This is a genomic window from Comamonas sp. C11 (assembly GCF_024496285.1).
Classification (GTDB): Bacteria; Pseudomonadota; Gammaproteobacteria; order Burkholderiales; family Burkholderiaceae_C; genus Comamonas; species Comamonas testosteroni_F.
Genome location: NZ_CP101743.1, coordinates 5,140,081 through 5,196,702 on the forward strand (window position 1 = coordinate 5,140,081; position 56,622 = coordinate 5,196,702).

The following is a 56,622-nucleotide window of genomic DNA, read 5'->3' on the forward strand; positions in this document are numbered from 1 at the left end:
ACACAATACCCGTTTTCAGGCCCAAGACTCTGCCACAAATGACACAGCCGCTGATGCCGACGTGGCTTATTCCGTGCGCGCCACTACGCCTTCCCCGGCCTTTTCGAGGACCGCCAGGCCAGCGCACAAAGCGCCAGGCACAACAGCGTCAAAGGCAGCAGGCCCAAGGCATGTACCCAGCGCGCATAAGGTGTCAGCCCGTCGCGCCCCTGCACCCGGCCCTGCAACACTGCACGTTCGAAAGGTGCCAGTGCTTTCACCACTTGCCCTTTGTGATCGATCACCACTGTGGCTCCGGTGTTCGTTGCGCGCAACATGGGACGCTCGAACTCCAGCGCGCGCATGCGGCTGATGGACAAATGCTGATCGATGGCCACGGAGTCGCCAAACCAGCCGATATTACTCAGATTGACCAGCACCGTGGGTGCCGTCGCCGCATTGCCGAAATGGGCCGCCAGCTCTTCGCCGAACAAATCCTCGTAGCAGATATTGGGTGACAGGCGCTCGCCCGCCCAGCTCATGGAAGGCTGGCCCAGTGCGCCGCGATTGAAGTCGCCCAGCGGAATATCCATGAGCTCGGTGAACCAGCGGAACATGGGTGGAATGAACTCGCCAAACGGCACCAGATGGTGCTTGTCGTACTGATATGCCTGAGCCTGCCCTGGCAACCAACCTTCGACCGTATTGGTAAATCCCTGGTCCCAGTTGCCCAGCGGAAGGCCCACCAGAGCCGCACGGCGGGATTCCTTGGCGACAAACGGTGCGCGCACAAAGTCCAGATAGCCTTCAGGAAGCTGCTGGGGCAGCAGTGGAATCGCTGTCTCGGGCGCCACCACCAACTGGGCGCTGGCGTCATGCAACTGCTGGGCATACCAGCGCAGTGCCACCACCACGCCCGAGCCCATTTCAAACTTCTCATCCTGAGGAATATTGCCCTGCAGCAACTCCACGCTCATGCCGGGCTGCTGACCAGGTGCTTCAATGGCAGCATCACGCGACCACCACAGCCCGCCCCAGACCAGACCCAGTGCCACCGCAGATGCAAGGGCCGGCTTGAATTTCAGCAATGCCGATCTGCTCTGCATGCGCCAGACCAGCAGCGCCAGCCAGGCTGCAGCCCAGGCCGCCACAAACCCCGCTCCGTAGACGCCAATCCAGCGCGGCAGCACGGCCAGCGGGCCTTCCACATGGGCATAGCCGCCTGCCCCCCAGGGGAAACCGGTCCAGAGCCAGCCACGCGCCAGCTCGGCCAGCGTCCATAGTGCAGCAAAGACCATCGCTGACAATGCATCCGGCGCCTTTGCCAAACGCTTGAAACACCATGCAGCCACGGCGTAATAGCCGCCCAGAAAGCCCGCCAGCGCCAACACGGCGGCCACCGCCAATGGCGCCGCCAATCCGCCATAGGTGTGCATGGAGATGAAGAGCCACCAGAAAGTGGCCGCCAGCCAGGCCGTGCCGAACAGCCAGGCCCGGCCCGCCGCCTGAGCGGCGGTACGGGCAGCCAGCAGCGCATGAACCAGCACCGCCAGCGACAGGATCTGCAGCCACCACAGCGGACGGCCATAGCCTCCGACCAAGCTCAGCCAGCCGTCGCCCTGGCCGCGAGCCCAGGGCCAGGCCAGAGAGAAGGCCTGCAGTCCGCCTGCAATCAGCATCAAAAGCCAGCTCATCCAGCCTTTAGGCCTGGCAGCAGCGGTCTGAACGGTAGAGGCAGTGTTGGTCATAGGAATCAGCAGGCACTAACAAAACACCCAACCGGGCGGTTGGGTGAATTCAAGCATACGAAGTATCGCCAAGACTTGTGAAAACCAAGAGGCACAACCAGTATTTCCACCGGCATCACACCAGGCCTGCCCCGAATTTGCGCAGGTCGCGATCAGTTGCGAACCAAGCTGTCTGGCGAAGGATCGCGCACCACCTTGAACCAGCGCACCGCGCCGCCCTTGGTATGGAGCACGGTGAACTCCAGCCCGCCCAGATGAATCTGCTCGCCGCGCTTGGGCACATGGCCGATTTCATGGGCAATCAGTCCACCAATGGTATCGAACTCGGCATCGGGGTCGCTGGCATGCAGCGAAGTCTCGAACTCCTCGCTCACATGCTCGATGCTGGCATCGCCCGCAACACGATAGCTGTTGTCGGCCAGAGCAAAGATATCGCCCTCGTCCTCGGGGATGTCAAACTCGTCCTCGATCTCGCCGACGATTTCCTCCAGCACATCTTCAATCGTCACCAGGCCGGCCACACGGCCAAACTCGTCGATGACGACGGCCAGATGATTGCGATTGGCGCGGAACTCACGCAGCAGGTCGTTCAGGCCCTTGCTCTCGGGCACGAAGACGGCAGGGCGCACCAGAGCACGAATGTTCAGGGTGGGAGAGCGCTGCAGCTTGAGCAAATCCTTGGCCATGAGAATGCCAATGATGTTCTCGCGCTCGCCCTGGTAGACCGGAAAGCGCGAATGCGCCGTGGTCAGAACCTGGTGCAGGATTTCTTCATACGGAGCGTCGATATTGATGAGATCCATGCGTGGCGCGGCCACCATGACTTCTCCGGCGCTCATGTCGGCCATGCGAATCACGCGCTCCAGCATGACACGCGACTCGGTGCCGATGACCTGATTGTCTTCGGCTTCGGCCAGGGTTTCGATCAGTTCATCGGGAGACTCCGGTGCTGGATGGATGAACTCAGCCACCTTTTGCAGGAAGCTTCGCTTGTCTTCCTTCTCGGGAAGTCGCGCAGGATGGGGGTCAGACACTGTCTTGGAGTGCAGGACGTGCGGTAGTCGAACAAGTCACCAAGAATAACGGATTGTGTTGACAGACGGCTTGCTAGCTCACAAAAGCCATGAGCGGCTGTCACCGAGCACACTCAGTCAAAGCTCTTTTGATATCTGCTTGCGCTTGTCTTTATTGGGCTGCAGCCTTGCCGGCTTCACCAGACGACTTACTCGCCTGATTTGTGCCGGCCTTCCTGCACACCCTTGCGCACTTCCTGCACACCGGCCAGGAAAGCCCAGAAATTGACGGCCTGCTTCTTGAGCTGATAGTCCATCTCGCCCAGATGCTCGGTCACCAGGTCGCTGACATGGGTCTCGAAGTCGGCAGGCGGCAGCTCCAGATAGGCTTCGGATTCCGAACCTTCTCGCTTGACCGTGGCACCCGCATTGCGCGCAATCTTGAGCATGGCCGTGTTCTCGGACAGCGCATGGATGAACATCATGCTCACGTTCTTGCTGCGCGCATGCAGCACTGCACGTGCAAACAGACGTGCCCCCAGTCCCTTGCCGCGCGCACTCTTGAGCACGGAAACGCCAAATTCTGCGCATTTCTCATGCTCGGGGTGGCCGGCAAAGGCCAGATGCGCCATGGAGATCAATTCCAAGCGGCGGTTGAAGATGCCGAAGATATCGTCGCGCTCGAAATCGAGCTGCTCGACATAGCGGCGCACCTGCTCGTCGTTGGCCGCATAGCCAAAGCGCAGATAGCGATCACGCGCATCCAGCTTGAGCAGATGCTTGGTGATGCGGTCCCGGTGGCGCGGGCTCAGCGAACGGATGGGGACCAAGGACGGCGAGCGACGCTCGGCGCCATGGGACTTGCCCATGTCTCGCAGCCAGCCGGAGCCGGCCTGCCAGGGCGATGTCAACCAGTCTTTGGGGAGGTTCATAGCCTGAAATATAGGTAAAAACCCGAGGTTTCACAAGCCACATGTTGCATTGCAACAATCCTGTAAGGATTTTCCGCTAATTCAACACCTTAGCGTCTGTTTCCGGCTAGGTCATGGTCCGAATGAAGGACCTCTACGAAGGCCTAGAGCGGCACCGCCGTCGTGACCTTGACCCGGTCCATGACAAAGCTGGTTTTGCAATCCTGCACACTGGGGTGTTTGAGCAGCGTGTCCATGATGAAACGACTGTAATGCTGCATGTCCGCCACCACCACCCGCAGCAGATAATCCATCTCGCCAGTGAGGGAGACGCACTCCACCACCTCGGGCCAGGTCTGCACGCTGGCGCGGAACACATCCATGGGATTGCGCTTGCTGGTTTCGGTGTATTTTTCCAGACGCACATTGATATAGGCTGTCAGCCCCAGGCCCACGGTCTCGGGCTGCACCAGAGCCACATAGCGGTCGATGACACCGTTTTCCTCCAGCCGCTTGACACGGCGCAGCACGGCGCTGGGCGACAGCCCAACCTGCTCCCCGATGACGTCATAAGTTTCTCGGCCATTGGCCTGCAAACGGCGCAAAATCGCCTTATCCAGTTTGTCGATGGTGTGCATGGAACTCATGGCGGCAGATTATAAAAACAGCGCAGTTTTTATTAATGGTTAACCCTTGATAACCATTTAAGTTGCACGAAATCAATTTTTTACGCAATTTTCATGCAATGAGCTGTTTGCAGCCAAGGCATTTTTGCATGAAGCTTGTCCGCGCCCTGTCCTACAGTGCATCCATCGTCGACACCTGTTCTTCATGTGTTGCACCCCTACCCGATGGAGACCTCTGCCATGAACGCCCCGCTGACCCAAAGCAACGCCAGCCAGTTCCAGACCTGGGACAACCCCATGGGCACGGACGGCTTCGAGTTCGTCGAATACGCGGCCCCCGACCCCGTGGCCATGGGTCAGTTGTTCGAGCGCATGGGCTTTCAGGCCATCGCCAAGCACCGTCGCAAGAACGTGACCCTGTATCGTCAGGGCGAGATCAACTTCATCATCAATGCAGAGCCAGACAGCTTTGCCCAGCGCTTCGCGCGTCTGCACGGCCCCAGCGTCTGCGCCATCGCCATCCGCGTCAACGACGCCAAGTACGCCTATGAGCGCGCAACTTCGCTGGGTGCCTGGGGCTATGCCCAGCAGGCGGCCCCCGGCGAACTGAGCATTCCCGCCATCAAGGGCATTGGCGACTCCCTGATCTATTTCATCGACAAGTGGCGCGGCAAGAATGGCGCCAAGGACGGTGACCTGGGCAATATCAGCTTCTTCGATGTGGACTTCGAGCCTCTGCCCGGTGCCGACCTGCACCCCGAGGGCCTGGGCCTGACCTATATCGACCACCTGACCAACAACGTCTACCGCGGCCGCATGGCCGAGCTGGCCGAGTTCTACGAGCGCATCTTCAACTTCCGCGAGATCCGCTACTTCGACATCGAAGGCCAGGCCACAGGCGTCAAGAGCAAGGCCATGACCAGCCCCTGCGGCAAGATCCGCATTCCCATCAACGAGGAAGGCAACGACAAGGCTGGCCAGATTCAGGAATATCTGGACATGTACCACGGCGAAGGCATACAGCACATCGCGCTGGGCTCGACCAATCTCTATGACACCGTGGACGGTCTGCAGATGAACGGCATCAAGCTGCTGAATACCAGCGAGACCTATTACGAGCTGCTGCCCAAGCGCATCCCCGAGCTGCAGGAGCCCATTTCCGAGCTGCTGGCGCGCAACATCCTGGTGGACGGCCAGCCCGGCGAGCTGCTGCTGCAGATCTTCAGCGAAAACCAGCTGGGCCCGATCTTCTTCGAGTTCATCCAGCGCAAGGGCAATAGCGGCTTTGGCGAGGGCAATTTCAAGGCCTTGTTCGAGACCATGGAACTCGACCAGATGCGCCGCGGCGTGCTCAAGACCTGAGCCACATCAACGAAGAGCCTGCCATGCGCCACCTCGGCCTGCACCCGCCTCATCTGCTCGCTTGCAGGATGGCCGGCGTGGGCTCTGGCGCTACGCAATACATCAAAAAGATACCAATGGTTACCACTCTATCGAACGGACTATGTGGCAGCCGATTTCCGTCCCTATACTTCCCGTCATGCTGCACTGCCGCATCCACGCCTGGCGTGAGGCGTTGCAGCCAGCTTCAACGCCCGGAAGGATCCAGTGTCGCGACCACATCAGCCACCCGCTACAGCCCCAGAGGACTGCAGATCGCCGGGGATGGACGCGCCTGCCGACACCTGGCGCCTTTCCCGCCGCCAGGCCATGTCCCTGGCAGTGGCCTCAGCGACCTCTCTGATCGCGGACAGCGCGCATGCTGCCAGGGATGCGAGCGCCCTGCCATCGAATTCCAGCCGCAGCCGCAACGAACTCTCGCTGGTAGTGCCCTATGCTGCGGGCGGGCCGCTGGATCGGGCGGCGCGCAAGCTGACGCAGGAAACCACGGTCCTGGGCAATATCAATGTGCTCAATGTCGCAGGAGACGGTGGTGCCACGGGTGCAGCCATGGTGGCCAGAGCGGGAGCGCGCGATCCCATGCTGCTGATGGGCGCCGTGGCCACACATGCCATCCTGCCCTGGCTCAACCCCCAGTTGCCCTACGATCCGCTGCGCGACTTTCAGCCGCTGACACTCGTGGCCCGCATGCCCCATGTGCTGGTCATGCGCAGCGAACTGGCCATGCAGTGGCGCATCTACACACCGGAAGATTTGCTGCGCTTCATGTCCAAGCACCGGCAGCCTCTGCGCTATGCCTCGGCGGGCAACGGCAGCATCGGTCACATCGCGGGCCAGTGGTTCCAGTCGCTGACCCAGGTTCCGTTGCAGCATCTGCCGTTTGGCGGGGCCAGACCGGCTCTGTCGGCCCTTCTCGAGGGCACGGCCGATCTGATGTTCGACAACATCGCATCGGCCCTGCCTCATCTGCGGGCCGGCAGGCTCAAGGCCATTGGCGTGACCTGGCGCTCGCCGCTGCCGGCTCTGCCGGAAGTGCCCAGCCTGGACGACAGCATCAAGGGCATGAATCTGACCACCTGGTTCGGCATCTTTGCCACTGCCGGCATCACGGACAGCCAGGCCAAGCGCTGGTCGGAGGCTTTTGCCCAGACGCTGCAAAGGCCCGATATACAGCAGTACTTCGACGCCATGGGCGTGGTGCGCGACGACCTGCGTCTGCAGGACTTTGCCCGTCTGGTGCAGGCCGAGCATGCGCGCTACGGCCAGCTCGTCAAGCGCGCCCAGATACAGATGCACTGAGCCAACGCCCAGCTCGCATCTCCTTTTCCCTGCTGCGCCCCGGCCACGAGCTCTGGCTGCAGCTTTCGCGACCCCTCATCTCAGGGAGTGCCCTATGAACAGCATCCAGAACAACACCGCCATGACCGGCGGCATCGGCGCGGCCCCCGTCGTCTATGGCCAGTCCGATCGCCCGCCACGTGGCGACTACACACGTGCCCATGCCGACTACACCTGCACGCAGGACTATGCCGCCTATACCGAGGCCGAGCATGACACCTACCACCGCCTCTACGAGCGCCAATCCGCGCTGCTGCCGGGCCGCGCCAGCCAGCATTTCATCGACGCCCTGCCGTCGCTGGGCGCAAAGGAACGCATTCCGCGCTTCGAGGAAGTCAACGAGCGACTGTTCAAGGCCACGGGATGGGAGATCGTCGGCGTTCCGGGTCTGATTCCCGAGGTACCGTTCTTCTCGCTGCTGGCCCAGCGCAAATTCCCGGTCACGGACTGGATACGCAAGCCCGAAGAGTTCGAATACATCGTCGAGCCCGACATCTTTCACGATCTCTTCGGCCATGTGCCGCTGCTGTTCAACCCCGTCATGGCCGATTTCATCCAGGCCTACGGAAAGGGCGGCCTCAAGGCCGCCGAGCTCGGCGCCTGCGAGATGCTGTCGCGCCTGTACTGGTACACGGTGGAATTCGGTCTGATCCGTGAGAGCGGCGGCGTGCGCGCCTATGGCGCAGGCATTCTCAGCTCCGTGGGCGAGCTGGAGTACAGCGTCAACAGCCCGCAGCCGCATCGTCTGCCGCTGCAGCTGGAGCGCACCATGCGCACGCTCTACAAGATCGACACCTATCAGCAGACCTATTTCGTGATTGACGACATGCCCCACCTGCTGAACCTGGCCGATGCCGACTTTGCGCCTCTGTACGAGCAGCTGCGTCAGCTGCCCACCATTGGTGCCAAGGAGCTGCTGCCCGGCGAACAGCTGATTTAGTCAGCGGATGTATACCAGCACGGGCCCCGGCAAGCACGAGGTCAAGAGCCGAATTTTCAGATGGAAATTCGGCTCATGTCCTTTTCCGGAAAGCGCATAAAGCTCCATTTTCAATAGCAATCAACGCAGAATATCCAGGCTGCAAGCCCTGCATGACTTGGCTGCGACCTGAAACCCTGACCGCAGCATTGCACCTATAGTGAGCGCCAGAGGCAAACTGCCGCCCACTCACTTCTTCACAATGCAATACCGCTGCAACCAACTGCTGCGCTGGCTTTTAGCGCTCCAACTTTGCATAGGTCTGGCCGTCGCGGCCGAGCTGCCCGCCAATGGCGATATCCAGACCACGTCCATCGCCCAGATTCAACAAGCATCGAACACCCTGGACAAGGTACGCCAGTCGCTCGATGACGCCGACACCTCCGAGACGCTGCAGGCACTGTCCGAAAAAGCCCTGCAGTCCAAACGAGATGCCGACAATGCCGTCACGGCGCTGGAGCCGCTGCTCAAGCAGCTCGACGCTCGCATTGCCCAGCTGGGGCCGGTGGCCGAAGGCAGCGAGGAATCCCCCGAACTGAGCCTGCAGCGCAAGGATCTGGCGCAGCAGCACAGCGAGCTGGACTCCGCGCTCAAGCGCGGCAAGCTGTTGTCCATGGAGGCCAAGCAGACCACGGACAGCATCGAGAAGATCCGCACCCAGCAGTTCAACGCACAAATAGCCCGCAAAGTGGCATCGCCGCTGTCGCCTTCGCTGTGGAAGCAGTTTGCCGAGCATCTGCCGACTGACCTGCAACGCATTGCAGCCCTGGCACGCCAGGGCCGTATCAGCTTTACTGCAGCCATTGCCGAACATGGCTGGTCGGCGACGCTGACCGGCATCGCCCTGGCACTGTTTGTGATGTTTCCGCTGCGCATCGGCCTGCGCTATGCGGGCCGCAAATTTGCGGCCTCCGAACGCGCGCCCAACGGGCGGTTGCGCCGCACGGGTCTGGCCGTCTGGATGCTGGTAGTGGGCACGGCACTGCCCGGCCTGGCCAGTCTGGTATTCATCGAGAGCCTGCGCTCCATAGACGCGATTGCACCGCGCCTGCAGACCGTGGCCGATGCCTGGATTCAATCCTCATTTGTCGCCGCCTTCTTCCTCTCCGTCAGCGCCTGCCTGCTGGTGCCCAAGCGTCCGACCTGGCGACTGCTCAACATCGACGACATCGCCGCCCCTGCGCTCACACGCTTTGCCTGGGGAGCCGCCGGTCTGACCTGGTTCTCCATGATGCTCAACGCGGTGGACATTGCCGCACGCACCAGCGCCGTCAGCAGCGTGGCCCTGGACGGACTGATTGCGCTCGTCTATGCCTTGCTCATCATGTCGGTGCTGATGGTCATCAACAAGCAACGCAAGCGCCAGCAACTGGCCGAGCGTGAGAAAGCCGCTCACCATGGTGACGATTACCGGCCTGCGGCAACCAGCCGCTGGCTGATGCTGGCCTGGCTGGGCGGGCATCTGACGGTGCTGGCCGCGCTCATCGCAGCGCTGATCGGCTATCTGAACTTCTCGGTATTCGCAGCCACGCAAATGGTCTGGATCACCGTGGTGGTTCTGGCGACCTCGCTGCTGATGAAGTTTGTCGACGACCTCTTTACCTGGCTGTGCTCCAGCGAGAGCCGTATCGGCCAGGGCTTCGCTGCCGGCACGGGGCTCAGGCCTTCGCGCCTGGAGCAGGTCGGCGTGCTGCTGTCGGCCTTCACGCGTGTCTGTCTGTTGCTGCTGGGGCTGATGGCGCTGATCGCTCCCTTCGGCAACTCCAGCAGCCTGATCGTACTGGCCGATACGCTGACCAACGGCCTGCCCGTGGGCGACTCCTTCCTGCGTCCCATGACGATTCTGCGCGGCCTGCTGGTGCTGGTGGCGGGGCTGACGCTGTTTGGTGCCTTGCAGCACTGGCTGGTCGAGACCTTTCTGCCCAAGACCGAGCTGGATATAGGCGCACGCAACTCCATCAGCACCGTGGCCCGCTACATGGGCATTTTGCTGTCCGGCCTGTGGACACTGGCGGCCCTGGGCATAGGCTTCGAAAAAGTGGCGCTGCTGGCCAGCGCCTTGTCCGTCGGCATCGGCTTCGGTCTTCAGGCCATCACGCAGAACTTTGTCTCGGGCCTGATTCTGCTGGCCGAGCGTCCCGTGAAGCTGGGGGACCGCGTGCGCATCGGCGATCAGGTCGGCGACATCCGCCGCATCAGCGTGCGCGCCACCGAGATTCAGACCGATGACAAATCCACCGTCATCGTGCCCAATTCGGAGTTCATCACCAAGTCCGTGCAGAACCTGACCATGGATGGCGCGCTGGGCCGCATCTCGATCGCGTTCTCGGTGCCGCTGAACACCGATATCGTCAAGCTGCGCGAGGTGCTGCTGGGCCTCTATGCCGAGCATGAGGCCGTGCTGAGCACCCCGGCCCCTTCAATGTATGTGGACTCCATCAATGGCAGCGTGGTCAACATCACCAGCTTCGGCCATGTCTCCAGCTCGCGCAATGTCTACAGCACGCGCAGCGATCTGCTGTTCGGCCTGCTGCAGCGCTGCGCCGAGCAGAAGATTGCCCTGGTTTCCGCCACCGACATCCACCTGATTCAGGACCCGCAGGCCCGCGCACCCGCATCGGCTGCTGAGGCCCTCCCCTCGGCAACCTGATGCTGCCGCTGCCGCGCCGGCGGTCGCCCCTGCAGTTGCGCCTGCAACTGCAGGCAGTGCTGCCAGACCCGAGGATCAAACAGCAGTTGCATATGCGCTGCATCGTCGACCTGATGACATTGCGCATTCGGCAAGATAGCAAGTTCGGAGGGGAAGACGATGTTGTCGCTGCTGCTGCACCAGCAGCTGAATGACACATCCTCGGGCGGCGGCCCCAGTTGTTGCAGCCAGTCGCTTCCCTCGCGCATGTCCACGGCCGGCAGGCGCTGCGCAAACCGGGCCAGCCAGGCGCCGCCATGCGGCGTGGCCACGGTGACCACATGGGCTGCATGGCGCGCACGCTCGTCGGCATCCAGGCGCTTGAGCCAGGCCCGCACCACCAGACCGCCCATGCTGTGCGCGACCAGAAGCGGCGCGCGATGCGTGCGCTGGACAATCTCCTTCACGCATCTGTCGAGATCGTCCACCATGGCATCGACAGGACTGCCATGCGCAGGCTCCAGCGTCATGGCCATGCAGGGAATGCCGCGTGCCTTGAGCCTGCGCAGCCAGACGGCCCACACGCCACGGTTGCAGAAATAGCCGTGCACCAGTACCACGCCCACCTGTCCTTGCACCTGCTCGCCCTCTCGATCCTCAGGCGCTCCATCGGGCTCTGCATGTTCGCCAAAAGGAATCTGCCAGCCGAACAGCCGCCAGGCCCAGCGCCACTCCGACAGCCAGGCCCGCAGCACGACCATGGCGGGCGGCAGCGGCAATCCACGGCGGCGCAGCACCGCACGCATCATCAGCATCTGCGTGCCCAGTTGCAGCCCGGCCCCGCTCGCAATCAGGCCCGCGCCCAGCAGTGCCACAGCAACTGAGCGCGACCACCAATAGCTGCACCAGAGCAGCAGCGCCAGCCAGCTACCCATCACCACACAGCGCCAGAACCAGGTATTCAAAGCGGCACCTCCTAACGCGCAGCGTAGCAAGCATGTCGTTCAACGCCTAGGACAAGCCCCCGTAGACCCTGACAGAGCGCATCCGCAGAATCAGCCGCAGCGCAGGTTTTGCACGCTGGCCTTCTTTGTTCAACCCGCCGCCCGCTTCCCAGGACGACGTGCGGCTTATGCAAGGTACCTCTTCTATGGACGCTGCCGCTCCCTGGTTCAAGAACTATCCGCCCAATGTGCCGCACGATGTACAGCCCGAGCAGTACCGCTCGCTGGTACACCTGCTCGAGGAAGCCTTTTCCCAGCATGCAGAGCGTCCGTTTTCGGTCTGCATGGACCGCTGGATGAGCTATGCCGAGCTGGACAAGCTATCCGCACAGATGGGGGCCTGGCTGCAGAGCCTGGGCCTGGAGCCAGGGGCACGCGTGGCCATCATGCTGCCCAATGTGCCGCAGTTCGCCGTCAGCATGGCCGGCGTGCTGCGCGCAGGCTTTACCTGCGTCAACGTCAACCCGCTCTACACCGCGCGCGAGCTCGAGCATCAGCTCAAGGACTCGGGGGCCACGGCCATCATCATCCTGGAGAACTTTGCCCACACCCTGGCCCAGGTGCTGGAGCGCAGCCATATCCGTCATATCTGCCTGACCGGCATGGGCGATCTGCTTGGCGGCCTGTATGGAAACTGGATCACCTTTGCCGTGCGCCACCTGGCCAAGATGGTGCCGGCCTTTGACCTGCCCCTTGGCTCGGATTCAGGCGCAGGCAGCCAGCAGCGCCAGGTCACCCAGTTCAGCAAGGCGCTGACCGAGGGCGCTGGACGCAAGCTCATCCCCAGCACGGCCACGCTGGACTCGATTGCCTTTCTGCAATACACGGGCGGCACAACAGGCCTGTCCAAGGGGGCAGTACTGACCCATCGCAATATCGTCGCCGCCACGCTGCAGGCCCATACCTGGTTCACCCCTGCGCTGGAAGGCAGGGTCAAGGCCAATGAGACCCACATTGTTGCGGCCTTGCCGCTCTATCACATCTTCGCGCTCACCGTGAGTCTGTTCGCCATGCGACTGGGAGGCAGCCTGAGCCTGATCCCCAACCCGCGCGATATCCCGAAATTTGTGAAGGTGCTCAAGAAGCGGCCCTTCCATGTGCTGCCTGCCGTGAACACCTTGTTCAATGCGCTGCTCAACAACCCGGATTTCCGCCAGCTCGATTTCTCGCAGCTGTTCATCTCCCAGGCCGGCGGCATGGCGGCGTCCGAAGGCACGGCGCGTCAGTGGCAGCAGACCACGGGCTGCGCCATGATCGAAGGCTGGGGCATGAGCGAGACTTGTGCCATAGGCACGAACAATCCCGTGACCAACAAGGAGTTCACAGGCACCATAGGCCTGCCTCTACCTGGCATCTCGGTCGCCATCAAGGACGATGAAGGCCGCAACCTGCCCAACGGCCAGGCCGGCGAGCTGTGCATCAAGGGCCCCAACGTCATGCACAGCTACTACAACCAGCCGGCAGAGACCGCCAAGGCCTTCACGGCCGACGGCTATATGCGTACCGGCGATATCGGCGTGCTGGACGACGAGGGCTACACCCGCATCATCGACCGCAAAAAGGACATGATGGTGGTCAGCGGCTTCAACGTCTACCCAAACGAGCTGGAAAACGTCATCTCCATGTGCCCCGGCGTGCTCGAATGCGCAGCCGTGGGCGTCAAGGACGATCAGCAGGGCGAATCCATCAAGGTCTATGTGGTGCGCAGCGACCCCTCGCTGACGGAAGACCGGGTCATGCGCTACTGCCAGGAGCAGCTGACAGGCTACAAACGGCCACGCTATATCGAGTTCCGCGACGAGCTGCCCAAGACCAATGTGGGCAAGATCCTGAGGCGCGAGCTGCGGTCGAACTGAGTTTTTTCAGAAAATTTACGAGTTTTCCCGAAGGTCTCCAAAGTTGCTGCTAGAATTGCGGTCTTCGGGTGATTAGCTCAGCGGTAGAGCACTGCCTTCACACGGCAGGGGTCACATGTTCGATCCATGTATCACCCACCAGTTATTGCGTGATTAGCTCAGCGGTAGAGCACTGCCTTCACACGGCAGGGGTCACATGTTCGATCCATGTATCACGCACCAGACAAAGCCTCTTGGGACAAAGTCCCAAGAGGCTTTTTCTTTGGCCGGCCACATTTAGCGGCCCATTGCATAATGGTTCTTCCGCAGCAGGCCCCGCCTGACAACAAGAAGATCACTATGAGAGAGACACCCACCCTGGCCTGGAGCGACGCACTGCTGATGGGCCACGGCGCCATGGACGAGATTCACGAGGAGTTCGTGCAACTGGCGGGCCGGCTCGAATGCGCCAGCGACGAGCAGTTGCCCGGGTTGCTCCAAACCATGGAGGCCCATCTGCAGCACCACTTTGCCGAAGAGGACCAGTGGATGCTGAGCACCGGCTTTCCTCCACGCGATTGCCATATCGACGAGCATGCGGCCGTGCTCAAGTCCGTGGCGGAAGTCCGCGTCAAGCTCGCCGACGGCAATGTCGCGCTCTGCCGCGATCTGACCAAAGCCCTGGTGGACTGGTTTCCCGGCCACGCTACGCATCTCGATTCAGCCCTGGCGCACTGGCTGTCCAAGCAACGCTTTGGCGGCAAACCCGTGGTGATTCGCCGCAACATCCTGTCTTCGGCCGAATCGCACTGAGCAGCACTGAGCAGCCCCTCCGCGCGACAGCTGCATGATGAGCGGCCTGCTAGGCTTGAGCAAAACACAAAGCACCGCACAGGAGACCAGTTCGATGAATGCATCCCCGGCAATGCATGTCCCACTGCCACCCGGCATGACCGTGCTGGAGCGCGGCTGGCTGTCGGCCAACAACATCGTCTTTGCCGCGCAGGCCGGCGATGCCGAAGGCGCTGCCGTCATCGATACCGGCTATGTCACGCATAGCGCGCAAACCCTGGCGCTGATCGAAAGCACACTGGCAGGTCAGCCGCTGACGCGCATTCTCAACACCCATCTGCACAGCGACCATTGCGGCGGCAATGCCGCACTGCAGCAGGCTTATCCACAGGTGCAGACCTTGATCCCTCCGGGTCAGGCCGAACAGGTACGCAACTGGGACGAGGCCGCCCTCAGCTATGCCCCCACGGGCCAGGAATGCCCGCGCTTTGCCATCACCGGTCTGCTGCAGGCCGGCAGCACGGTGCGCCTGTCGGGCCGCGACTGGCAGATCCATGCAGCCCCCGGCCATGATCCGCATTCGGTGATTCTGTTCGAGCCCGACAGCCGCATCCTGATCTCTGCCGATGCACTATGGGAAAACGGCTTTGGCGTGGTCTTCCCCGAGATCGAAGGCATTGCCGCTTTTGACGAAGTCACCACCACCCTGGACGTGATCGAGCGCCTGGAGCCCCGCCTTGTGGTGCCCGGACACGGCGGCTTGTTTGGCGATGTGCAGGCGGCTCTGGGCATTGCCCGCAAGCGGCTGGCCAGCTTTGTACAGGCGCCGGAGCGCCATGCCAGCTATGCCGCCAAGGTGCTGCTCAAATACAAGCTGCTGGAGTGGCAAAGCATCAGGGTGCAAGAGCTGAAGAACTGGGTTCATGCCACCCCCTATTTCGGCACCCTGCACCAAAACTACTTCGATGCCCAAACGGCACAGCAATGGCTGGACAGCCTGATCGAGAGCCTGGTGGCCAGCGGCGCGGCCGAGCTGCGGCGCGATGCAGCCGGTACTCCCATCCTGCTCAACCGCTGACGCGGGTCGGATGACGCACGATCAGTGAAGCTCGATGGCGGCAGGAAGAGCATCGAGTGCTCGGCGTCCCAGGACTGCGGATCAGGAAGGCGGTTGCCTCCTCAGTCATTCGCGCTCAGTTCCTCGTGGTGGGCGGCCTCGCCCTGCTTCCAGTAGGACGCAATCCGCATGCGCTTGGGATTGGCACCGGACTTGGCCAGAATGCGCTTGCGCAGATCGGCCATGGCACGATTCTCGCCCGCCGCCCAGACAAAGCCGTCTCCTTCGGGCAGTTCCAGCGCATCCACCGCATCGGCCAGCGAACTCACCCACTGCAGGTCCAGCGCAGCAGCGCTGCTCCAGCGGCGCTGGTCTGCCGGGTTGCCGATCTGCACCCGCACGATGGCGCGGCTGCCGGCCGGCAATTCCGCCAGGCGGCGCTCCATGGCGGGCATGGCGCTTTCATCGCCCAGCAGCACATGCCAGTCCAGATCGGCGGGCACGACCAGGCTGCCGCGCGGGCCGGCCAGACCCAGCCACTGACCGATGGGGGCTGTGCGCGCCCATTCCACGGCGGGGCCCGAGCCATGCTCGGCGAACTCCAGCTGCAGCGTGTTGCGGGCGGCGTCGTAGTTCAGCGGCGTGTAGTCGCGCATGGTGGGGCGCTCGCCGGCTATATGCGGGCGACCGTCGACCATCTGCGGCAGATTGGGCCTATCCATCCCGGCCTGAGGCAGGATGAGCTTGGTGTGGTCGTCAAAGCCAGCGCTGACAAAGCCTGCCAGTTCGGGGCCGCCCACGGTCAGGCGGATAAAGCCGGGGCTGAGCTGCTCGCGCGCCAGCAGCTGCACATGGCGGGAGCGGAATTCGTGGCGTACACGCTGCATGATGGACACTGTCTCGTTGTTGGACATGATTTTCATTAAGTTGATAAAGTCCACCAAATATCCCTTAATAAGTTGACTAAGTCAACAAACAACCTTTCCCACCATGAGTTCATCCATCGCCGCCGATGTGTTTGAAGTGCTGCACGATCTGCTGCACCTGTTTCGCGCGCGCCTGCTTGAGTCGCTTGAAGCAGTGCAACCAGGGCTGACCTTCAACGAATTCCGCATCCTCATGCACACCGGTCGCCACCCCGGCATCACGCAAAAGGAACTGGTCGAGCACAGCCACACCGACAAGGCCCAGATGGCGCGTACCCTGGCCCAGTTGCAGGACAAGGGCTGGCTGGAGCGCTCGGCCAGCGAATCCGACAAGCGCGTGCGCTGCCTGCAGCTCAGCGCCAGGGGGCAGCAGTTGTTCGATCAGCTCAGACACCGGCGCGAGCAGATAGCCACCGAGCTGCTCAGCGACTTTCCCGAAGCCCAGCAGGGCTTGCTGCATGGGCTGCTGCTGCAAGCCAGGGACAGCGCCCAGGCTACGCGACCGTAAAGACTCTCAAATAAGAAGCATCCGGCGCTTGCTGCTCGATGATTTCAATGCTCTAGCAACTTGAAACACATATAGGAAAGGCGGCAGTAGCTCTCATATCCGAAGTGAAGCGAGTGCCCGCCTACCCCGACCATGTTGCTGTGCAACAACGCCAGACATGATTCTCCGTAAATTTTCGCAAAGTTTTATTAAGAATCATTATCATTCAATGAATTCGTACCCGAGTACGCTTCAGCCAGCCAGGACTTCGCCCGGACGCCACCCGTGTCTGCGGTCGCATCACAAGTGCAGACAGCCCGTACCAGCCAGCCATCTGTCTTCACTCCTAGTCCTTTCAACATGGCTCAATCCAACATCTATATCCAAAGCCGCAAGCATTCCGCAGGCCGCTTGCCTTCCTCCGCCGGCCTGGTCGCCTGCGCCACCGTGCTGGCCGGTGCCACCCTGGCACTGCCGGCTCTGGCCCAGTCTGCGGAAACCGCACTCAAGGAAGTCAGGGTGGAAGGCAATGCCGACACCGGCTACACACCGGGCCAGCTGTCCTCGCCCAAATTCACCCAGCCGCTGGTCAACACCACCCAGACCGTCAACGTCATCAAGGAGCAGCTGCTGCAGGAGCAAGGCGCCACCACGCTGACCGAGGCGCTGCGCAATGTGCCCGGCGCCGGCACCTTCTACGCAGGCGAGAACGGCAACACCAGCACGGGCGACGCCGTCTATATGCGCGGCTTCGACAGCTCCAGCAGCATCTATGTGGACGGCGTGCGCGACATCGGCTCGATCTCGCGCGATATGTTCAACATCGACCAGGTCGAAGTCACCAAGGGCCCGGCCGGCACGGACTACGGCCGCAGCGCGCCCACCGGCGCCATCAACCTGGTGAGCAAGCAGGCCAATCTGAACAACGGCTTCGGTGGCTCGCTGGGCCTGGGCTCGGCCAGCTACAAACGCGCCAGCATCGACCTGAACCGCGTCGTCAATGCCGAGACCGGCACGGCCGTGCGCCTGAACGCCATGGCGCAGGACGCCAATGTGGCGGGCCGCAACGGCATCGAAAACAACCGCTGGGGCATTGCACCTTCGATTGCCTTCGGCCTGAATTCGCCCACCCGCGTGTTCGTGAACCTGCTGCACATCAAGCAGAGCAATGTGCCCGACGGCGGCGTTGCCACCATCGGCCTGCCCGGCTACACCTCGCCCGACGCTGCAGGCTATGCAGGCCGCCGCGCCTTTCTGGATTCGGCAGCACGCGTCAACAGCAAGAACTTCTACGGCACGGCCTCCGATCACGACGATGTGACGGCCACCATGGCCACGCTGAAGGTGGAGCATGACTTCACATCCACCACCAAGCTGCGCAACACCACGCGCTGGGGCGAGACCAAGCAGGACTATCTGCTCTCGGCCATCATGGGCCAGGGATATTCTGTGGACGGCGTGCTCGGCAGAAATGGTCTGCAGACTCCCAATCCCGCCGATCCATCCACATGGTCGATGGCGCGCCTCATCAACACCAAGGATCAGGTCAACCGCATCCTGACCAATCAGACCAATCTGAGCACCAGCCTTGCCACCGGCAGCGTGCTGCATGATCTGAGCCTGGGCCTGGAGCTGACACGCGAGGAACAGACCAATTACGGCCTGGCCGCCTCGGGCTCGGTACCCAGCCGGGTCAGCGTGTACAACCCCGACGCCAGCGTCACACTGCCTGCCTATGTACGCAACGGCGCCGACAGCAAGGGCAAGACCGACACCGTGGCCCTGTATGCCTTCGACACGCTGAAGTTCAACGACCAGTGGCAAGCCAATCTGGGCCTGCGCCTGGACCGCTACAAGACCTCGTACAACGCCATGGCGGTCTGCACGGCCACCTCGACCACCCAGCCCTGCGGCAGCAAACCTGTTGGCACCGTGGTGCCCACCACCTCGGACGGCCTGAGCAAATCCGGCACCTTGCTGAGCTGGAAGGCAGGCCTGCTCTACAAGCCCGCCCCCAATGGCAGCGTGTACATGAACTACGCCCTCTCGCAGCAGCCCCCGGGCGGCAGCAACTTTGCGCTGTCGGCCGCCGTGAACAATGCCGCCAACCCGAATATGGACCCGCAGAAGGCCAAGACGCTGGAGCTGGGCAGCAAATGGGAGCTGATGGAAAAGAATCTGATGCTCAGCGGCGCGCTGTTCCGCACCGAAGTAACCAACGAGATCGTCACCAACTCCGACGGCACCGTGGGCCAGACCGGCAAGAAGATCGTGCAGGGCCTGGAGCTGGGCGTGATCGGCCAGATCAACAAGGCCTGGGGCGTGAGCGCGGGCTACACCGTGCAGAACACCAAGGTCGACACCGGCGCCCTGGTGGCAGCCGACGCCAGCAACGGCCTGACCTATACGCCCAAGAATGCCTTCAGCCTGTGGAGCACCTACCAGTTGCCCTTCGGCCTGACGATCGGCGGCGGCGCGCGCTATGCGGGCGGCCTCAAGCGCGGCACCGACGGTGCCGTGGGCACGCCCAACCACACGGACGCCTACTGGGTGTTCGATGCCATGGCCAGCTACCGCGTGAACAAGAATCTGGACATCCAGCTCAATGTCTTCAATCTGTTCGACAAGGACTATGTGGCAGCCATCAACAAGAGCGGCTACCGCTACTTCCCCGGCATTGCACGCTCGGCCCGTCTGACGGCAAACTTCAAGTTCTGATTGGAAGTTCTCCCCCTGAGGCGCTCCGCGCCTTCCCCCTCTCTGGCGCTGAGCGCCGGAGGGGGACGACAGCCTCGCTGCGCGGCGGCGCTTGCTCGCTGTCTCTTGCCTGGATCGCGCCGTCTTCAGCGACAGCGATCCACTTTCCGACTTGCAGCCTCGCCCAAGCGGGGCTTCTCCATTTCAAAGAATTCTCACCATGATGCTGCATATCCCCCATGTCCTGAGCCGCGAGCAGGTCGCCAGCATGCGTGCCGCCATCGATGCCGCGGACTGGGTCGACGGCCGCGCCACCGTGGGCAGCCAGGGCGCCCAGGTCAAGCGCAACCGGCAACTGCCCGAGCACTCGCCCGTGGCCCAGGAGCAGGGCCGCATCATCTTGCAGGCGCTGGCAGCCAGCCCGCTGTTCTTCAGCGCCGCCCTGCCCGCGCGCACCATGCCGCCGCTGTTCAACCGCTACAGCGACAGCGAAACCTACGGCCTGCATGTGGACGGCGCGGCACGCCGGGTCGCGGGCTCCGAGCAGTGGCTGCGCACCGATGTGTCCTGCACGCTGTTTCTCTGCGAGCCCGAGGACTACGAGGGCGGCGAGCTGGTCGTGGTCGACACCTACGGCACGCACGAGGTCAAGCTGCCTGCGGGCGATCTCATCCTCTACCCCTCCACCAGCCTGCACCGGGTCGAGCCCGTGACTCGCGGCGAGCGGGTCTGCTCCTTTTTCTGGGCCCAGAGCATGGTGCGCGACGACGCGCGCCGGGCCCTGCTGTTCGAGATGGATCAGGCCATCACCGGCCTGCGCGGGAAATTCGGCGAAACCGGGGAGACCGTGAGTCTGACCGGCCACTATCACAACCTGTTGCGGATGTGGGCCGAAACCTGAGAACGTGTTCTGGAACCGGCTGAACTGCTCAGGGCTTGTGCTTTTCGGCGCAGCCGACCAGGTGGTTGTGCATGCTGGTCATGCACTGGTACATATCGCGCGAGCGTCCCGTGGCGGCCTTGCAGTCGCTGACCGTGGCCTGCGAGCGCAGCTTCACGAAGTTGCCCGCCGAGCTGTCGTACTGGGCCTGGGTGATATAGCCGCCCCTGAGATTTTTCTGGCCGTTTTCCAGCATGGTCTCGATCTGGCTGCGGATGTTGTCCACCGCCAGCGCGCAGTTCAGCGCCACTTCCTTGCCATCGACCTTTCTCAGGCCCTGGGCCAGACCGTCGGCCATTTCCTGAGCGCCCTTGGGCAGCTTCCTGGTGCCGTCTGGATTGCGAGCCTCAGGTCCTTCGCCAAAGCGCCCCGCGCCCGCACCCGAGCTGCCGTTGGGCGAGACCTTGACCCGCGATGCATCCGCCTGCTGCGGAGGCAACTGCGAGCCGTAATGCGTCTGCCCCTGCGCATCCACCCATTTGTAGACTGGCTGTGCCATCAGGGCACCGGCCCAGACCAGTCCCAGCGTGGCGATGAACACGCGGACTCTTGCTGCTGACATTGCGTCTTTCTCCCTCACTCGGTATGGGTCTGCCATGCGCAGAACCGATATTTGTAAAGAAGTGTAAACAATAATCAGGAATATAAAAACAGGAGCTGCCTGCGCTTTTTCACCTTTGATTTCATACATAAAACAGTTTGAAATCGATGAGTGAAAGGCGCTGACAGCTCCTGATTCAGAAGCTCATGTCGCTCGTGAAGCGCTCAGCCTCAGAACTTCATGTTCGCCGTGATCCAGAAGGTACGCCCGGCCTGGGTCACACCGGACACCGAGGAGCCGCCCTGGAAATAGCTGTTCACCCAGGTCGGCGTGCCGTTGATGCTCACCTGCTGGTACTTGCGGAAATCCTTGTCGAACAGATTGAAGATGCTGGCGTTGATGCTCAGGCTCTTGTTGACCTGATAGCTGCCGCCCAGATGGAACAGCGCATAGCCCTTGATATCGCCCACGGCATCGAACACGGCCTTGTTGGCGGAGCTCAGATTGTCGTAGGAGCCGCTGAAGCGCGGGCTCTTGCTGCGGTACTCGCCGCGTGCCCACAGGCGCCACTGGCCGGTCGGCGTCCAGTCCAGCTGGGCGCTGGCTATGTGCTTGGCGGTGTTCGCCAGCTGGCCGTTCTTGCGGCCTCCCTCGATCACCTCGCTGTTGGTCCAGGTGTAGCCGGCCTTGACGGCCCAGTCCTTGGCCAGCTGGGCGCGGCTGCTCAGCTCCAGACCCCAGGTCTTGGCCTTGTCCACGTTGATGGAGTAATCGGCCGTGGGGTTGAAGGCGCAGCTGGAGATGGCCGAAGTCAGGCAGGAGCCGCCAGAGGCGATCTTGTCCTTGACATCGTTGTGGAAGAAGGTGGCCGCGCTGGTCCAGCCTGCCTTGTTGTCGAACAGGGCCGACAGCTCCACATTGGTGCTGGTCTCGGGCTTGAGGTTGGGGTTGCCGATATTGATGGTCTGGCCCTGGCCGCTAATGCCGCTGACACCGTCGATCAGCTGATTCAGGCGCGGAGCCTTGAAGCCCTGGCTCACGCCGCCCTTGAAGGTCCAGTTCGTCGTCGCATCCCAGACCAGATAGGCCCGCGGGCTGAACTGGCCGCCAAAGGCGTCATGGTGGTCATAGCGGCCGCCCAGCGTGGCGGTCAGGCCCTGACGCAGGCGCCACTCGTCTTCCACGAACAGCGCCCACATGGTCTGCTTGTGGCTTTGCGGCAGCAGGCCATCCTTGAGCTTAGCATCCCAGAACTGGCCGCCCACGGTCAGCATATGGGCATCGCCCACGGGCGCCACCAGCTTGCTGTCCAGCACCAGATTGGTGGTCTTCAACTCGCGATCGGCGCCAGCACGCGGGTCGCCCTTGGGCACCGAAGCGCCGGGAATGGTGCGGCCAATGGTCTCGGTTTCGGTGTGCATCAGGCTGCTTTCCAGCGTGCCGAAGCCCAGGCGGCCGGTATGACCGATGCTGATCTGATCGCGGTTGAAGCGCAGGGCGTCGCGGTAGCCGGGCAGCTTGCTGGGGTCGGTGATGACCGCATCACGGCTGCCCAGACGGCCATCTTCGTTGTTGTACCAGGTGCGGCCCTGATCCACATCCAGCCAGATGTCGTGATAGCGGTTGGGCGTCAGCGTCAGCTTGGCACCCAGGCTGTGCTGGCGGCTTTGAGCCGGCGCGGGGTTGCGTGCCTGTGCGGGCTGGGCGGCGCCAGGGGCCAGCACCCAGTCGGAAGCATCGCGGTTGAAGGTGCTGCCGCGCACGGCCAGGCCCAGCACGTCCTGCTTGATGGGGCCGTTGATGTAGAAGCTGCTCTTGTACTGATTGCCCCATTCGCTGTCTTGCGGAATGCCGGCGCCCACGCTGACTTCGCCGCCCCACTCCTTGCTGACCTTGCGCGTGATGATGTTGATCACGCCGCCCATGGCGTCCGAGCCATAGAGCGTGGACATGGGGCCGCGAATGACTTCGATACGCTCGATGGCCGACATGGGCGGCATGAAGCTGGTCAGTGCGGCGCCGAAGCCGTTGGGCGTGACGTCGCCCGCCACGTTCTGGCGGCGCCCGTCGATCAGGATCAGCGTGTAGTCGCTGGGCATGCCGCGAATGCTGATATCGAGACCGCCGGTCTTGCCGGTGCCGCCCATCACATCAATGCCTTCCACGCCCTGCAGGGCTTCGGCCAGATCGCGGAAGTTCTTGGTCTCAAGCTCCTGGCGCGTCACGACGGAGATGGAGGCCGGGGCATTTTTCAGCTCCTGCTCGAAGCCGGAGGCCGAGACCACCACCTCCTCCATGGTGGACTCCCTGGCTTGGGCAAAAGCATTGCCCGCACATGCGGCGGCAGCGGCCAGGGCCAGTAAACGGGGTTGCCAGCGAATATGGCGGGCGCGGCTGAAAGCTGCGTTGGACATGATGACTCCTCGGCCTGCCTCGGGCAGGTCGTTCACAGATACGGGTAGGAAGCGGCGGCCCGGTGGGCCTTCTGGACAGCTGGCAGGCAGCTAAAGGGAGACAAAGCCGAGGTTGTATGTGACGTTATGGGCTCTGACGGTTGCAATTATGTACTTTTGTAAACGCAAACCAATCTCATTCGCCATCTGTTTGTAGGTTATTTGCCTACATGAGACTTTGCGTGCTATTTCACGCGCGCCTCGGCGCGGGTCTTGTTTGAGCACTTGAAGCATTCAATAAAAAAGCGCTCTGCACCTTTCAGGCAGAGCGCTTTTCACTATCATCAAATGAGCAATCAGCTCATCAAGACACCCGCCTATGGCAAGTCCTTCATGGTCTCGGGATCATTGGCCGGGCGCGGGCCTATGGTGCCCAGTCGGCTTTTGAGCGACTGTGGCTGGCCGGTGATCAGCGCCGCATAGTTGGTGGTGTTGGAGAGCACCTTCTTCACATAGTCGCGGGTCTCGCTGAAGGGTACGTTTTCGGCCCAGATGGCGGCATCCAGCGTGGGGCCGTTGCGCCAGTTGCGCGGGCGGCCCGGGCCGGCGTTGTAACCCGCGGCAGCCAGCGCCATCGAACCCTCGAAGTCGTCCAGCGCCAGCTTGAGATAGGAGGTGCCGATGGTGATATTGGTGTCGCGGTCGTTGATCATGTCGGGGGTGAAGCCCGTCATGCCGATCTTTCTGGCCGTCCAGCGCGCCGTGGCCGGCATCACCTGCATCAGCCCCGAAGCGCCCACGCCCGAGCGGGCATCCATGATGAAGCGGCTCTCCTGACGGATCAGGCCATAGACATAGGCCGGGTCCAGCCCGATATTGCGCGACTTGGCCAGCACCGTATCGTGATAGGGCATGGGAAAGCGCTGCTTCCAGTCGGCAAAGGTCTTGGTGCGCTCGCTGGTGTTGATGCAGCGATCCCAGACCTGGCGCTCGCAGGCCAGATCGGCGGCCGCATACAGTTCGCGATCTTCCATGCCGCCGGGCTGGTGCAGATTGGTGGAATAGTTCCACTCGCGCACGCCTTCGCTGCGCAGTCCCATGCCGATGGCATACAGGCTGCGGCTCAGGCCTGGGTTGCTGCGCGCCGCCGCCTTTTCCTGCGCCGTCAACGGCGCGGGCGCGGGCGGCACGGTGATGCGCTGCCCGATTTCCTCCAGCGCCAGCTGCTCGTAAAAGCTGTGGCTGCCGGCCGTGTCCTCCAGCAGCTGACGGGCTTCGGCTTTTTCCTCGGCATTGGGGCGGCCCGCCAGCATGGCTTTGGCTTTCCAGTAGGACCAGGTCGGGTCGGTGCGCTCCGGCCCCATGGCGTCGATGGCTCGGCGCACGGCCTTCCAGTCGCCGGCGCGCAACGCGGCACGGGCCTTCCAGCCCAGCAGGTCGTCGCTCAGGTCCTCGTTGCGGCGCACCTTGCCGAAATAGCTATTGGCATCGGGCGAGAGCTTGAAGGCAGCCTGCTTGCCGGCCACGGCCCAGGCCCAGTTGCGCTCCTCGCCGTTGAGCTGGGCACCCCAGCCACCGTCGATCTGCGTGGCTGCCGCATCGGGGTCGCTGGCCGCCATGCGGATCAGCGCCAGCAGGGCCAGCTCCTTGCGCTCGCGGCCGCGCGCCTTGCTCTGGCCTGACAGGTATTTGGCGGGCGAGGCAAACACCTGCGCCACCTGGTCGGCGGCCTCGGGGGCGACTATGGCGACCGCATCACGGGCAGCCTTCTGGCGATTGTTTTCGGTGGCCACACGGGCACGGCGCCAGACATCGGCGTCGTTGATCAGCTTGTTCGCATACAGCTGGCCGGCGGCCGTGGTGCAGCCGTCATCGGCATCCTTCTGTGCCAGCCACAGATCGCGTACCTGCTGGCCCACATTGGGCGCGCCCCGGCCTTGCAAGGCATCGGCAAGCAAGGCGTAGCAGGTGACCGACCTGTCGTCGCGCATGCGGAACCTGGGATAGACCTGGCTGAAGGTGTTCCAGTCGCGCTGCTTGCCCAGCAGCAGCAGCCAGTCGTTGCGCAGGCGGTCTTCCTGGTAGGTACCGGCATAGCGGTTCAGAAAGCCCTGGATTTCATCGGGCGATGCGCTCTCCAGCCGGTTCTTGAGTTCCCAGTAAGCGGCCCAAGGTTCGAGAGGGTGGCCGGCAGCCTGGGGCAGGAGCTGGGTCAGCGCCGTCTGATTGCGGCTGCGGAATGCTTTTTGCATATCCAGCAACACGGCGTCGCCCGGGTTTTGTGCCTGCGCAAACGGAGCAGCTACAGTCAACAGGGAAGCCGCACAAAGCGGTGTCAAAATCTTCAGCCAGTGCATGGAGGAAATTATCCGATGGACAAAGCAGCGTTACGCCGCAAGTTGATTGAACTGCGCCTCAACCTTCCAGATCGCCTGCAACGCGCCGATGCGCTGCAGCAGGTGATGCGCTTTTGGCTGATGGAGCGGCCCGATACCGTGATTGGTGCCTACTGGCCCATCAAGGGTGAATTCGATCCGCTGCCAGCCCTGCATCGCTGGAAGGAAGATGGCGAGCTACAGGGTACTCCACAAAGGCGCAGAATCGGGCTGCCGGTGATAGACAAACAGCGCAAGACGCTGAGTTTTCACGCCTGGTACCCCGGTTGCCCGATGGAGGAGGACGCCTATGGCATTCCCAAGCCCAAGGATACCGAACTGCTGGTGCCCACGCTGCTGTTTGTCCCCTGCGTAGGCTACGCGGCCGGCGGCTACCGCCTCGGCTATGGCGGCGGCTTCTATGACCGCACGCTGGCCGAGCTGAGCCCGCGCCCCTTCACCGTGGGTCTGGGCTACACCAATGGCTATGTCGATGACTTCCAGCCCGAGGCCCATGACCTGCCGCTGGACGCCATCCTCAACGACAACGGCGTGGTCTGGCCTGTCTAACCCTTGAATCGCTTTGATCGCTTTGCCATGAGTCGTCCCCGCAAAAACATTCCCCAGCGCCGCTACCGCCAGCGCCCGCCACTGACCGTGATGCAGCTGCCGCTCACGCACCCCGAGGTGCTGCGGCTGCAAGCACATATGCGCCGCCATGGCGCGCTCGGCCTGACACCGCGCCAGCACGATGCCATCTGGGACTTTCTGTTCGAGCGCCCGGAAAGCCAGGCCTGGCTCAGCCAGATGACGGCACAGATCCAGGCCGGACAGATCGCCACGCGCCCCAGCGCCTGAGTCGGGCCGACATCGTGAATGCTCCTCATTGAGGAGCGTTTACCGCTTTCATTCAAAGGACTTCATAGCTTTTTCAGCCTGAAGTCCTTTTTGATAAAGCACAAGCAGCTATCGATTTCAGGACGCCGACTGGCTGGCGCGCCAGTTCCGCCAGCCCGATGCACGCAGCTCGCAGGCCGGGCAGCTGCCGCAGCCATAGCCCCAGTCGTGCAGCACATCACGCGTGCCCTGGTAGCAGGTGTGGGTCTCGGTGCGAATCAGCTCCACCAGCTCGCTGCCGCCCAGATCATGGGCCAGCTGCCAGGTCTGGGCCTTGTCCAGCCACATCAGCGGCGTATCGATGCGCAGCCGGCGCTCCAGGCCCAGGTTCAGCGCCAGCTGCTGGGCCTTCATGGTGTCGTCGCGACAATCGGGATAGCCCGAGTAATCGGTCTCGCAGACTCCGGTGACGATCACCGTCAGGCCGCGCCGATAGGCCAGCGCGCCGGCCAGCGTCAGAAACAGCAGATTGCGGCCCGGCACAAAGGTGTTGGGCAGGCCGTCGGCCTGCATGGCAAAAGCCACATCCTCGGTCAGGGACGAGCCGCCGATCTGCTTGAGCACGTCGAGCGACAGCACATGGTCCTCGCCCAGACGCGGCGCCCACTGGGGAAAGCGCTGAGCCAGCTGCTCGCGCACGCCGGCGCGCACCTGCATCTCCACGCTGTGGCGCTGGCCGTAGTCAAAGCCCAGCGTCTCCACACGCTCGAACATGGCCAGGGCCTGGGCCAGGCAGGTGGTCGAGTCCTGGCCGCCCGAGAACAGCACCAGCGCGCCCTTGTGGTGACCGGCCCCGGCCACCTGAGCGGCCGGGCTTGCAGAAGAAGTCGAAGTATTTGCCATAGTGCTGCAATTACATCATCCGCCGCGCCGCCCAGGCATGACCGGGGAATCAAAACACACAGACCGCCAGGCCCAAGCTTGATAAGCTGCTCGGCAAATCACACAGGAGTCCGCCATGAAGCTCTATATCGGCAACAAGAATTACTCGTCCTGGTCCATGCGCCCCTGGGTGCTGATGCGCCAAAGCGGCATCAGCTTCGAAGAGCTCACACTGCGCTTTGACAGCTTTGCGCCCTACTCCAGCTTCAAGCTGCAGGCGCTGGCACTCGCACCCACCGGCAAGGTGCCACTGCTGGTCGATGAGGGACTGATCATCTGGGACAGCCTGGCCATCTGCGAATACCTGGCCGAGCGTTTTCCGGAAAAGCATCTATGGCCGCAGACCGTGGCCCAGCGCGCCCGCGCACGCAGTCTGGTGGCGCAGATGCACAGCGGCTTCGGTGCGCTGCGCAGCCTCTGCCCCATGAATATCGAAGCCCAGCTGCAGGAGACGGGCGCCCGGCTCTGGGCCGAGCATGCCGATCTGCGCAGCGATGTCCAGCAGCTCGAAGAACTCTGGACCCCGCTGCTGAGTATCGCCAGCGGCCCCATGCTGTTCGGCCAGTTCAGCATTGCCGACGCCTTTTTTGCGCCGGTCTGCATGCGCATCAACAGCTACGGCCTGCCGACCTCGGCCCCGGTACGCGCCTATATACAGCGCATCACCCAGCTGCCCGCCACCCAGGAATGGATTCAGGCGGCTCTGGCCGAGCAGGACTTTCTGCAGTTCGAAGAGCCTTATCGCCAGCAGCGCTGAGTCCGTAATCCCGCAATCGCGGTATCTGCACGCCGGCTCGCAGCCACTACCATTGCAGCATGAGTGAATTCAAGGTTTTCAAGGTAGGCGGCGCAGTGCGCGATGCATTGCTGGGCCTGCCCGTCAACGATACGGACTGGGTGGTGGTCGGCGCCACGCCGGAGCAGATGAGCGCGCGCGGCTTCGTGCCCGTGGGGCGCGACTTTCCGGTGTTTCTGCACCCCCAGACCCATGAGGAATATGCGCTGGCGCGCACCGAGCGCAAGAACGGCATGGGCTATCGCGGCTTTGTGGTCCACACCGCCGCCGATGTGACGCTGGAAGAAGACCTGGCGCGGCGTGATCTCACCATCAACTCCATCGCCGCTCCCGCAGACTGGACAGGCAACGGCGACCTCAAAGACCTGGTGGATCCCTACCACGGCCAGCAGGATCTCAAGGATCGCGTGCTGCGCCATGTGACCGATGCCTTCCGCGAAGACCCGGTACGCATTCTGCGTCTGGCCCGCTTTGCGGCGCGCTTCACCGATTTCTCCGTTGCGCCCGAGACCATGGAGCTCATGCGCGAGATGGTGGCGGCCGGCGAGGTCGATGCTCTGGTGCCCGAGCGCGTGTGGCAGGAAATCAGCCGCGGCCTGATGGAGCCCCAGCCCTCGCGCATGTTCGACATGCTTCGCGAATGCGGAGCTCTGGCCCGGCTGCTGCCCGAACTCGACAAGCTCTGGGGCGTGCCCCAGCGCGCCGAATACCACCCCGAGATCGACTGCGGCATACATGCCATGATGGTGCTGGACATGTCGGCCCGCTTGCAGGCACCGCTGTCCGTGCGTTTTGCCTGCCTCTGCCATGACTTCGGCAAGGGCAGCACGCCGGCCGATGTGCTGCCCCGCCATATCGGCCACGAACAGCGCAGCGCCCGCCTGCTGCTGCAGGTCTGCGAGCGCTGGCGCGTGCCCAACGACTGCAAGGAGCTGGCCGAGGTCGTGGCGCGCGAGCATGGCAACATCCACCGCAGCCACGAACTCAATGCCGCCGCCCTGCTGCGCCTGCTCGAGCGCTGCGATGCCATACGCAAGCCCCAGCGCTTCGAGGAAGCACTGCAGGCCTGCGAATGCGACGCGCGCGGACGCCTGGGCTTTGAAGAGGCTGCCTATCCGCAGCGCCAGCGCCTGGGCAATGCCCTGAAGGCGGCGCTTGCCGTGGAAACCGGTCCGGTCGCCCAGGCCGCAGCGCAGCGCGGCCTCAAGGGCAAGGCCATTGGCGACGCAGTGAGCAAGGCGCGCGAGCAGGCGATTGCCGCCTATCTGGAAAGTGGTACCTAGCAGTCCGCGCACCGAGGTGCTAGCGACAGGGATGGGCGCGGCTTGAGTTAAGTCAAAGAAGGTATGCTGCAGCCATTGCACAGTACGAGATGGCCGCGACGGTTCGCTCCGCCAGGGCCATGCAGCGGGTCACGAAACCGGCTGCAACACCCATGCCATACCGGCATGGTTCTTTGACAGGCAAGTGTCCGGCCTACAGGTCTGGGCCTTGCCTTCTACTTCAAGGAGGTGCTCTGATGTCCTTACCCCAGACCATGAAAGCCGCCGTGGTGCGTTCCTTCGGGAAGCCGCTCACGATTGAAGAAATGCCGGTGCCCCGACCGACAGACGATCAGATCCTGGTCAAGATCGCTGCTTCCGGCGTCTGCCATACCGATCTGCATGCGGCCGAAGGCGACTGGCCCGTCAAGCCTCATCCGCCCTTCATTCCCGGCCATGAGGGCGTGGGCCATGTGGCTGCGGTGGGCAAGAACGTCAAGCATGTCAAGGAAGGTGATCGCGTGGGCGTGCCCTGGCTGCACAGCGCCTGCGGCTTCTGCCGCCACTGCATAGGCGGCTGGGAAACCTTGTGCGAATCTCAGACCAATACCGGCTATTCGGTCAACGGCGGCTTTGCCGATTACGCACTGGCCGACCCCAACTATGTGGGCCATCTGCCCTCGAATGTGGGTTTTGTCGATATCGCTCCCGTGCTCTGCGCCGGGGTCACGGTGTACAAGGGCCTGAAAGTCACCGACGCCAAGCCCGGCGACTGGGTGGTGATTTCCGGCATCGGCGGCCTGGGCCATATGGCCGTCCAATATGCCAAGGCCATGGGCTTCAACGTCGCTGCCGTCGACATCGATGACAGCAAGCTCGCCCTGGCGCGTCAGCTGGGCGCCGCTGTCACCGTCAACGCCATGAATACCGACCCGGCGGCCTATCTGCAAAGAGAGATCGAAGGTGCCCATGGCGTGCTGGTCACCGCCGTGTCCCCCAAGGCTTTCGAGCAGGCGCTGGGCATGGTGCGCCGCGGGGGCACGATTTCGCTCAACGGCCTGCCGCCCGGCGACTTTCCGCTGCCGATCTTCTCCATGGTGCTCAAGGGCATCACGGTACGCGGCTCCATCGTCGGCACGCGCCTGGACCTGCAGGAGTCGCTGGACTTTGCTGCTCAGGGCAAGGTCAAGGCCACCGTATCCACCGACAAGCTGGAAAACATCAACGACATCTTTGCCCGCATGCACGAAGGCAAGATCGAAGGCCGCGTGGTGCTGGACATCGCCGCCTGAGAGTCCGACCGGCCCCTAGCCGGGGCCGGCTCCCGCGAAACCGCCGCTCAGATCACCGAACGCACCCAGCGCACGATCTCCGAGGCCGGCAGGGCCCCGGAGATGCGAGCCAGTTCGCGGCCTTCCTTGAAGACCACCATGGTCGGAATGCTGCGTATGCCCAGCGGCGCGGCAGCCTGTGGATAAGCCTCGGTATCGAGCTTGGCCAGTTGCGCCTGCCCCGCCAGTTGCTGGGCCGCCTGGGCAAAGGCCGGAGCCATCATGCGGCAGGGGCCGCACCAGGGAGCCCAGAAATCCACGACCACGGGCAACTGGCTGCGCCCGGTGTGCCGTGCAAAGCTGTCGCTGTCCAGGGCCACGGGCTCGCCCGTCACCAGCGCCTGATGGCAGTTGCCGCAATCGGGCTGATTGCCCAGCTGGTCGCTGGCGATGCGATTGGTGGTGTGGCAATGAGGGCAGACGTAGTGCAGGGATTCGGACACAGGGGCAACCTTTCTTTGGCAATGCCTGACGGTGCCAGCAGGCACTGCTCGGGCTCAGGTCCGTATGTGCAGCCAAAGCCTGCAGATTCAAGTCGGCCCGCCTCAGAACGTGTTTACGTTCTCAGAGCTTCACAAAGCGGGCAATCAGCGCCGCCACCACGCTGAGCAGCACGGTGCTGGCCACGGGCAGAAAAAATTCCTTGCCGAACAGCCTAAAGCGGAAGTCGCCGGGCAGACGCCCCAGCCCTATGCGCTGCAGCCAGCCGTGCAGCCCGTTGACGAGCAACAGGGCCAGAAAAATGACGATCAACCAGCGAATCATGGTGCGAAGTGTACGAGCTGCAGGCTCGCAGCGTGGCGCCTGGCCTGCTCAACGGCGTCACAGCGCGGACATAAAGCCGACCTAAATTGCAACAGTCCGAACGGGAACGGCTTCAAAAACAACATGCAGAGATGCACGCCCGTTTTTCAGCCCCTTTACGACTAAAGACGCATTTCATGCAAAACCCATCCCGGCTTTCCCTGGCACCCACTGTTGCGCTGGCTCTGGCCTTGAGTGCATGCAGCACATCGCCCACTACGACGGCAAACAGCAGCAAGATCGACAACAGCGCACTGGCGAGCACCCAGTTCCGCCAGCATCAGACCACCTATGGGCTGGTGTACCGGCTGCCGGCTGACGCCATGGCCATCATGGACAGCCAGGTCACCCCGGTGGTCAGCGAGCATTTGCACAAGCTCAAGCTCACGCAAGAAGCCAATACCTTCAATCTGCCCCATATCACCGTAGTGCACATCCACAGTGCAGATCCCGGGACTCCGCAGAAAATGCTGATGGCCCTGCCCGCATTGCCTCCCGTGCTCAAGGACGTGCAGCTCAAGACCTTCTACACCACGGAAGCGGCCAAGGGAGCTGGCAAGCCCTGGTGGCTGGATCTGGGTGTGGTCAAGTCGGGGGCGGCCTATACGTCCATGATGGATTTCAATACCCGCGCCACCACGGCCATGGCTCCGCTGCGAGACGGTCCGCTGCCGCGCGTCACCGGCCCGGTCTACGCCAGGATGAGCGATTCCGCCAAGACCATGGTGCAGACCGCAGGCGTGAGCGGCATCAATCAGCTGCAGAACGACAAGCTGGTCAGCAGCCACAATCCGCACAACACCCTGGTTTATAGCGAAACGCCTTTCACCCCCGAAATCGAACGCGCCATGAACGACACCACCTCTCGTCTCAATCGCGTGTTGCCTGCAGGCTTCACCACCACGCTCGATACGCTGTCTGTGGTGGAGTTGAGCTTTTCCGGCAATGTGCTGCGCGAGATCTATCGCATCAACCTGGCCGACGGCAAAGCCTATGACGTGCGCAACGGCAGCCCGGTCAGCCGCTGATCGCAAGACACAAAGGTTTCAAGCCTCCAGCCCAGAAAAATAAGCGCCAGTAGCTATCAATTTGATAAAAACTGGCGCACTCCAAGCCAGAGACAACAAGCAAGCGCCGCAGCGCAGCGAGGTTCTCGTCCCCCTTGGGGAAGCGGCGCAGCCGCTCAGGGGGTTACAACCGATATGTGCGGTCGCCCTGCACAAAGCCCAGCGGCGTCCAGGGCTCCACGCCCTTGGACAGGGCAACGACCTTGAACAGCTCACCCATCTCGTGCTCCATGACCAGCTTGGAGGCCATGGAGCGGGCCTTGATGCCGGCAGCATCGAGCCTGGGCGCAAGTCCGCAGTTGATGAGAAAGTGCGCCTGGTTGGTATAGCCCAGCACGTCGAAGCCCGCATCCTGGGCCGCCACGGCCGTGCCCGTGAAATTGACGTGTGCCGTGATGTCCTTGAGGCCGACCAGCACCAGCGGATCGTTGTCCACCTGATGCTGGTAATGGCAGACCAGGGTCCCCATATGGCGCTGCTCGTGGTAGTACTCGCTCTCGCCGAAGCCGTAATCGATGAAGAAGGCGGCACCGCGAACCAGACGCTCGCCCAGGGTGTGGATAAATGCCTCGCCCTGGCGGTGGATTTCGGTCAGGAAATCATGCGGGCCGCCGATATCCACAGGCGGGCGCAGTTCGGTGGGACGGTCCTCCCAGGCAAAGGCCGCTTCATCGCCGTCACCGCCAAGCACCACGCCGCGCTCATGCCATTGGCCCCTGGTGCGCTGCAACAGCTGCACCGGCATCGCATCCAGCACCTCGTTGCCGATGATCACGCCTTCCATGGCCTCGGGCAGTGCATCCACCCAGCGCACCAGATGCTCGTACCTGGCCAGCGCCAGTTTCTGGCGCGCGCGCAGCGTGCCCGATAGATCGACGATGGTGTAGCGCTCGGGCAACGCGCCCTGAGCCGCCAGCTCATCAAGGATCTGCAGCGCCAGCGCGCCCGTGCCGGCGCCGAACTCCCAGATCTCGCGGGTATTCGTTTTTTGTAGCGCTTCCCGCAACTGGGACGCCACCAGTTGGCCAAAAATAGGTGAAATTTCAGGCGCCGTCACAAAGTCACTGCCCGACTCCGGCATGGCGCCGAACTTGGCCGTTTCGTTGGCGTAATAGCCCAGGCCCGGCGCATAGAGCGCCAGCTCCATGAAGCGGTCGAAAGGCAGCCAGCCGCCCACGGCAGCAATCTCCTTGGCAATGCGGGATTGCAAGGCGCTCGTTAAACTTGAGGGTTCTGTCGTCACAACCCGCATTTTCCACGAATGTCCTCACCCGCCCAACCACGCACAGTATTGGTGACCGGTTCCGCCCGTCGCCTTGGTCGTGACATGGCCCTGGCCCTGGCCCGCGCGGGCTGGCAAGTGGCTGTGCACTATCGCGATTCCCACGAGCAAGCCATGCAGACCGTGGCTTCCTGCGCCCAGTTGTCGGGTGACAGCGCGGCTTTTGACGCGGACTTCTTTGACGAGGACTCGGTGCGCTCGCTGGTGCCGCGTGTGGTGGAGCGCTTTGGCCGCATCGACGCCGTGGTCAATAACGCCTCGCTGTTCGAACATGACGATGCCCAGAGCTTCAGCTATGTGGCGCTGGAAGCGCATCTGCGCAGCAACACGGGCGCGCCCATATTGCTGTCCCAGGCTCTGCACGCCCATGTGCAGGAGCGCGTGGCGGCAGGCGAAGAGTCCGCCCAGGGCGCCGTGGTCAATGTGCTGGACCAGAAGCTCTGGAACCAGAACCCCGATTTCCTGAGCTACACCCTCTCCAAGGCGGCTCTGGAAGCCGCCAACACCATGCTGGCCCTGGCGCTGGCTCCGCGCGTGCGCGTGGTGGGAGTGGCGCCGGGCCTGACGCTGACCAGCCATATGCTGAGCCAGGAAAAATTCGAGGCCCTGCACGCCATGAGCCCGCTGGGACGCTCCTCCTCGCCCGAGGACATTGCCGCCGCCGTGTGCTTTGCACTGGAAAACCGATCCATGACGGGCACCACCATGCTGGTGGACGGCGGCCAACATTTACAGCGCTTCGAGCGCGATTTTTCGATGATGTGAGCCCACCGAGGCCGCACCCTTTTCCATGACTTCCACTTCCGGACAACAGATTCTCACGCTCACCGGCCTGCGCTTTGATGCCAGCCTGGGGATTCTTGCGCATGAGAAACAAGAGCCTCAGCCGATCCAGGTCGACGCCGAACTCAACCTCGGCCCCCAGCCCCTGGCTCCGCGCGATGACGACATCCTCCATGTGCTGGACTACCGCAAGGTGCGCCAGATCATCATCGACGAATGCACCTCCGAGCATGTGAACCTGCTCGAGAGCCTGATCGGCAAGCTGGCCCAGCGCCTGCTGCAGCTGCCCGGCGTGCGCGGCGTGCGTGTGAAAATTGCGAAGCTGGAAATTTTTGACGACTGCGAAGTAGCCATTCGCATCGAAACCGGACAATGGTGAACCCCATGAATGCAGTAAACGACAACCCCTGGATTGCCGAAGAGGCAGAAGCCGCCGATGCTGCGGCCGCAGAGAACGCCAACGGCGACGAAGCCGCCAAGCCCGGCAAGATCAAGATCGAACGCGAACAGATCAAGCTCGAGAAGCGCCTGTGCCGCGAAGTGGGCAAGGCCATCCTCGACTACAACATGATCGAGGAAGGCGACAAGGTCATGGTCTGCATGTCCGGCGGCAAGGACAGCTACACCCTGCTCGACATTCTGCGCAAGCTGCAAAAGCGTGCACCCGTGAAGTTCGACATCGTGGCCGTGAACCTGGACCAGAAGCAGCCCGGCTTCCCCGAGCATGTGCTGCCCGAGTACTTCCAGAGCATCGGTGTGGACTACCACATCGAGAACCAGGACACCTACAGCGTCGTCAAGCGCGTCGTGCCCGAAGGCAAGACCACCTGTGGTCTGTGCTCGCGCCTGCGCCGCGCCATCCTGTACAAGGTGGCCGACCAGCTGGGCTGCACCAAGGTGGCCCTGGGCCATCACCGCGACGACATCGTGCAGACCATGATGCTCAATATGTTCTACGGCGGCCGCATGAAGGGCATGCCGCCCAAGCTGGTCAGCGACGACGGCAAGCATGTGGTGATCCGTCCCCTGTGCTATGTGCCCGAGAAGGACACGACGCGCTGGGCCCAGTACCAGAACTTCCCCATCATTCCCTGCAACCTCTGCGGCAGCCAGGACGGCCTGCAGCGCGTGGCCGTGGGCAATATGCTGCGCGAGTGGGACAAGAAGTTCCCCGGCCGCATCGAGAGCATGTTCCGCGCCATGGGCAATATCGTGACCACGCACATGATGGACCCCCAGCTGCACGACTTCAGGAACGCCAAGGCCACGGGCATTGCCGATCCCAACGGCGACATGGCCTTTGACCATGAAGAGCTGCCAACCATGGCCGCCCTGCCCGGTGGAGTACAAGTGGTACAACTGTCCTGAGCGGACTTTTGAACTAAAACCGGACCCTGCTGTCCAATCAAAGGCCCATTCCATGGGCCTTTGTCGTTTTCAGAGAAATCATCATGAACCTGCGCAAAACCTCCTTACGCTGGATCGGCCTTGTGGCCCTGACTGCGACGGCACTGCTGGCCGGCTGCAGCACGGTGCGCGAGGTCAACAGCACGGTGCAGAGCTTTTCCGCACTGAACACCATCCCCGTGCCAGCCACCTACCGGCTGGAGACCCTGCCCTCGCAGCAAGGCCAGCTGAACTTCGCGGCCGTGGAAGCCCAGGCCCAGCATGCGCTGGCCCGCGTCGGCCTGACGCGCGATGATTCGCGCGCCAGCCTGGTGGTGCAGATCAGCGCCCTGGCCCGCTATGCGCGCGACTGGGCCAGCTGGCCCTACTACGACCCCTACTGGGGTCCGCGCTGGGGCTGGGGCATGAGCTACGGCCGCGGCTTCGGTTGGGGCTTCGGCGGCAGCATGATGTTCAACGAACCGCCGCTGGAGTATTACCGCGCCGTGAGCATCGTCATGCGCGACATCAAGACCCAGCAGATCGTCTACGAAACCTCGGCCCAACGCCAGGATGTGTGGACCGACGACCCGGCCATCTTCGGCATTTTGTTTGATGCGGCGCTGACGGGCTTCCCCAAGCCGCCGCAGGGCCCGCGCAATGTGCGCACCGTCATCCAGCCACCGGCAGCTCAGCCTGCCAGCGGCACGCCTGCAGCACCCGCGCAGCCCGCCACACCGGCCACACCGGCCACGCCAGCCACCCCGGCCAACGCGGCACCGGCACGTTGATTTGCAATCTTCAACAGTTGCCGGGCCTGCCGCGTGCTAACGTGCTGCTCGGCTTTAACCGGGGCCTCCTGCCTGAGCCCTCGCCATGAAAAGGATGACTGTCATGAAGAAACTTGCTCTCTCCACCCTGCTTTGCGCCACAGTGGCCGCGGGCTCCTTCAGCGCCCATGCCAGCGGCCTCGGCGATGCCTTGCGCGGCCAGTTGGGCGGCGCGGCCGAGAGCAGCTCCAGCGCCTCGGGCCTGGGCGGCATGCTCGGCGGCTCCGGGGGCTCTTCGGCACTGTCGGCCCTGGGCCTGGGCAACCTGAGCTCCGGAACGGCCAGCAATGCCGCAGGCGTCCTCACCTACTGCATGAAGAACAACTACCTGAACGCCGACAAGGCCGCCCAGGTCAAAAACCAGTTGCTGGGCAAGCTGGGCCTGGGCCAGAAGGAAGAGCCCAAGGACCAGGGCTACCAGAACGGTCTGATGGGCATGGTCACGGGCGCCGACGGCAAGAGCTTCAGCCTGGACAAGGTCAAGAGCAACCTCAAGGAAAAGGCCTGCGACTTTGTGCTGGACAATGCCAAGTCACTGATCTGACACCAAGACATGGCAGCTGGCGCTTGAAGCGCAAGCGCTGCAATGACCAAAGGCCTGCGACCGTGATTGCAGGCCTTTTTTCTTGGCGCGCACTCCTGCTGCGCCGTGAATTGCGCACAAGAAGCGAAGTAAAACACGGAGCGCCGGTTCATGCGACAGAGCCATATTGCGCCATGACTCGCTTTATCTGTTGCGCCACGTGCTCTTGCCGCTCCTTGTTCATGCGCGATTTGATGGATGCCACACTGACTCCGCCAATGATGTTTCCCATGGAGTCATGTAACGCGACGCCTACGCCAATCACGCCTGAAACCGCATAGTTGCCGATCACTGCATAACCGTCTGCGCGGGCCTGTGCCACCATCGCTTTCAGCGCCGGCATCGAGAGATCACGGTAATAAGGCAGACGCTCTCTGTTGGTGCGTATCAGGGCATCCGAATCTCGCGCGGGCATGGCCGCCAACATGGCCAAGCCGCCAGCGCCGACACCAATCGGCTGCCGATGGCCAACGCTTACAGCCAGGGCCTGGATCGGGTAGGTCCCAACGGCGCGACCAATGCATAGCGTATCGAATCCGCTTTGCACGACAAGAAACGTCGCATCGCCAGTGGTCCGCGCGATCTCCTCAATCAATGGGCCGTATGTGTGCTGCACCGGCATCTCATTGCTTGAGGCTGCGACGAGTTGCTGACAGTACTGGCCGAGCACATAGCGCTTTCCGACTTCGCCTTGCGTGATCAGGCCTTCACGCATCAGACAGGCCATCAACCTATGTACCGTGGGCAGCTCCAAGTCAGAAAGCTCCGCAAGGTCCGTCAGACGCAGTCCCGATGGGTGATGTGCGGCCACCAGCTTGAGTAGCCCCAAGCCTCTTTCCAAAGTTTGTGTTCCGTGCGCCATTTTTCCAATATGTGGAAACTTAGTACTAAATATGGATCTGATCCTATTCTTTGTCCAGAGATAAGTTTTTTGCAAATGGACTTTTTTATTCCATATATTGGAATTTAAGAGTGCCGAAATCTCGGAGACATTCGATGGACGTATTCATTGCTGGTATTTCTCATACGCCGCTGGGCCGGCATCTTGACAGGTCTGTCAAGGCACTCACGCACGAGGCCGTTGCTGGAGCTCTATTGGATGCAGGCCTGCCTCAAGGGGAAGTTGAAGCGGCATGGTTTTCCAATGTGCGGCAAGGACAGATGGAGGCTCAAAACTCCATTCGAGGTCAGTGTGCCTTGACCGCCATGGGGTTCAGCGGCATTCCCATCTTCAATACAGAGAACGCATGTGCCAGCGGCAGTTCCGGCCTCTTTCAAGCCTACGCAGCCATCAAGGCAGGCCTATTTGATGTTGCACTCGTCGTAGGCACAGAAAAGATGTTCTACCCGGAAAAGCGGCAAGCCATGATGCAAGCATTTTTCGGTGGCACCGACATTCATGAAATGCAGAGCACTTGGCAGGGACTTCTGCAAATCGGCGAAGGCGTTGGGCCGGCCCGCGTGGACGGGGGGGACTGGAAGCAGCAAAGCTTCTTTATGGACGTGTATGCATCACTCGCACGCATGCACATGAAAATGTATGGAACCACGCAGGAACATATTGCGCACGCAGCCGCCAAGAACCACACCCATTCGGCACTCAATCCGCTGGCCCAGTACCGTGCACCGATGAACGTCCAGGAGGTGCTTGGTACTCCACTCATCGCCTGGCCTCTCACGCGTGCCATGTGCGCACCAATCTCTGACGGCGCTGCAGCCGCAGTGGTGTGCAGCGAGCGAGCGCTGTCCAGAGTGAACCGGATACGTGCGATCCGAGTACGTGGCATAGGGGTGTCAAGCACCGTGCATCGCGCACCCGAAGCACTTGAATCCCACTGCGTGTCCCTGGCTGCCGATCGTGCCTATGCCGCAGCAGGTATTAGCGCAAAGGATATCGATGTCGTTGAAGTGCACGATGCTTCGAGCTTTGCGGAGGTTTTGCAGATAGAAAACCTCGGGCTCTGCGCTCGCGGTGAAGGAGGGTTTTACACCGTCAGCGGAGCAACCACCCTGGGTGGCGAGTGCCCCGTCAATGTCTCTGGCGGCCTTGTGTCGAAAGGGCATCCCATCGCGGCTACAGGCATCATCCAGTTGCACGAACTGGTTACCCAGTTGCGTGGCGAAGCAGGGGAGCGTCAAGTACAAGGCGCGCGTATCGCAGTCGCAGAGAACGGAGGTGGCTTCATCCGGGTTGAAGATGCTGCAGCCGTGGTCACCGTACTGGACAAGGCTTGAAAAGGCGAAGGCATATGACTCCAATCGACTTTTTTCACGCAGCAGCCTTGCGTTATCCAGATGCGCCAGCAGCCTCAGAACTCAGCGCCGATGGTCAAGCTACGGAACATGTCACATTTCGGGAGCTTGCTCAACGGGTGAACTCTGTCGCGGCGGCTTTTCAGCGCCTTTCCGGCAGCAAACGCCCCAGAGTGGCAATCGCATGCCGAAACAGCATGGCCATGCTGGAGAGCATTCTTGCAATTTATCAGTGTCGCGGTGTGCTGATTCCCTTGACGCCCAAGAACCCCGAGGCCGAACTGCGCCAGCAGATTACGGTGGCATGCCCGGATCTCATCGTGCTGGACCAGTCGGCTGAAATCCTGCGCACCGCTCAGTCTGTGCCGGTGATGTTCATCGGCCAAAGAAAGTCTGATGCGGATTTCGATGTTCATGCACAAATCGCTCAGACGACAGATTCCGTGCCAGAGATTCAGGAGGCAGATAGCGAGGATATCTTCGCCATCAAATTCACAGGCGGATCCTCCGGTCGTCCCAAGGCCGTTCTGCAATCTGCGCGCTGCATCAACACGATGGTTGTGTCACTGCGCCAAGTCTACAAACTACGGAAGTCGGAGCGCTTCCTGCTAAGTCCTCCCATGACGCATGGAGCTGGCACCTTTGTTCTTCCGGTGCTGGCTGCAGGTGGATGTCTGCTGATCATGGATGGTGCAAAGGCAGGACAACTGCTCGATGCCATGTCTCTACATGATGTCAGCGGCACTTGGGTGCCACCCACCTTGCTCTACCAAATGCTGGACGAGCAGGCGATTCGGCCGCGAACGCTTCAAAGTCTCAGGAACCTGCTGTACGGAGGAGCCGGCGCGACCCTCGAGCGCCTGCAGCAGGCACGGGAACTTCTGGGGCCCGTGGTCGGCGTGACCTATGGCCTGACCGAAGCGCCTGTGATCATTGCAGGCATGCCTGGCGACGATGGCGCCTTGAACGAGAACCTTGGCAGCGCCGGCAAGGCTGGCCCGCTGACCAGATTGGCGGTCATGCGGCAAGACGGCAGCCTTTGTGCTGCACACGAGCTCGGAGAAGTTGTTGCTCGTGGTGATTTGCTCATGAGCGGCTACATGGATATGCCGGATGAAACCAGCCAAGTGCTTTCAGGCGGGTGGCTAAGGACCGGCGATATCGGATATCTCGATCAACGCGGCTATCTGTTCATCAAAGGGCGCTCCAAGGACGTGATCATCAGCGGCGGATTCAATGTCTATCCATCTGATGTAGAGGATGTGTTGGCACGCCATGACGACGTGGCTGAAAGCGTCGTCTTTGGAATTCCCGATGCGCATTGGGGTGAACGTGTCGAGGCCGTCGTTGAACTCAAACAAGGGCGCACCAGCAGCAATGACGCGCTGCGCACCCATGTACGTGAGGCACTGGGGGCTGTGCGTACTCCCAAGACCATTCACATCATTGACCAGTTGCCCAGAAGCTCATTGGGCAAGGTGCAAAAGCGCCAGCTCCGGGATGAGCTCATTCAGAAATTCCGCTCGGCTTAAGGCCACTTCACACTAAATCACTGGAGGATGACGATATGAAAAAGCGCACATTGATCCGCATGGCGCTGGCAAGCGCCGCTACAGGAATGGTTGCGCTAGGTTTCAGTGCACACGCGGACACCTACCCAAGCAAGCCCATCAAATTCGTGGTTGGGTTCCCGCCTGGGGGTTCCACAGATCTTGTGACGCGCATTGTTGCCGCACAGATGTCTGAAGAGCTGAAGCGGCCCGTCATTGTCGAGAACAAACCTGGCGCCGGCGGCAACATCGCCTCTCAGTTCATCGCGAATGCGCCTGCGGACGGCTACACCATTTATCTAGGCACCTTGGCTACCCATGGCATCAATCCGGTGTTGCAGAAGAACCTGCCTTTCGATCACATCAAAGATTTCACCATGATCACCCAGTTGGGCTACTACACCAACCTGGTACTGGTGAACCCATCCACGCCGGTGAAGACTCTTGGCGACTGGATAAGCCATGCCAAGAAAGCGCAACACGCGATGAATTTTGGCTCGCCAGGTGCCGGCACTTCACCGCACCTTACCGGGGAGTACTTCAAAATTCTGACCGGCGTGAATCTGACACATGTGCCATACAAGGGCAGCGGCCCCGCGCTCACCGACCTGGTGGGAGGGCAGATCGATGTGATGTTCGACAATCTGCCTTCGGCGCTGGGGCTGGTGAAGGCAGGAAAGCTTCGTGCTCTGGCCATCACTTCTCGCGAGAGGGTCCCGCAACTGCCAGATGTGCCTACCGCAGCCGAATCCGGACTACCGGACATGGTCGTGGATGCCTGGGTTGGCGTGATGGCGCCAGCCCATTTGCCCCGCCCTATCCTGGATAAGCTGCACAGCGCCATTGCCAAAAGCGTTGCCAATCCCCAGGTTCGCGAAAAGCTGGAGGAAAGAGGTGTGACCATCCGGACTTCTCGACCCGAAGAATTTCTGGCCTACGTGAAGTCGGAAAACGCAAAGTGGGCCAACGTCGTGAAAATTTCAGGTGCCGTAGCGAACTAATTCACAAGCCAGGGCCGAGCAAGCGGGGGACGTGCCTGATCCCGAGTTTGATTGCTCACGCCCAGAAATGGAAGATTCACGCGCGTTTCCAAGGAGCAACTAGAAACCCCCCAGGTTTCCCCCTGTGCAAAGCATGCTACTGCCGACATAGGCAATGGCATGCTTTGTTTGCAAGACAATGACTGCCTTACAAGACAACCTACGCTGAACGAGCCTAGACATGCACGCCACGCGCATCATTGCCATCCGGCACGGAGAGACGACCTGGAACGTCGATGGACGCATCCAGGGGCATCTGGATATTCCCTTGAACGACACCGGCCTGTGGCAGGCCGAGCAGGCAGCCCAGGCGCTGGCCGACGAGAGCATTGCCGCCATCTACAGCAGCGACCTGCAGCGTGCCCATGTCACGGCGCAGGCGATTGCCCAGAGATCCGGTGCCCCGCTGCACACCACCGCCGGCCTGCGCGAGCGCTGCTTCGGCGATTTCCAGGGCCGCACCTTCAAGGATGTGGAAGCCACCCAGCCCGAGGACGCCCAGCTCTGGCGCACGCGCAACCCGGCCTATGCCCCGCCCGGCGGTGGCGACTCGCTGCAGGCCTTGCGCGAACGCATCTTTGCCACCGTGGACGGGATTGCGCGCCAGCATGAGGGCGAGCAGATCGTGCTGGTCGCCCATGGCGGCGTGATGGATGTGCTCTACCGCCTGGCCACGCGCCAGGACTTCCAGACGCCACGTACCTGGGAGCTGAGCAACTGCGCCATCAATCGCCTGCTCTGGACGCCCGACGGCCTGTCTTTGGTAGGCTGGGCAGATACCGCACACCTTCAGCAAGGCAGCCGAGATGAAGCACATTCCTGAGCATTTGCAGACCCTGGTCGGCCAGGCCGTCAAACGCATAGACACACCCGCCCTGGTCATAGACCTGGACGCCATGGACCGCAATATCGAGCGCATGGCCCGCTTTGCCCAGCAGCATGGCGTGCTCTGGCGCCCGCATGCCAAGCTGCACAAAAGCGCTCATATCGCCCATCTGCTCGAGCATGCCGGCGCCTGCGGCCACTGCGTGCAGAAAGTCAGCGAGGCCGAGGCACTGGCTCAGGGCGGCATCACCAATATCTTCATCAGCAACGAAGTCATTGGCCTGACCAAGCTGGCGCGCGTGGCGGCTCTGGCCAAGGCACTGAATGCACAGGGCGGCCGGCTGGCCCTGGCCGTGGATTGCGAGGAAGGCATCACCCGGCTGGCGCGGGCCCTGCAGGATGCGCAGGCAGGCGATGCGGCCATGGATGTGCTGGTGGAAATCAATGTCGGCCAGAACCGCTGCGGCGCAGAGCCCGGCGAAGCCGCCCTGGTGCTGGCACAGGCTATTGCGGCCCAGCCCACGCTGCGCTTTGCGGGTCTGCAGGCCTACCATGGCGGCGCCCAGCATCTGCGCAGCGCCGAGGAGCGCAGGGCAGCCATCGACCAGGTGCTCAAGCTCGTCAACCGCACGCGCCATGAGTTCGACCGCGCCGGCCTGGCCATACCGCTGATCACGGGTGCCGGCACGGGCACCATGGTCAACGAGGCCGCCAGCGGCATCTATGGAGAAATCCAGCCCGGCTCCTTCCTCTTCATGGATGCAGACTACGCGGCCAACCAGCGCGACGCGGCCCAGCCCCTGTTCGAGCATGCGCTCTACGTCAAGACCCAGGTCATGTCGCTCAGCAGCGGGCATGCCGTCTGCGACGCCGGCCACAAGGCCCATGCCATAGACTCAGGCCTGCCCAGGCTGCATGCGCTGCCGCCTGAAAACGCGCTGCGCTTTGCCAACGGCGGCGACGAGCATGGCGTGCTGCACCCCGATGCCGATGCCGGCAACCACAGCGGCTGGCTGCCCGCGCTGGGCGAGAGCCTGTGGCTGATTCCCGGCCACTGCGACCCCACGGTCAATCTGCACGACCATCTGATCGGCGTGCGCGGCGGACGGCTCAAGGGCGTGGTCGAACGCATCTTCACCGTGGACGGGCGCGGTGCGCTGACCTGATTCGCTCCTGCTCCGGGCCTTGATTGCTATATAAACAAGAGCTTACAACGCATTTCATAAAATGATTTCAAGGCATAAACAGCCTGAAACTCATATATGAAAGTCGCCAGCAGCTCTCTTTTTATGAGCCTTCAGGCCACCATCCGTCGGCACGGCGCTCCATGCGCGGGCAGTCGTAGGCCGCGACCACGGGGATGGCGCTGCCATCGGCACGCACCAATTTCTGCTGCCACTGCGTGCCCTGGCGCATGGCCACGGCGATGGCCACCACCTCGGCGCCGCAGCGCTCCAGCAGCTTGAGGCCGGACACCATGGTTGTGCCCGAACTCACGGCATCGTCCACCACCAGCACGCGCTTGCCAGTGATCAGACTCAGCTGATTGGGGTCGATATAGAGCAGCTTGCCCTTGCCCGGCGTGGTGATGGAGCTGACGGGCTCGGAGAGCTCGTCGCGGTACCAGTATTTGCGCGAATAGCCCAGCGGCACATAGCGGCGGTGACCCAGGTGGCGCGCCACCAGCGGCGCGAAGGCCAGGCCCAGCGTGGGCAGGCCTATGACCACATCGAAATCATGCGCCCCCGCGCCTTGCGCCATATGCAGCGCTAGTTGCTCCACCACCTCCAACGAGGCCTGATTGGCAATCAGGGAGGCCACGCAGCGGTCCGGTGCCGAGCCATCGGCCGTGGGCATGCCGCGCAGCGGCAGCAGCAGATAGCGGCCGTCGGGCAGTCTGGCCGGGTAGCTCTTCGCATAGGGCGGCAGCGGCGACTGGGGCAGCTCGGCCTCGGTGACGATGGCTTGCCAGTAGTCGGTCGTCGCGTCGAAGCCGGGCAGGTTCTGGCCGCAAAGATCGACCACGGATGCAATTTCACTCATACAAAACTCAGTCGCGGCGCAGATAGCTCTCGGCCAGCTTGACCCAGAACGAGGCCGTGACGGGCAGCAGGTTGTCGTTGAAGTCATAGGCAGCGTTGTGCACCATGCAGCCGCCCTCGCCCATGCCGTTGCCGACGATGAAATAGTTGCCGGGAACCTGGTTGAGCATGATGGCGAAGTCGTCGCTGGCCTGCAGCGGCTGCAGATCGGGAATCAGCCATTGCTCACCCGGAAATTCGCGTGCCACACCGACTGCGAAATCGGTCGCGTTCTTGTCGTTCATGACGGGCGGATAGCGCCATTTGTAGTCCACCTCGGCCGTGGCGCGGTGCACGGCGGCCTGGGCATGTGCCATGGCCGTGATGCGCTCGCGCAGCTGCTGGCGCACCTCGGGGCAACGCGCACGAATGGTCACGCGCAGCTCGCAGGTTTCCGGAATCACATTGGGCGCATCGCCCGCATGGATGGCACCGATGGTGACCACGGCCATGTCGTTGGGGTCGATCTCGCGCGAACGAATGGTCTGCAGCGCCAGCACCAGATGCGAGGCCACGACGATGGGGTCCACGGCCACGTGGGGCATGGCGCCATGGCCGCCCTTGCCGCGGATGGTGATGATGGCCGTGTCCGAGCTGGAATACATCACGCCCGAGCGGAAGCCGAACTGCCCGGCCGGGTAGCCGGGTTCGTTGTGAAACGCGTAGAGCGCATCGCAGGGAAACAGCTCGAACAGGCCCTGCTCCACCATCTTCTGCGCACCGCCATGACCTTCCTCGGCGGGCTGAAAGATCAGATTGAGCGTGCCCTGGAGCTGGTTCTTGTGCCCGGCCAGCACCCTGGCTGCGGCCAGCAAGGTGGCTGTGTGACCATCGTGGCCGCAGGCATGCATCTTGCCGTCGTGACGGCTGGCATAGGGCAGGCCCGTGGCTTCACGGATAGGCAGTGCATCCATGTCGGCGCGCAGGCCCAGGCGCTTGCCATCCAGGTGATCGCCGCAGCGCAGCGTCCCCACCACGCCGGTGTCGCCCAGGCCGCGATGGACCTCGTAGCCCCATTCGGCCAGCCTGGCGGCCACGATATCGCCGGTGCGGTGCTCTTCGTAGGCCAGCTCGGGATGGGCGTGCAGATCATGGCGCAGGGCCAGCATCTCGGCCGCCACGGCCGCCACTTCGGGCAGCACGGGCGGGTGGATCTCGGCATGCACCGGGTTCAGAGGCGCGACCATGGCTTATTCCGCCTGGATGTTGGCCGACTTCACGATCTGGGCATAGCCGGCTTTTTCCTTCTTCAGGAACTGGACGAAGCTGGCCTGGGTGCCGGAGCCGGGCGTGGCGCCACCGTCTTCCAGGCGCTTGCGCACATCGGGCATCTTGAGCACGGCATCGAGCTCGGTGGCCAGGCGCGTGACCACGGCCTGAGGCGTCTTGGCGGGCACGAACAGCCCCGTCCAGGTGTTGAGGTCAAAGCCCTTGAGTTCGGCCGTCTCGCCAAAGGTGGGCACAGCGTGGATGGCATCGATGCGCCTGGCCGATGTCACACCCAGACCTTCGAGCTTTTTCTGCTGGATCATGGGCACGGCACTCACAGTGGTGAGCATGCCCACATCGACCTGGCCGCCCATCACGTCGCTGGTGATCTGGGCGCCGCCGCGGTAGGGCACATGCACCAGCTTGATCTTGGCGCGCTCCTGCAGCATTTCCATGGCCAGATGCAGCATGGTGCCCACGCCCGAAGTGGCGTAGGTCAGCGATCCGGGCTTGGAACGCGCCAGTGCAATCAGCTCGTTCAGATTGTGCGCCGGCAGGCCGGGACGGGCCACGGCGACCACCGGGGCGATGGTGGTCAGCCCCACGGGGGTCAGATCCTTTTCGGCGTCGTACTTGACGGCGGAATTCACCAGCTGGGCAATGCTGATGGGGCCGTCAAAACCCATGAGCAAGGTGTAGCCGTCGGCCGGTGCCTTGACGGCCTTGCTCACCCCGAGCACACCGCCGGCGCCAGGCACGTTGTCCACCACGATGGACTGGTGCAGGCGCTCGCCCAGCTTCTGGCCGATCAGGCGTGCCGTGGTGTCCACATTGCCACCGGCGCTGAACGGCACGATCAGCGTGATGGGCTTGGTGGCAGGCCAGGCATCGGCGGCGGCAAGAACGGGAGCGGAAAAACCGGCCGCAGCCATCAGGGCGGCGGTCGCGACAAGAGAGCGGCGTGGTATGGACATGTACAGGCAGCAGTGGGTCACGGGCACCTCGCCGCAACATGCGGACGGCGGAGTGCCCGTGCAGGCCGGCGGGTCAAGACAGCTTGCCGACCGGGGATATGCGCGAAATTATCGGTTCGCTTCTCGCGAAATGTCATAAATAAAACTACTTAGCAATCGATGCTTACCCCTGAAAACCTCTGATCCACGATCTCAAAGCATTGCCTGTCGGGCCATCAAGGCACCGGCGGTCTCGGCTACCAGGGCCGCCACCGCCTTGCCTGCCAGAGTGAAAGGACGCTGACTGCTGGTAGCCAGCACCACATGCTGACGAAACACCCGCTCCGCCAGCGCAATGGCTGCGAGGCTGCCACAGGCCAGCTCCTCGCTGACGGCATGGCGCGGCAGCAGCGTGGCGCAGTCGTGCCGAGCCAGCATGCTCTTGAGGATCACCGAGGAGCTCCCCTCCAGGATCACGTTCAGGCTCAGCCCCTGTCGGCCTGTCTGCTCATCGAGCAGGTTGCGGATGGCGTTGGGAGGCACCGGCAGCACCAGCGGCAGGCGCTCGAGCGTCTGCAGGGCCAAGCTGACCGGCAGGGCCGTATCCGCCGGCGCCAGCATGCGCTGCAGCACACGCTGGCGGCCCACCACGCAGATCTGCGCATCGGCCAGCTTGCGGTAGCTGTTGCTGCCTCTGGCCCGGTAGCGGTTCAGGATCGCCATGTCGATGCGGCCCTGGCTCAGCGCCACCTCCATGTCTCCGCTATAGCCCTCTATGACGCGCAGCCGGATCTCGGGAAAGCGCTGCGCCACCTCGCCATACAGCGCCGCGGCCATGAAGCCGGCCACACCCGGCACCAGGCCCAGCGTAACCAGGCCGCTGGGCACACCGTTCAGCTCCTTGCCCAGGCGCACCAGCGCCTCGGCCTCGGACAGCAAAGCCGAAACGCGCGGCAGCATCTGCTCGGCCAGTGCCGTGGGCTTGACGCCGCGTCCGGTGCGATAGAAAAGCGCGCCGCCCAGTGCGCGCTCCAGTTCGGCGATCTGCCGGCTCACGGCCGACTGCGCCAGTCCACGCTCGACGGCCGCGCGTGTCAGGCTGCCGCCCTGGATCGCAGAGGCCAGCGTCCTCAGCGACTTCAGTGTCAGCAACTCCAGGGCTTCGGTGGCGTGGGTCATGGCAGCTTCTGCATCCATCTGAAAACGAGATATCTGATTCTCATATTTCTGGTTGGCTCGCGGCTAGCTGTTTCCTACATTGACCTGCAGGAGACATGCACACCATGAACGGACCTCTCACCGGACTGCGCGTCCTGGACATCGCCACCATCATTGCCGCGCCCTCGGCCGCGGCCCTCCTTGCCGACTACGGCGCCAGCGTCGTCAAGGCCGAGCTGCCCGGCGCAGGCGACGGCATGCGCGACTTCCCACCGCACAAGGACGGCAAGCCTCTGTGGTGGAAAGTGACCAACCGCGGCAAACGCCTGGTCACGCTCGACCTGCGCAAGCCCGAGGGCGCCGCGCTGCTGCTGCGCATGCTGCCTCAGTTCGATGTGCTGATCGAGAACTTCCGCCCCGGCACGCTGGACCGCTGGGGCCTGAGCAAAGAGGCCTTGTGGCAGGCCCAGCCCAGCCTGGTGATACTGCGCACCACGGGCTTCGGCCAGAGCGGCCCCTACCGCGACCGGCCGGGCTTTGCACGCTTGTTCGAGGCCATGGGCGGCCTGACCTACATCAGCGGCGAAGCCCAGGGAGCGCCCATGCACTCCGGCTACCCACTGGCCGACAACGTCGGCGGACTGTTCGGTGCGGTAGGCGTGCTGGCTGCGCTGTGGCGCCGCGCCCGCAACCCGCAGGCCCCGGGCGAGGAAATCGATCTGTCGCTGACCGAGGCCACGCTCAAGCTGCTCGAGTTCCTGCCCATCCAGCACGAGCAGCTAGGCACCGTGTATCAGCGTTCGGGCAATGCCAACCAGTACTCTGCACCGGCTGCGGTCTACCGCACTGCCGACGGGCAATGGGTATCACTGTCGGGCAGCACCAATGCCATGTTTGCCAACAACTGCCGCGCCATAGGCCGGCCCGAGCTGATAGACGAGCCATGCTTCGCCAACAACCGCGGCCGCGTGCAGCATGCCCAGGAGCTGAACGACATCTTCGCGGCCTGGTGCGCAGCACATCCGCTGGCGGCGGTGCTGGCCGCCTTCGAAGCGGCGCAGGGCACCATCGCCCCGGTCTACGGCATCGACCAGATCGAGGCCGACCCGCACATGCGCGCTCGCCAGGCCCTTTGCGACGTGCCCGACCGGGACTTCGGCAGCGTGCGCATGGCCAATGTGGTGCCGCGGTTCGCCCGATCGCCCGGCCGCATCCGCCACGCCGGCGGTTCACTGGGGCAGGACAACGAAGCGTTCTACCAGGGCGAGCTGGCAATGCCTGCCGCCGAACTGGCCCGCCTGCGCGAGGCAGGCGTCATCTGAGGCGAATCTGAAACAAAGGAGACCCCATGTCGATTCCCGAATCCCACCACCCGCTTGTGCGCCTGTCGCCCGATGAAGCCGCACTGCTTGAGCGCGTGAAAACTCTGGTGGCCGAGCGCATCGGCCCGGACGCCGAGCGCGTGGCCCAGCAGGACGTCTTCGCCTGGGATACCTTCCGGCTGCTATGTCGCGAAGGCATCGTCGCCACCGCGTTCCCGCGCACGCACGGCGGCAGCGAGGCGTCGATGATGCTGCGCGTGCGCATCATCGAGGAAGTGGCGTCCGTGTGTTCGACGGCCGCTTCGCTGGTCACAGGCACCGACCTGTCATCGCGCCCCATCGTGGCCGGCGGCAGCGAGGCGCTGCGCAGCGCGCTGATCCCCGACCTGGCCAGCGGCGCACGCCAGTCGGCCTTCGCACTGACCGAGCCCGGCGCAGGCAGCGACGTGGCGCGGCTGGGAGCGCACTATGCACCTGCGCCGCAGGGCGGCTGGACGCTCAATGGCCAGAAGAAGTTCATCACGCGCGCCAACGTAGCCGACATGTTCGTGGTGGTGGCGCGCCAGGCGGACGGTCCCGGCGGCGGCCGCGGACTGAGCGCCTTCGTCGTACCGCGCGACACGCCCGGCATCACGGTATCGCCGGTGATTCCCAAGCTGGGCTGGTACGGCGTGCCGATCGCGCTGGTCAGCTTCGACGACGTGCACATCGCGCCGGAGCACCTGCTCGGCAAGGAAGGCGAAGGCATGGCGCTGGCTCAGGACACCTTGCTGCGCGCACGCATCGGCCACGCTGCGATCGCGCTGGGCCGCGCCGCAGGTGCGCTGCAGATTGCCGCCCAGTACGCCAACCAGCGCCAGGTCTTCGGGCAGCCGGTGGGTGCGCACCAGGGCATCCAGTGGATGGTGGCCGAGATGGCGGCCCAGATCGAGGCCGCACGCTGTCTGGTCTACAGCACCGCGCAGCGCTACGACGCAGGCGATGCCGACGTGGCCATCCATGCATCGATCGCCAAGCTGCATGCCACCGACCTGTGCATGCGCATCGTGGTCGACTGCCTGCAACTGCTGGGCGGCAACGGCTACCTCAAGGCCTTCCCTCTCGAGCGCTTCCTGCGCGACGCCAAGATGAACCAGATCGGCGAAGGTACCAGCGAGATTCACAAGACGCTGATCGGCCGCCATGTGCTGCGGCGCGCCGCCGCGCTGCCGCAGCACCCTTGCCTGGACATGGAGCCGGAGCTGTGGACATGAGCAATGCACTGACCAACGACCTCTGCCGGCGGCTGGGCATACGCCTGCCCATCTTTGGTCTGGCCCACCGTATCGAAGTGGCCGCCGCGATCTCACGGGCCGGCGGGCTGGGCGTCTATGCCGCCGCGCGTGACGGCCCGCACGAGCTGCAGAAAAAGCTGCGCCAGCTGCGCGAACTGTGCCCCGAACACCCGGTGGGCGTGGACCTGCTGCTGCCCACCGGCCTGCCCGAACACGACGACCGCGCAGCCGTGGCTGCCGCGCTGCCCCAGGTGCACAGGGATTTCGTGCAGGGCCTGTTCAGGCAATACGACGTGCCGCCCGCCACCGAAGGCAGCTTCTTCTCGCAGTACGTACGCTCGCAGAGCCTGTTCGAGGAGCAGGTGGACGCCATTGCGGGCAGCGATATCGATGTCTTTGCCGCCGGCGTCGGCACGCCGGTGGAGGCGCTGGCACGCATCAAGGCCCGCGGCCTGCACACCATCGCCCTGGTCGGCAGCGTGCGCCATGCGCAAAAGGCGATCGCAGCCGGGGCCGACATCCTGGTGGCCCAGGGCTATGACGCGGGCGGCCACACGGGGCCCATCGGCACCTTCACGCTGGTGCCGCAGATCGTGGCGGCAGCCGAGGGCCGGCCAGTCATCGCGGCCGGCGGCATCGGCACCGGGGCGCAGGTGGCGGCCTCGCTGGCCCTGGGCGCGCAAGGTGCCTGGCTGGGCACGCTATGGCTGGGCACGCGCGAGCACGAAATGCCGCAGGCGCTGGCGAAGAAGCTGATCAAGGCCGACAGCGAAGACACGGTGATCACGCGCGCCCACAGCGGCAAGCCCTGCCGCGTGCTGCGCAGCGCGTTCAGCGACGCCTGGGCACAGCCCGGCGCACCCGAGCCACTGTCCATGCCCTACCAGCAGGCTCTCACCGGCGATCTGCTGGCGGCGGTGGAACAGCACCAGATCGGGCCGCTGATGTACGAGGCTGCGGGGCAGAGCGTGCACTGGCTGCGCGGAATCGAGCCCGTGGCCGCCGTGATGGACCGCCTGGTGACCGAGACACGCCAGACCCTGCAATCAATGGCGGGTTACATCGCCTAGAACCGGAGAGACGAGCATGGACCGTCGGCAATTCCACCTTCACCTTCACCTGTTGCTGGCCGGTCTGGTGCCCGGCATGGCCCGCGCCGGCACCTCGCCAAGCCATGACGGCTACCCCGATCGCCCGATCCGCATCGTGGTGCCCTATCCCGCAGGCGGCGTCGTCGACGTGGTGCTGCGCGCCGTCTGCGACCCGCTGTCCAGCGCACTGCCGCAGCGCATCGTGGTCGACAACCGCCCGGGCGCCGACGGGCGCATCGGCATCGATGCGGTGGCCAGGGCCCCGGCCGACGGCTATACGCTGCTGGCGGCGTCCCCGATCCTGACGACAGCCGAGCACCTGATGCCCGACAGCCGGCTGCGCAGCAGGGATTTCGTCGGCATCTGCGGCATCGCCTCCGCGCCGACGGTGTTCGTGGTGCACGACACGGTGCCCGCCAGGACGCTGAAGGAGTTCGTTGCGCTGGCGGCCCTCAGACCGGGCGAGTTCAACGCAGCCAACCCCGGCACCGGCAGCTCTATCCACCTGGCGCAGGAACTGTTCTTCGAGCGCACCGGCATCCGCTTGACCAACGTGAGCTACAAGGGCCAGCCGCCGGCGCTGCTGGACCTGGGCTCCGGCCTGCTGCAGTTCGCGCTGATCTCGCAGAACCTGGTGCTGCCGCTGATCCAGTCCGGCAAGGTACGGGCTCTGGCTGTCAACGCCGCAGCGCGCACGCGCTCGCTGCCCGAGGTACCCACCATCGCACAGGCCGGCTATCCCGATATCCTGGTGCAGTCCTGGTACGGCATTGGCGCACCGGCGAAGACGCCCGTGCCGGTGGTCGAGTGGCTGAGCCAGCAGTTCCAGCGCGCGCTGGCGACGCCCGAAGTGCGCGCGCGGCTGGCTGCCACCGATGCGGAAATCCTGGCGCTGGATGCGGCACGCTTCACCGAGCTTATCGCCGTGGAGACCAGGCGCTGGGGCGCGTTGATCCACAAGCGCGGCATACGGTTGTGAGCGCCCGCGCCAAGAGCCGCAACTAGGGAAGATGCGAGGCGCCGCGCGCCGCGCCCTGCCCACAATCGATGACCATGCTCTCCCCCAGCCAAGTCATCGTTGTGGCCACGCCGGTCTTTTTTGCATTGATTGCCGTGGAATGGGCCGTCAGCCTCAGGCGCGGGCGCAATGCCTATGCGCTGGCCGATGCCATCAGCTCGCTGAACCTGGGCGTCCTGAGCCAGACCAGCGCCGTCTTCACCAAGCTGCTGACGCTGGGCATCTACACCGTCGTGGCCAGCCATGTGGCGCTGATCGAGGCCGATGCCTTCTGGCTCAGCCTGCCGGGCTGGCTGCTGGCCCTGCTGTTCTACGACCTCTGCTACTACTGGCTGCACCGCATGGGTCATGAAGTGGGCGTGCTCTGGGCCGCCCACGCCGTGCACCACCAAAGCCAGGCCTACAACCTCTCCACCGCGCTGCGCCAGACCAGCTCCGGCGCGCTGCTGGGCTGGATCTTCTATCTGCCCATGGCCCTGGCCGGCGTGCCGCCGCTGGTGTTTGCCGTGGTCGGGCTGATCGACCTGCTCTACCAGTTCTGGGTGCATACCGAGCAGGTCAGGAAGCTGGGCTGGTTCGACCGCTGGTTCTGCGCGCCCAGCAATCACCGCGTGCACCATGCCGTCAACGAGCGCTATCTGGACCGGAACTACGGCGGTATTCTCATCGTCTGGGACCGGCTCTTTGGCACTTACAAGACCGAGGACGACGAGGAGCCCTGCGTTTACGGCACGCGCGGCCTGCTCAAGAGCTGGGACCCGCTGTGGGCCAACTTCAGCGTCTACCGCCAGCTGGCGCATGACAGCTGGCACGCACGCAGCTGGATGGACAAGGTCCGCGTCTGGTTCAAGCCGCCGGGCTGGCGGCCAGCCGATGTGGCGCAGCGCTTTCCCAGGCCCGTCTTCGATCTGGACGAGCACCGCATCATCTATTCGCCTCCCATGGGCACTGGGCTGCGCTGGTTTGCCGGCCTGCAGTTCGCGGCGCTGGTTGCAGGCACTTCGGTCTTTCTCTGGCATGCCGACCAGTCGCCGCTGGCCACCAATCTGATCTGGTTCGGCGTGCTGCTCACCGGGCAATGGGCTCTGGGCGCTGCCATGCAGGGACGCATCAGTCTGTGGCTGGCGCTGATGCTGCAAAGCGGCGCACTGGCCACGGCCACGGCGGCGCTCGGTCTGCAGCCATGGCATTGGCTGTTCAAGCCCGCCACCATGGTTTTTGCTCTCATATGCATAGCTTCTTGCGCAAGTCATGCCTTGCACACAATGCAAAACCTGCCTCAAATACATGTTCAAGTGCTGCTGGCTGCTATTGTTTTTTCCATGGCTGGCGATGTCTTCCTGATGCTGGACGGACAGCTGCAAACCGGTCTGTTCATTCCCGGCCTGATCAGCTTTCTGCTGGCCCATGTCTGCTATGTCGCGCTGTTCAGGTTTGATGTGACCTGGTTTGCCGATCGCCGCGCACTGCTGCTCGTGGCTGCGATCGGCGCCACCATGTATGTCTTTCTCTGGACCCATGGCCTGCCCGCCGCCCTGCGCCTGCCCGTGGCCGCCTATGTCGGCGTCATCGCCCTGATGGCGGCGCAGGCCTGGGGACGCTATCGTCAACTGCGCAGCCGCGCCGCACTGCTGACCGCCCTGGGCGCCAGCTTTTTCATGCTCAGCGACTCCATACTGGCCATCAACCGTTTTGTGCAGCCGCTGCCCTGGTCCTCGGTGAGCGTGCTCGGCAGCTATTACGCCGCACAGGCCCTGATCGTCTGGGGCTGTGTGCGCCAATGGGCCGAGCCTGCAACCCGCCAGACCCCGACGCAATTGCAACTGAAAGCCACCTAGGGTTGACCCTGAACCCGGTCTGGACCGATAATCGGCAGATCGCAATTTCAGGAGTCCCCACGTGGACAGTGCCAGTTCAACCAGTGATTTATCGCACGCCGCAATGGCTGCGAAGCTGGCCGACTGACAGACTCCCCCGGATCGGGAGTCGTCATCGACCGCCCCGCATCCCTTGCCCCGCGCCCCTCGCAACTTGCTGTTTGGCTTCCCGACGTTCGGGGCGGCCTGCCGTGCGTAGCACGGGTAGAGCCCTCAAGCTCGCAAGCTCTGCTCATCACTGAGTTTTCGCGTCGCCATCCGCTCCGGCCTCCCGTCGGTTCATGGCCGCGCCAAAACGTTTGTGCCGCGCTGCCGCCTGGCCCGCTCCCTCAACCAATGAGGAGAAAGCCATGAGCAACCGCCTGACCCGCTCTCTGCACCAGCTGCGCCCTCTGCTGCTGCGCGCCCGCGCCACGCCCCGTCCGGCAGCGTCTGCCGCACCGGCAGCCTTGCCGCAAGCGCTGGAACGGACGCTGGAACTCGATGCACTGACCAGTTGGCCCACGCATCGCATCCGCAGCTTTCTGAGCAGCCGCATCGTGCGCTGATCCGACCCATCGCGGACCGGCTCCAACCCGCATTTCATTCACTTTTAACCAAGGAACACGTATGGATCCCGACCCTAGCCGATCTTGCAGCGCGCCCCGTGCGGCGCGCTGTCAAGCCATTGGCCTGCGTGTGAGCTTGATGGCTACACGCAGGGACTGGAACCCCGTCCCGGGGCTGGACGCCTGATGCAGTAGCAGCGGCGGGCAGCTCCCGGGCCACCCCAAGGAGTATGCCCATGCAACGCCTCGCCTGGCTGCGCGTGCTGCAACGCAGCCGCCCCGCCCCCCGCTTCAATGACTCTACCCGCCACCATGGCCTGACCCATGCCGTGATCTCGGCACTGACAGAGCGCCGCACCGACGTGCTGCGCCACCTGGTCGACCGCCATGCCGCGCCCATCATGGCCCGCGCCATGGCCAATCTCAGCATCCGCCAGCGCGCCGATGCCCTGTCGCTGCTGACCCAGGAGCAGCGCAGCCGCATCGACAACCAGTTGCGCGCCAGCCAGGCACAGCGGCCCTGGAAACGATTCGGCACCTCCGGCAAGACGCTGCACTGACAGGAGGCCGTGATGCAGACTCTCAAGAACCTGTTCCGGGCCTTTTTGCGCAGCCACCGCCTGGCCGGCCTCTTCGGGCGCCGGCCGATGCCCGCTGGCGGCCCCTCCACCGCCGTCACCGTGCCACCGGCACAGGTACAGGCCCTGCAATCCGCCGCCTGCAGCCCCGTGTCTGGGCTGCTGCAGCAGCTGGACACATCGAGCCGGGGCCTGAGCCCCGAGCAGGCCCGGCAGCGCCAGCTGCGCCATGGGCCCAACGAGGTAGCGCATGAAAAGCCCCTGCCCGCAT

The 56,622-nt window shown here is 63.2% G+C and carries 52 protein-coding genes and 2 tRNA genes (1 of these 54 only partly in view); 36 read left to right on the forward strand and 18 right to left on the reverse strand.

Annotated features, from left to right (window positions below):
• Nucleotides 1-83 precede the first annotated feature (83 nt).
• The 4 genes from lnt to NOX35_RS23735 form a co-directional block, all read right to left on the reverse strand.
• Nucleotides 84-1,673, reverse strand: coding sequence for an apolipoprotein N-acyltransferase (gene lnt, locus NOX35_RS23720; RefSeq protein WP_371878560.1), 1,590 nt, complete (start codon nt 1,671-1,673; stop codon nt 84-86).
• Nucleotides 1,674-1,879: 206 nt separating this feature from the next.
• A complete protein-coding gene (locus tag NOX35_RS23725; protein ID WP_003068015.1) occupies nt 1,880-2,761 on the reverse strand; it encodes an HlyC/CorC family transporter in 882 nt (293 codons plus the stop codon).
• 188 nt (nt 2,762-2,949) lie between these two features.
• A complete protein-coding gene (locus NOX35_RS23730) occupies nt 2,950-3,672 on the reverse strand; it encodes a GNAT family N-acetyltransferase (RefSeq protein WP_182284675.1) in 723 nt (240 codons plus the stop codon).
• A gap of 143 nt (nt 3,673-3,815) precedes the next feature.
• A complete protein-coding gene (locus NOX35_RS23735; protein WP_034354614.1) occupies nt 3,816-4,298 on the reverse strand; it encodes an Lrp/AsnC family transcriptional regulator in 483 nt (160 codons plus the stop codon).
• Nucleotides 4,299-4,517: 219 nt separating this feature from the next.
• On the opposite strand from NOX35_RS23735, the gene hppD reads away from it, so the two are divergent.
• From hppD to NOX35_RS23755, 4 genes are all read left to right on the forward strand, one after another.
• Complete coding sequence (gene hppD / locus NOX35_RS23740; RefSeq protein WP_182284676.1) at nt 4,518-5,639, forward strand: 4-hydroxyphenylpyruvate dioxygenase; 1,122 nt, start codon at nt 4,518-4,520, stop codon at nt 5,637-5,639.
• Between the two features lie 303 nt (nt 5,640-5,942).
• Entirely contained in the window at nt 5,943-6,977 is a 1,035-nt protein-coding gene (locus NOX35_RS23745; RefSeq protein ID WP_256494953.1) for a tripartite tricarboxylate transporter substrate binding protein, read from the forward strand.
• A gap of 94 nt (nt 6,978-7,071) precedes the next feature.
• Entirely contained in the window at nt 7,072-7,956 is an 885-nt protein-coding gene (phhA, locus tag NOX35_RS23750) for a phenylalanine 4-monooxygenase (RefSeq protein WP_182284678.1), read from the forward strand.
• Nucleotides 7,957-8,197: 241 nt separating this feature from the next.
• Nucleotides 8,198-10,645 (forward strand): DUF3772 domain-containing protein, encoded by a 2,448-nt coding sequence (locus NOX35_RS23755; RefSeq protein WP_256494955.1) that lies wholly within the window; start codon nt 8,198-8,200, stop codon nt 10,643-10,645.
• Here NOX35_RS23755 and NOX35_RS23760 read toward each other — a convergent pair.
• Nucleotides 10,585-11,589 (reverse strand): triacylglycerol lipase, encoded by a 1,005-nt coding sequence (locus NOX35_RS23760; RefSeq protein ID WP_182284680.1) that lies wholly within the window; start codon nt 11,587-11,589, stop codon nt 10,585-10,587. The genes NOX35_RS23755 and NOX35_RS23760 overlap by 61 nt on opposite strands.
• Before the next feature lie 185 nt (nt 11,590-11,774).
• Between NOX35_RS23760 and NOX35_RS23765 the strand changes: the two genes are divergently transcribed.
• The 5 genes from NOX35_RS23765 (at nt 11,775) to NOX35_RS23785 (ending at nt 15,333) form a co-directional block, all read left to right on the forward strand.
• On the forward strand, nt 11,775-13,484 hold the full coding sequence (locus NOX35_RS23765) for an AMP-binding protein (RefSeq protein ID WP_256494957.1): 1,710 nt from the start codon (nt 11,775-11,777) through the stop codon (nt 13,482-13,484).
• A gap of 66 nt (nt 13,485-13,550) precedes the next feature.
• Nucleotides 13,551-13,625: transfer RNA gene (locus tag NOX35_RS23770), tRNA-Val, on the forward strand.
• 6 nt (nt 13,626-13,631) lie between these two features.
• Nucleotides 13,632-13,706: transfer RNA gene (locus NOX35_RS23775), tRNA-Val, on the forward strand.
• A gap of 117 nt (nt 13,707-13,823) precedes the next feature.
• The gene (locus NOX35_RS23780; RefSeq protein WP_256494959.1) at nt 13,824-14,276 is read left to right on the forward strand and encodes a bacteriohemerythrin; all 453 of its coding nucleotides are present in this window, start codon (nt 13,824-13,826) and stop codon (nt 14,274-14,276) included.
• A 94-nt stretch (nt 14,277-14,370) separates the two neighbouring features.
• Nucleotides 14,371-15,333, forward strand: coding sequence for an MBL fold metallo-hydrolase (locus NOX35_RS23785; protein ID WP_256494961.1), 963 nt, complete (start codon nt 14,371-14,373; stop codon nt 15,331-15,333).
• A gap of 101 nt (nt 15,334-15,434) precedes the next feature.
• Here the strand turns inward: NOX35_RS23785 and NOX35_RS23790 are convergent, their stop codons facing one another.
• A complete protein-coding gene (locus NOX35_RS23790; protein ID WP_256494962.1) occupies nt 15,435-16,235 on the reverse strand; it encodes a siderophore-interacting protein in 801 nt (266 codons plus the stop codon).
• A gap of 67 nt (nt 16,236-16,302) precedes the next feature.
• On the opposite strand from NOX35_RS23790, the gene NOX35_RS23795 reads away from it, so the two are divergent.
• The 3 genes from NOX35_RS23795 (at nt 16,303) to NOX35_RS23805 (ending at nt 20,323) form a co-directional block, all read left to right on the forward strand.
• The gene (locus NOX35_RS23795; protein WP_256494963.1) at nt 16,303-16,746 is read left to right on the forward strand and encodes a MarR family winged helix-turn-helix transcriptional regulator; all 444 of its coding nucleotides are present in this window, start codon (nt 16,303-16,305) and stop codon (nt 16,744-16,746) included.
• Between the two features lie 339 nt (nt 16,747-17,085).
• Nucleotides 17,086-19,443 carry a catecholate siderophore receptor Fiu gene (locus tag NOX35_RS23800; protein WP_256494964.1) on the forward strand — a complete coding sequence of 786 codons (2,358 nt, stop codon included), beginning with the start codon at nt 17,086-17,088 and terminating at the stop codon, nt 19,441-19,443.
• Nucleotides 19,444-19,642: 199 nt separating this feature from the next.
• Entirely contained in the window at nt 19,643-20,323 is a 681-nt protein-coding gene (locus NOX35_RS23805; RefSeq protein ID WP_182284686.1) for a Fe2+-dependent dioxygenase, read from the forward strand.
• Nucleotides 20,324-20,351: 28 nt separating this feature from the next.
• Here the strand turns inward: NOX35_RS23805 and NOX35_RS23810 are convergent, their stop codons facing one another.
• From NOX35_RS23810 to NOX35_RS23820, 3 genes are all read right to left on the reverse strand, one after another.
• Complete coding sequence (locus tag NOX35_RS23810) at nt 20,352-20,924, reverse strand: DUF4124 domain-containing protein (protein ID WP_256494965.1); 573 nt, start codon at nt 20,922-20,924, stop codon at nt 20,352-20,354.
• A 209-nt stretch (nt 20,925-21,133) separates the two neighbouring features.
• Nucleotides 21,134-23,317: a TonB-dependent receptor domain-containing protein gene (locus NOX35_RS23815; protein ID WP_256494966.1), complete on the reverse strand. Its 2,184-nt coding sequence runs from the start codon at nt 23,315-23,317 to the stop codon at nt 21,134-21,136.
• 356 nt (nt 23,318-23,673) lie between these two features.
• Nucleotides 23,674-25,653 carry a lytic transglycosylase domain-containing protein gene (locus tag NOX35_RS23820; RefSeq protein WP_256494967.1) on the reverse strand — a complete coding sequence of 660 codons (1,980 nt, stop codon included), beginning with the start codon at nt 25,651-25,653 and terminating at the stop codon, nt 23,674-23,676.
• A gap of 15 nt (nt 25,654-25,668) precedes the next feature.
• Here NOX35_RS23820 and NOX35_RS23825 point away from each other — a divergent pair, with 15 nt between their 5' ends.
• The gene (locus tag NOX35_RS23825) at nt 25,669-26,241 is read left to right on the forward strand and encodes a 5-formyltetrahydrofolate cyclo-ligase (RefSeq protein WP_054073811.1); all 573 of its coding nucleotides are present in this window, start codon (nt 25,669-25,671) and stop codon (nt 26,239-26,241) included.
• Between the two features lie 27 nt (nt 26,242-26,268).
• Complete coding sequence (locus tag NOX35_RS23830) at nt 26,269-26,529, forward strand: hypothetical protein (protein ID WP_012839944.1); 261 nt, start codon at nt 26,269-26,271, stop codon at nt 26,527-26,529.
• 117 nt (nt 26,530-26,646) lie between these two features.
• Here the strand turns inward: NOX35_RS23830 and queC are convergent, their stop codons facing one another.
• A complete protein-coding gene (queC, locus tag NOX35_RS23835) occupies nt 26,647-27,411 on the reverse strand; it encodes a 7-cyano-7-deazaguanine synthase QueC (RefSeq protein WP_256494970.1) in 765 nt (254 codons plus the stop codon).
• 115 nt (nt 27,412-27,526) lie between these two features.
• Between queC and NOX35_RS23840 the strand changes: the two genes are divergently transcribed.
• The 3 genes from NOX35_RS23840 to adhP all read left to right on the forward strand — a co-directional run bounded on the left by NOX35_RS23840 (nt 27,527) and on the right by adhP (nt 30,800).
• A complete protein-coding gene (locus tag NOX35_RS23840; protein WP_256494971.1) occupies nt 27,527-28,207 on the forward strand; it encodes a glutathione S-transferase family protein in 681 nt (226 codons plus the stop codon).
• 59 nt (nt 28,208-28,266) lie between these two features.
• Nucleotides 28,267-29,529, forward strand: a complete 1,263-nt coding sequence (locus NOX35_RS23845) for a multifunctional CCA addition/repair protein (RefSeq protein WP_256494972.1) — start codon at nt 28,267-28,269, stop codon at nt 29,527-29,529.
• A 236-nt stretch (nt 29,530-29,765) separates the two neighbouring features.
• Nucleotides 29,766-30,800 carry an alcohol dehydrogenase AdhP gene (adhP, locus tag NOX35_RS23850; protein WP_256494973.1) on the forward strand — a complete coding sequence of 345 codons (1,035 nt, stop codon included), beginning with the start codon at nt 29,766-29,768 and terminating at the stop codon, nt 30,798-30,800.
• Between the two features lie 47 nt (nt 30,801-30,847).
• Here the strand turns inward: adhP and trxC are convergent, their stop codons facing one another.
• Together trxC and NOX35_RS23860 are read right to left on the reverse strand one after the other, a co-directional pair.
• Complete coding sequence (trxC, locus tag NOX35_RS23855; RefSeq protein ID WP_256494974.1) at nt 30,848-31,282, reverse strand: thioredoxin TrxC; 435 nt, start codon at nt 31,280-31,282, stop codon at nt 30,848-30,850.
• Between the two features lie 121 nt (nt 31,283-31,403).
• Complete coding sequence (locus NOX35_RS23860; protein WP_012839950.1) at nt 31,404-31,604, reverse strand: DUF2905 domain-containing protein; 201 nt, start codon at nt 31,602-31,604, stop codon at nt 31,404-31,406.
• 176 nt (nt 31,605-31,780) lie between these two features.
• Between NOX35_RS23860 and NOX35_RS23865 the strand changes: the two genes are divergently transcribed.
• Nucleotides 31,781-32,671, forward strand: a complete 891-nt coding sequence (locus NOX35_RS23865; protein ID WP_256494976.1) for a hypothetical protein — start codon at nt 31,781-31,783, stop codon at nt 32,669-32,671.
• A 163-nt stretch (nt 32,672-32,834) separates the two neighbouring features.
• On the opposite strand, the gene NOX35_RS23870 is transcribed toward NOX35_RS23865, so the two are convergent.
• A complete protein-coding gene (locus NOX35_RS23870; protein WP_182284696.1) occupies nt 32,835-33,962 on the reverse strand; it encodes a class I SAM-dependent methyltransferase in 1,128 nt (375 codons plus the stop codon).
• A 9-nt stretch (nt 33,963-33,971) separates the two neighbouring features.
• Between NOX35_RS23870 and NOX35_RS23875 the strand changes: the two genes are divergently transcribed.
• From NOX35_RS23875 to NOX35_RS23895, 5 genes are all read left to right on the forward strand, one after another.
• Nucleotides 33,972-34,757, forward strand: a complete 786-nt coding sequence (locus NOX35_RS23875; protein ID WP_256494977.1) for an SDR family oxidoreductase — start codon at nt 33,972-33,974, stop codon at nt 34,755-34,757.
• Nucleotides 34,758-34,782: 25 nt separating this feature from the next.
• Nucleotides 34,783-35,154, forward strand: coding sequence for a dihydroneopterin aldolase (locus tag NOX35_RS23880; protein WP_003050921.1), 372 nt, complete (start codon nt 34,783-34,785; stop codon nt 35,152-35,154).
• On the forward strand, nt 35,148-36,143 hold the full coding sequence (gene ttcA, locus NOX35_RS23885; RefSeq protein ID WP_182284698.1) for a tRNA 2-thiocytidine(32) synthetase TtcA: 996 nt from the start codon (nt 35,148-35,150) through the stop codon (nt 36,141-36,143). The genes NOX35_RS23880 and ttcA overlap by 7 nt, the downstream gene beginning before the upstream one ends.
• Nucleotides 36,144-36,226: 83 nt before the next feature.
• Complete coding sequence (locus NOX35_RS23890) at nt 36,227-36,952, forward strand: DUF4136 domain-containing protein (protein ID WP_182284699.1); 726 nt, start codon at nt 36,227-36,229, stop codon at nt 36,950-36,952.
• A gap of 103 nt (nt 36,953-37,055) precedes the next feature.
• A complete protein-coding gene (locus tag NOX35_RS23895) occupies nt 37,056-37,535 on the forward strand; it encodes a DUF2501 domain-containing protein (RefSeq protein ID WP_256494978.1) in 480 nt (159 codons plus the stop codon).
• Nucleotides 37,536-37,683: 148 nt separating this feature from the next.
• Here the strand turns inward: NOX35_RS23895 and NOX35_RS23900 are convergent, their stop codons facing one another.
• Nucleotides 37,684-38,436 (reverse strand): IclR family transcriptional regulator, encoded by a 753-nt coding sequence (locus tag NOX35_RS23900; protein WP_256494979.1) that lies wholly within the window; start codon nt 38,434-38,436, stop codon nt 37,684-37,686.
• 134 nt (nt 38,437-38,570) lie between these two features.
• Here NOX35_RS23900 and NOX35_RS23905 point away from each other — a divergent pair, with 134 nt between their 5' ends.
• The 5 genes from NOX35_RS23905 to NOX35_RS23925 all read left to right on the forward strand — a co-directional run bounded on the left by NOX35_RS23905 (nt 38,571) and on the right by NOX35_RS23925 (nt 44,408).
• On the forward strand, nt 38,571-39,809 hold the full coding sequence (locus NOX35_RS23905) for a thiolase family protein (RefSeq protein WP_256494980.1): 1,239 nt from the start codon (nt 38,571-38,573) through the stop codon (nt 39,807-39,809).
• A 14-nt stretch (nt 39,810-39,823) separates the two neighbouring features.
• Nucleotides 39,824-41,359, forward strand: coding sequence for a class I adenylate-forming enzyme family protein (locus NOX35_RS23910; protein ID WP_182284704.1), 1,536 nt, complete (start codon nt 39,824-39,826; stop codon nt 41,357-41,359).
• A 35-nt stretch (nt 41,360-41,394) separates the two neighbouring features.
• Nucleotides 41,395-42,378, forward strand: coding sequence for a tripartite tricarboxylate transporter substrate binding protein (locus NOX35_RS23915; RefSeq protein WP_182284705.1), 984 nt, complete (start codon nt 41,395-41,397; stop codon nt 42,376-42,378).
• A 220-nt stretch (nt 42,379-42,598) separates the two neighbouring features.
• A complete protein-coding gene (locus NOX35_RS23920) occupies nt 42,599-43,240 on the forward strand; it encodes a histidine phosphatase family protein (protein WP_256494981.1) in 642 nt (213 codons plus the stop codon).
• Nucleotides 43,224-44,408: a DSD1 family PLP-dependent enzyme gene (locus NOX35_RS23925; RefSeq protein WP_256494983.1), complete on the forward strand. Its 1,185-nt coding sequence runs from the start codon at nt 43,224-43,226 to the stop codon at nt 44,406-44,408. Before NOX35_RS23920 ends, NOX35_RS23925 begins: the two co-directional genes overlap by 17 nt.
• A 121-nt stretch (nt 44,409-44,529) precedes the next feature.
• Here NOX35_RS23925 and NOX35_RS23930 read toward each other — a convergent pair whose 3' ends face one another.
• The 4 genes from NOX35_RS23930 to NOX35_RS23945 all read right to left on the reverse strand — a co-directional run bounded on the left by NOX35_RS23930 (nt 44,530) and on the right by NOX35_RS23945 (nt 48,664).
• The gene (locus tag NOX35_RS23930; RefSeq protein ID WP_256494985.1) at nt 44,530-45,285 is read right to left on the reverse strand and encodes a phosphoribosyltransferase; all 756 of its coding nucleotides are present in this window, start codon (nt 45,283-45,285) and stop codon (nt 44,530-44,532) included.
• Between the two features lie 7 nt (nt 45,286-45,292).
• A complete protein-coding gene (locus NOX35_RS23935) occupies nt 45,293-46,510 on the reverse strand; it encodes a M20 aminoacylase family protein (RefSeq protein WP_182284709.1) in 1,218 nt (405 codons plus the stop codon).
• Nucleotides 46,511-46,513: 3 nt separating this feature from the next.
• Nucleotides 46,514-47,506, reverse strand: a complete 993-nt coding sequence (locus NOX35_RS23940) for a tripartite tricarboxylate transporter substrate binding protein (protein WP_057093678.1) — start codon at nt 47,504-47,506, stop codon at nt 46,514-46,516.
• Between the two features lie 192 nt (nt 47,507-47,698).
• Nucleotides 47,699-48,664 carry a LysR family transcriptional regulator gene (locus NOX35_RS23945; RefSeq protein WP_256494986.1) on the reverse strand — a complete coding sequence of 322 codons (966 nt, stop codon included), beginning with the start codon at nt 48,662-48,664 and terminating at the stop codon, nt 47,699-47,701.
• 104 nt (nt 48,665-48,768) lie between these two features.
• On the opposite strand from NOX35_RS23945, the gene NOX35_RS23950 reads away from it, so the two are divergent.
• The 8 genes from NOX35_RS23950 to mgtA form a co-directional block, all read left to right on the forward strand.
• Complete coding sequence (locus NOX35_RS23950; protein WP_256494987.1) at nt 48,769-49,965, forward strand: CaiB/BaiF CoA-transferase family protein; 1,197 nt, start codon at nt 48,769-48,771, stop codon at nt 49,963-49,965.
• Between the two features lie 26 nt (nt 49,966-49,991).
• On the forward strand, nt 49,992-51,218 hold the full coding sequence (locus NOX35_RS23955) for an acyl-CoA dehydrogenase family protein (RefSeq protein WP_182284712.1): 1,227 nt from the start codon (nt 49,992-49,994) through the stop codon (nt 51,216-51,218).
• Nucleotides 51,215-52,309: a nitronate monooxygenase family protein gene (locus NOX35_RS23960; RefSeq protein WP_256494988.1), complete on the forward strand. Its 1,095-nt coding sequence runs from the start codon at nt 51,215-51,217 to the stop codon at nt 52,307-52,309. Before NOX35_RS23955 ends, NOX35_RS23960 begins: the two co-directional genes overlap by 4 nt.
• 16 nt (nt 52,310-52,325) lie before the next feature.
• Nucleotides 52,326-53,309 carry a tripartite tricarboxylate transporter substrate binding protein gene (locus tag NOX35_RS23965; RefSeq protein ID WP_256494989.1) on the forward strand — a complete coding sequence of 328 codons (984 nt, stop codon included), beginning with the start codon at nt 52,326-52,328 and terminating at the stop codon, nt 53,307-53,309.
• A gap of 74 nt (nt 53,310-53,383) precedes the next feature.
• Complete coding sequence (locus tag NOX35_RS23970) at nt 53,384-55,186, forward strand: lysoplasmalogenase family protein (protein WP_256496960.1); 1,803 nt, start codon at nt 53,384-53,386, stop codon at nt 55,184-55,186.
• Nucleotides 55,187-55,575: 389 nt separating this feature from the next.
• Nucleotides 55,576-55,773: a hypothetical protein gene (locus tag NOX35_RS23975; RefSeq protein ID WP_182284715.1), complete on the forward strand. Its 198-nt coding sequence runs from the start codon at nt 55,576-55,578 to the stop codon at nt 55,771-55,773.
• Nucleotides 55,774-56,009: 236 nt separating this feature from the next.
• Nucleotides 56,010-56,333: a hypothetical protein gene (locus tag NOX35_RS23980; RefSeq protein ID WP_182284716.1), complete on the forward strand. Its 324-nt coding sequence runs from the start codon at nt 56,010-56,012 to the stop codon at nt 56,331-56,333.
• A 12-nt stretch (nt 56,334-56,345) separates the two neighbouring features.
• Nucleotides 56,346-56,622 carry the start of a magnesium-translocating P-type ATPase gene (mgtA, locus tag NOX35_RS23985; protein WP_256494990.1) on the forward strand. The gene runs 2,471 nt beyond the window's last position, so only the first 277 of its 2,748 coding nucleotides appear in the window; its start codon is at nt 56,346-56,348; its stop codon lies beyond the right edge, outside the window.

Bases quoted from the DNA above. Each gene is read 5' to 3' on its own strand.
- NOX35_RS23915 (WP_182284705.1), top strand. From the start codon at position 41,395: ATGAAAAAGCGCACATTGATCCGCATGGCGCTGGCAAGCGCCGCTACA.
- lnt (WP_371878560.1), bottom strand. From the start codon at position 1,673: ATGAGCTGGCTTTTGATGCTGATTGCAGGCGGACTGCAGGCCTTCTCT.
- NOX35_RS23840 (WP_256494971.1), top strand. From the start codon at position 27,527: ATGAAGCTCTATATCGGCAACAAGAATTACTCGTCCTGGTCCATGCGC.
- NOX35_RS23930 (WP_256494985.1), bottom strand. From the start codon at position 45,285: ATGAGTGAAATTGCATCCGTGGTCGATCTTTGCGGCCAGAACCTGCCC.
- NOX35_RS23825 (WP_054073811.1), top strand. From the start codon at position 25,669: ATGGACAAAGCAGCGTTACGCCGCAAGTTGATTGAACTGCGCCTCAAC.
- NOX35_RS23945 (WP_256494986.1), bottom strand. From the start codon at position 48,664: ATGACCCACGCCACCGAAGCCCTGGAGTTGCTGACACTGAAGTCGCTG.
- phhA (WP_182284678.1), top strand. From the start codon at position 7,072: ATGAACAGCATCCAGAACAACACCGCCATGACCGGCGGCATCGGCGCG.
- NOX35_RS23790 (WP_256494962.1), bottom strand. From the start codon at position 16,235: ATGAAAATCATGTCCAACAACGAGACAGTGTCCATCATGCAGCGTGTA.
- NOX35_RS23880 (WP_003050921.1), top strand. From the start codon at position 34,783: ATGACTTCCACTTCCGGACAACAGATTCTCACGCTCACCGGCCTGCGC.
- NOX35_RS23765 (WP_256494957.1), top strand. From the start codon at position 11,775: ATGGACGCTGCCGCTCCCTGGTTCAAGAACTATCCGCCCAATGTGCCG.
- NOX35_RS23820 (WP_256494967.1), bottom strand. From the start codon at position 25,653: ATGCACTGGCTGAAGATTTTGACACCGCTTTGTGCGGCTTCCCTGTTG.
- NOX35_RS23905 (WP_256494980.1), top strand. From the start codon at position 38,571: ATGGACGTATTCATTGCTGGTATTTCTCATACGCCGCTGGGCCGGCAT.
- NOX35_RS23780 (WP_256494959.1), top strand. From the start codon at position 13,824: ATGAGAGAGACACCCACCCTGGCCTGGAGCGACGCACTGCTGATGGGC.
- NOX35_RS23895 (WP_256494978.1), top strand. From the start codon at position 37,056: ATGAAGAAACTTGCTCTCTCCACCCTGCTTTGCGCCACAGTGGCCGCG.
- NOX35_RS23800 (WP_256494964.1), top strand. From the start codon at position 17,086: ATGGCTCAATCCAACATCTATATCCAAAGCCGCAAGCATTCCGCAGGC.
- NOX35_RS23965 (WP_256494989.1), top strand. From the start codon at position 52,326: ATGGACCGTCGGCAATTCCACCTTCACCTTCACCTGTTGCTGGCCGGT.
- NOX35_RS23730 (WP_182284675.1), bottom strand. From the start codon at position 3,672: ATGAACCTCCCCAAAGACTGGTTGACATCGCCCTGGCAGGCCGGCTCC.
- NOX35_RS23950 (WP_256494987.1), top strand. From the start codon at position 48,769: ATGAACGGACCTCTCACCGGACTGCGCGTCCTGGACATCGCCACCATC.
- NOX35_RS23920 (WP_256494981.1), top strand. From the start codon at position 42,599: ATGCACGCCACGCGCATCATTGCCATCCGGCACGGAGAGACGACCTGG.
- NOX35_RS23975 (WP_182284715.1), top strand. From the start codon at position 55,576: ATGAGCAACCGCCTGACCCGCTCTCTGCACCAGCTGCGCCCTCTGCTG.
- NOX35_RS23960 (WP_256494988.1), top strand. From the start codon at position 51,215: ATGAGCAATGCACTGACCAACGACCTCTGCCGGCGGCTGGGCATACGC.
- NOX35_RS23870 (WP_182284696.1), bottom strand. From the start codon at position 33,962: ATGCGGGTTGTGACGACAGAACCCTCAAGTTTAACGAGCGCCTTGCAA.
- hppD (WP_182284676.1), top strand. From the start codon at position 4,518: ATGAACGCCCCGCTGACCCAAAGCAACGCCAGCCAGTTCCAGACCTGG.
- queC (WP_256494970.1), bottom strand. From the start codon at position 27,411: ATGGCAAATACTTCGACTTCTTCTGCAAGCCCGGCCGCTCAGGTGGCC.
- NOX35_RS23910 (WP_182284704.1), top strand. From the start codon at position 39,824: ATGACTCCAATCGACTTTTTTCACGCAGCAGCCTTGCGTTATCCAGAT.
- NOX35_RS23860 (WP_012839950.1), bottom strand. From the start codon at position 31,604: ATGATTCGCTGGTTGATCGTCATTTTTCTGGCCCTGTTGCTCGTCAAC.
- NOX35_RS23815 (WP_256494966.1), bottom strand. From the start codon at position 23,317: ATGTCCAACGCAGCTTTCAGCCGCGCCCGCCATATTCGCTGGCAACCC.
- NOX35_RS23890 (WP_182284699.1), top strand. From the start codon at position 36,227: ATGAACCTGCGCAAAACCTCCTTACGCTGGATCGGCCTTGTGGCCCTG.
- NOX35_RS23865 (WP_256494976.1), top strand. From the start codon at position 31,781: ATGCAAAACCCATCCCGGCTTTCCCTGGCACCCACTGTTGCGCTGGCT.
- NOX35_RS23940 (WP_057093678.1), bottom strand. From the start codon at position 47,506: ATGTCCATACCACGCCGCTCTCTTGTCGCGACCGCCGCCCTGATGGCT.
- NOX35_RS23980 (WP_182284716.1), top strand. From the start codon at position 56,010: ATGCAACGCCTCGCCTGGCTGCGCGTGCTGCAACGCAGCCGCCCCGCC.
- NOX35_RS23955 (WP_182284712.1), top strand. From the start codon at position 49,992: ATGTCGATTCCCGAATCCCACCACCCGCTTGTGCGCCTGTCGCCCGAT.
- adhP (WP_256494973.1), top strand. From the start codon at position 29,766: ATGTCCTTACCCCAGACCATGAAAGCCGCCGTGGTGCGTTCCTTCGGG.
- NOX35_RS23925 (WP_256494983.1), top strand. From the start codon at position 43,224: ATGAAGCACATTCCTGAGCATTTGCAGACCCTGGTCGGCCAGGCCGTC.
- NOX35_RS23810 (WP_256494965.1), bottom strand. From the start codon at position 20,924: ATGTCAGCAGCAAGAGTCCGCGTGTTCATCGCCACGCTGGGACTGGTC.
- NOX35_RS23735 (WP_034354614.1), bottom strand. From the start codon at position 4,298: ATGAGTTCCATGCACACCATCGACAAACTGGATAAGGCGATTTTGCGC.
- NOX35_RS23785 (WP_256494961.1), top strand. From the start codon at position 14,371: ATGAATGCATCCCCGGCAATGCATGTCCCACTGCCACCCGGCATGACC.
- NOX35_RS23755 (WP_256494955.1), top strand. From the start codon at position 8,198: ATGCAATACCGCTGCAACCAACTGCTGCGCTGGCTTTTAGCGCTCCAA.
- NOX35_RS23875 (WP_256494977.1), top strand. From the start codon at position 33,972: ATGTCCTCACCCGCCCAACCACGCACAGTATTGGTGACCGGTTCCGCC.
- NOX35_RS23745 (WP_256494953.1), top strand. From the start codon at position 5,943: ATGGACGCGCCTGCCGACACCTGGCGCCTTTCCCGCCGCCAGGCCATG.
- NOX35_RS23845 (WP_256494972.1), top strand. From the start codon at position 28,267: ATGAGTGAATTCAAGGTTTTCAAGGTAGGCGGCGCAGTGCGCGATGCA.
- NOX35_RS23935 (WP_182284709.1), bottom strand. From the start codon at position 46,510: ATGGTCGCGCCTCTGAACCCGGTGCATGCCGAGATCCACCCGCCCGTG.
- NOX35_RS23900 (WP_256494979.1), bottom strand. From the start codon at position 38,436: ATGGCGCACGGAACACAAACTTTGGAAAGAGGCTTGGGGCTACTCAAG.
- ttcA (WP_182284698.1), top strand. From the start codon at position 35,148: ATGGTGAACCCCATGAATGCAGTAAACGACAACCCCTGGATTGCCGAA.
- NOX35_RS23805 (WP_182284686.1), top strand. From the start codon at position 19,643: ATGATGCTGCATATCCCCCATGTCCTGAGCCGCGAGCAGGTCGCCAGC.
- NOX35_RS23795 (WP_256494963.1), top strand. From the start codon at position 16,303: ATGAGTTCATCCATCGCCGCCGATGTGTTTGAAGTGCTGCACGATCTG.
- NOX35_RS23830 (WP_012839944.1), top strand. From the start codon at position 26,269: ATGAGTCGTCCCCGCAAAAACATTCCCCAGCGCCGCTACCGCCAGCGC.
- NOX35_RS23970 (WP_256496960.1), top strand. From the start codon at position 53,384: ATGCTCTCCCCCAGCCAAGTCATCGTTGTGGCCACGCCGGTCTTTTTT.